The following is a 56,175-nucleotide window of genomic DNA, read 5'->3' on the forward strand; positions in this document are numbered from 1 at the left end:
CGCACTGCCGGTGCTGCGCACGGCGGGCCCGGCGAGACGGCTGACGTCGAACTTCATCAACGGCATCAAGTCCCTTCCTGTACAGGCCACTTGAGCCCCTAGGTGCGGACCTGGACGAGCGCGTGCGTGCCGCCGGTCCGCCACCGCTGCCCTTCGGCCGCCACCAGCGCGGCCTCCGTCTCGGGGGCCAGGCCGGTGATCACGTCGGACTTCAGGGTGCGCAGGGCGGCGACCGGACCGGGGAAGTGGGCGGTGACGTCCTGGAACGGAGTGGTCGCAGGCCACCTGCGATCGCCCACCAGGCGGCGGTAGTTGAGGTCGCCCTTCACGATCGTCACGGTGGCCGTGGCGAGTTCCGCGCGGAGGTCGCCGGGCATGTCCGCGTACGGCAGCGGGCCGCCGGAGAAGGGGTGGGCGCGCAGGACGAGTCGGCCGTCGGCCATCGCCGCCCACAGGATGCGGCCGTACTCGACGGCGGCGCCCTGCGCCTCGGTCAGCCTGCGCAGCGCGTCGAGCACGTCGGCCGTCGTCGCGTCGGAGACGTAGTAGGGGTACGGCTTGATGTGCAGCACGGCGCGCGCGATGCGCCCGCGCTCCAGGAGATGCGCGATGAGCAGCAGATCGGGGATGAGTTCGCGGCCCGCGTTGTCCGCGATCAGGCACAGGGTGCCCGCGCCGGACGGCGGGAGCAGCGACCACAGGGCCGCGCTGTCGTCGGCGACCAGGTCCGGGGCGGCGTCCGCGCCGCTCGCGTCCCCGGCGGAGAGGCGGAAGCCGAGGTCGGCGCGGTTGCCCCAGAGCGAGCCGTGCAGCAGGGCCCGGTCCTGGTCGCCCGCGGACAGCGAGTCCAGGGCGGCCAGTTCCTCGTCCGTCTCCGGCGAGTCCAGCTCGGCCAGCTTGAAGGGGCGGAACGGGTCGATGCCCTGCCAGGGCCCGGTGCCGAAGTAGCCGACGGCCTCCAGCAGTTGACGGTAGAAGTAGCTCTCCGACCAGAGCCAGGGGATGTCGTACCAGGAACGGCCGGTGTACCCGGCCGCGCCCCACTCCTCCCAGCGCTCCCGGTCGTGCGCGCCGGCGGGCAGCGGTTCGACGACACCCTTGGTGCAGCTCGCGAGGAGCGCGTCGAGCGCGCGGTGCTGGGCGGGGCCGTACGGGAACGCCTCCCGTACCTGCCGGATGATCGCGGGGTGCCGCTCGGCGAGGACGCTGTGCGGGAACGAACCGGGCTCGTCGCCGAGGATCACGGGCGCGGACGGGATGTCGGACATGTGCCTCACCCTAGGGCCTGCGTGCCGGAGCGGCCCGGCGCGAGGGGCCCTCCCGGCACCCCTGTCAGACGATTCCGATCTCCCGCTCCAGCCGCGCGGCGAGCTTCACATAGCGGGCCCTGCGAGTCACCGGGACCATGCCGCGGATCATGACGTACCACATCTCGGCCAGCCTGCGGGGCTGGCGGGCGACGGGTTCGAGGGAGCGGCTCACGACGCGGGTGCCGACGTAGAAGCTGACGAGGGAGTGGGCGACGGCGTCGACGTCGATGTCCGTGTGGAGGTCGGACTCCTTGACGGCGCCGAGGAGTTTGCGGCCGGCCACCTCCCGGAACTCGGTGAACGGATGCTTGAGCGGCGGCCGTACTGCGACTCCCCCGGTGGTGAGCCGGAGCCCGGCGCGCGGTATCGGGCCCTCGACGGAGAGCCGGGCCATGCCGAAGGTGATGCGCATCAGGGTCTCGAGCGAGGAGTAGCCCTGGGCGTCCAGCTCCCCCGCCACCTCACGCAGGGCCCTGGACTGCAACTCCATGATCGCGTGGGCCAGGTCCTCCTTCGCCGCGAAGTGGAAGTACAGGGCGCCCTTGGTGACTTGGGCGTGTTCGACGATGTCGCTGAGGCTGGTCGACTCGTAGCCGTGACGGTCGAACAGGTCTGCTGCGGCCGTGATGATCGTCGCGCGGGTCTGCTCGGCTCGTAACTGCCTCGCCATCGACTGAACACTCCTGGGACTGGAAAGAACGGGGCGTGCTGTTTTTTGTTACTCCTCGTGTACGATATCTCACCCATTTGCGGCGGTCCACAGCACCCTCGAAGGGGGCCGACCCGCCCCGGGCGCACCGGACCTCCCGGCTCGCGCCACCCTCTTCGACGATCTCGGCCCAGGCGGGTCCGTCCAGCTCGGCGCATTGATGAGAGGGGACGTGGAACGGCACGCAGGAGTCCCGATCGGCGGTCCGGGCCGGGAGGGTCCGGTGGAACGCCTCCAGGAGGCCCACGGCCGGAACGTGACTCGTTGAAGGTTCGAAGAAAACAGGATGGCCGGTATCTGATCGCGGTCGCCCCGAGGGCCCGTACGCGAAGTACTCAAGGGACACGTGTAACTGACGGGTGCGCGACCACTGCGCACGCAGCCCCAAACAGCCGGCCGTCAAGGACGGTTGAGGCATGCTCCTCCCTCGACCCCCGAGAACGACAACAGCCCAGGCGGACGCATCCGCCCGGCGACGCCAGAGTACGAGGCGACCGGTTGGTTTGCAATGAGGCATGGGCGGCCTCCAGAGGCGTACGGCGCAGGTGGGCCCCCTTGTTGAACGCGCCGGGTGCGCGCCCCGTACTCACCGGGAGCACCCCGTTCCCGCTCCGGCCGAGGAGACGTTCCGGATGTCCCGGATGACCGCACACCGCGCCGCTCTGACGGCCGCACTGGTGACCCCGTTCCTGCTGCCGCTCTGGGCGGCGGGCTCCGCGCAGGCGCACGGCGCCCCCACGGATCCGGTCAGCCGGGTCTACGCCTGCTCCCCCGACGGCGGCTCCGACGCGCGGTCCGCGGCCTGCAAGGCCGCCGTCGCCGCGAACGGTTCCCCCTTCACGCTGTGGGACAACTTGCGGGTGCCGGACGTGGGCGGCCGGGACCGGCAGGTCATCCCCGACGGAAAGCTGTGCAGCGGGGGCCTGCCCGCCTACAAGGGACTCGACCTGGCCCGCTCCGACTGGCCGTCGACGACGCTGACTCCGGGCGCGACGCTGTCGATGAAGTACGCCTCGACGATCCCGCACACCGGCACGTTCAAGCTCTATCTCACCAAGCCGGGCTACAACCCGGCCAAGCCGCTGACCTGGTCCGAACTGCCGTCGCAGCCGTTCGCGGCGGTCAAGGACCCGGCCCTGACGAACGGCGCGTACCGCATCACCGCCAAGCTGCCGTCGGACCGGACCGGGCACCACGTCCTCTACACGATCTGGCAGAACAGCAGCACGACGGACACGTACTACTCCTGCTCGGACGTGGTGTTCCGGACCGCGTCCGGAAGCGGCGGCCAGACGGCTGCCCCGAGCACGGGAGGAAAGGCGGGCACAGGCAAGGGAGTTGGCTCGGACGGCGGCAAGAAGGCGGCGAACAGCAGCCCCGCGGCCACACCCACATCCTCCGCGGCCCCCTCGCGTACCGCCGAGGCGGTGGCGACCCCGCGGCAGGGCACCGGCGCCCCCGACAGCACTCCGGTGGCCTCGACCTCCACGGCGGGTTCGGGGCCTTCCGCGCCCATGCTCGCGGGCGGCGCCGCTGCGGTGCTGGTGCTCACCGGCGGCGCCGCCCTGGCGCTGCGTCTACGTCGACGCTGAACTCAAGGCGCCAGAAGGTCAGTTGACGTAGACCGTCGCGCCGTTGTCCGTCACCGGGGCGTACTTGGCGGTGAAGTAGCCGCTGCTGAAGCAGAGCGACGAGCCGGACGTCTTGGTGAACTGCTGGTTGGTGAAGGCGATGCTGCTGTCGTCGTTGCTCGCCGTGCCGGCCAGGCTCGCGGCCTGGTAGACGCAGGTGATGCTGCCCAGCAGGGTCTTCAGCTTGACCGTCGTCTGGATGGTCGAGCCGCTCGCCGGCGTCACCGCGAGGGTGCCGTCGGACGCCACTGTGGTGGTGTAGGGCAGGTTGTCGACGGTGATGCTGGTGACGCCCGTCACGCCCAGGACGTTGCTGGTGCAGCTGCTGCTGTCGAAGCTCTGCCCGCTGACCGACTCGGTGGCCGTGCCCGGCGCGGCGGGGTTGTCGGTGACGCTCGCGGTGAACGTCGAGGAGGAGCAGGTGACGCCGCTCGTGCCGGTCGAGCTGGAGTAGAGGGTGGCGTGGGTGCCGGCGGCCAGCGGCGCGGTGAGGACGTCGCCGACGGCGACCGCGGTGCCGCCGGCCGAACCGGTGGTCAGGACGGGGGTGTCGGCCGCCGAGGCGGGGACGGCCGCGGGGATCGAGAGGGCGGCGACGGCTCCGACGAGGGTGACGAGGGTGCGAGTACGCATGCGGGGGTCTCTTCCTTCTGGGATGTGGGGGCCGGCTCCGCCTCTGTGCGCAGCCGGCTTCTCCGAGACGGAGGGTTGGAAGTGGCGTGGGAGGACGCGGGAGTGCGTCCGCCCTTGCCGGTCCGTGACGCCTTCTCCGTACGTGACGGACCGGCAACGGCGACCGGCCGGTCACCGGCCGAGGACCCGTGGGAAGGGCCGCCTGCCGCGACCGGGCGGGGTGGACGGCCCGCACGGACCATGGGGGAAGTGCCCGTGCGGGCCGTCGGGGGGGGACCGTGGGGGTGTGCGGTTTCCGGGAACGCGGACCATGCCGCGTGACGGGGATCCGGCGCCACGGATCCTGGGGGGGGAAGCCAGGGGCAGTTGTAGACCTGAGTGGCAGTCAACGTCAAGGTGTGGCAAGGGAGTTGACGATCGTTCAAGGAACGCGCGGGCTCCCCACCCGCCTACGGACGCACAGGTGAGGCACAACCACCACCCTTTTTCCACAACTCCCTTGACCCTTAAATGTAACCACGGGTAACTTCCTCGTCGGCTACTGCGGAGTACGTGAAAGCCCTTGCACCCGCCGGGAGTTGCGAGGAGACGTGCGCCGCAGTCCGCTGTCCGCGCCAGGACAACGTGCCGCTGATGCCCGACCCGCACTGACTATGCACATGGGAGCAGAAATGGCCTCGTCCTCGGACGTCACCTCGTCCGCCGAGCACACACCCGGAACCCCGGAAAGCGGTTCCGCCCCCGATCCCGCGAGACGCGGGCGGGTCCGGCTGCGCCGGGCCGCCGTGATGGCGGTGCCCGCCGTCGCGGTCGCCGCCGGCCTCGCGATCATGACCGCCGAGGGGGCGCTGGGAGTGTCGTTCTCGATCTCCGGCATGCCCTTCACCGTCACCGCCAAGTCCCTGGACGGCACCGGGTTCGAGCAGTTCGGCGGGCTCGACAGCATGATCGACGACAGCCCGAACCAGGGGGACACCGGCGGTCAGGTGCTGATCGTCACCTCAGCCATCAAGAACGCGACGCTGGACAGCCTGTGCCAGAGCGTCGACCTCGGCGGCACCAACCTGCTCATCACCGCGGGCAGCGGCTCGTCCAAGGTGCAGGCGACCGACCTGACCACCGACTCGACGGAGCTGACCGGCGACGCCGCGTTCAACAACATCGAGATCGGCAACGACGCGAGCACGCTCACGAAGGCCGGCGTCAAGGGCCCGAAGGGCGTCTTCAGCCAGCAGGCCGACACGGTGCACATCGCCAACCTGCGGCAGACCAACTACGCGACGACCGCGGGTGTGTTCAAGCTCCCCGGTCTGAAGCTGAAGTTCAGCGACTCGGGCTGCTGATGCCACGCCGTCCGGAACAAGGCGTGCGGCCCGCCTTCCGTCAGTGGCGGGCCCGCCGTCCGTTCTGGGGCGGGCTGCTGCTCGCCCTGGGCGGCGCGGAGATCCTGCTCACCGAGAAGGCCTCGCTGAAGGTCGTCATGCACATCGGCATGCAGGGCCTGGCGGGGTACCTCCTGCCCGTGGTCATGCTCCTGTGCGGTCTGCTGACCCTCTTCAGCCCCTCCCAGCGCATCTTCTACTCGATCATCGGCATCCTGACCTCCCTGGGCACCTGGGTCACCTCCAACCTGGGCGGCTTCTTCGTCGGCCTGCTCCTGGGAGCCGTCGGCAGCTGCCTCGCCTTCGGCTGGCTCCCGGACCAGGAGCCACGCCGGAGCCGGCGCAGGAAGGACGCGCGGGCGAAGGAGGACGTACGAGTGAAAGAGGTACAGGCGAAAGAGGACACGGAAGAAGCCGTGCAGACGACGTGACGGGAGAGGCCGGCGTGTCCGAGGGCAGTGCGCGGCCGGGTGGCCGTATCGACACCGGGACCGCGCATGCCGCGCGGATCTACGACTACATCCTGGGCGGGAAGGACTACTACCCGGCGGACCAGGAGGCGGCAGACGCCATGTGCAGGGAGTGGCCGGCGCTGCCCGTCCACATGCGGGCCAACCGTGACTGGATGAACCGGGCCGTGCGCTGGCTGGCCGAGGAGGCGGGGATACGGCAGTTCCTCGACATCGGCACCGGTATCCCCACCTCGCCGAACCTCCATGAGATCGCCCAGTCGGCGGCCCCGGACTCCCGGGTCGTGTACGTGGACAACGACCCGCTCGTCCTCGCCCTCGCCCAGGGCCTGATGAACAGCACGCCCGAGGGCAGGACCTCGTACGTCGAGGCGGACATGCGCGATCCGCAGGCCGTCCTCGGCAGTCCGGCCTTCCGCGACACCCTGGACCTGGGCGCGCCGGTCGCGCTCACCGTCGTCGCGATCGTGCACTTCCTGCTCGACGAGCACGACGCCGTGGGCCTCGTGCGCCGCCTTCTCGAACCGCTCCCGGCGGGCAGCTACCTGGCCATGACCATCGGTACGGCCGACTTCGCACCGAAGGAGGTCGGCCGGGTCGCCCTCGAGTACGCCGCCCGCGGCATGCCGATGCGGCTGCGCACCTTCGCCGAGGCCGAGGAGTTCTTCGCGGGAACCGAACTCGTCGAGCCGGGCATCGTCCAGGTCCACCGATGGCGTCCCGGCGGCGCGGACGCCGAGGGGGTACGCGACGAGGACGTCGCGATGTACGGGGCGGTGGCCCGCAAGGCGTAGAACCGTACGCGTGAGGCCAGTTCACGCAAGATCCGTATGCGCGTAGACCCGGCCCTGCCGTCCGGAAGGCATCATCACGATGCGGCAGCGACAACTCACTCCATGTTGCTGATCACTTGACTACCGGCGGTCACACGCGATTGGCTCCGGCCAGCGAGAGTCACCCCTACGACGTACGACGTCGGACGTCGTACGAAGATCCGCTCTCGCCGTTCCACTTGCTCGGCCGCACAGCGAGGTGCCGCACCCTCATGAACACTCCTTCCCAGCCCCCCGCCCCGCACAGATCCGCCCGCGTGATCGCCGCGGCGGCGGCCGTCTGCCTGCTCGTGGCCGGCTGCTCCGGATCCGCCGGCACGTCGGGCTCCGCGCTCGGCGCCGGCAGCAGGGCGGACACCGCCCGTCTCAAGGTCGCCCTGGTCACCCACGCCTCGGAGGGCGACACGTTCTGGAACCTGGTGAAGAAGGGGGCCGAGGACGCCGCGGCGAAGGACGGCGTCGACCTGACGTACGCCAACGACCCGGACGCGGCGGGACAGGCCGCGCTGATGCGGGACGCGGTCCGGCAGAAGGTCGACGGCATCGCGGTGACCCTGGCCAAGCCGCAGGCGATGAAGGCCCCGGTCACCGCGGCCAGGGCGGCCGACATCCCCGTCGTCGGCCTCAACTCCGGCATCGACTCCTGGCAGTCCGAGGGGATCATGGAGTTCTTCGGGCAGGACGAGAGCCTCGCCGGCCGGGCCGTCGGGGACAAGCTGGACGAGCTCAGGGCCAAGCACGCGCTGTGCGTGATCCACGAGCGCGGCAACGTCGCCCTGGAGGCCCGCTGCGCCGGAGTGAAGAAGACCTTCCACGGCCAGACCGACATCGTCTACGTCGAGGGCACCGACACGACCGCGACCACCGCCGCGATCACCGCCCGGCTGCGGCAGGACCCGACGATCGACGAAGTGGTCACCCTGGGCGCCCAGTTCGCGCTCACCGCGGTGAAGTCGGTGAAGCAGTCCGGCGGCAAGGCGCACGTGGCCACCTTCGACCTGAACCAGAACCTGGTGAAGGCAGTCAAGAACGGCGACGTCCAGTTCGCGGTGGATCAACAGCCGTATCTGCAGGGCTATCTCGCGGTGGACTCGCTGTGGCTGTACAGGACCAACGGCAACGTCAGCGGCGGCGGGGTCTCCCCCGTCCTCACCGGTCCGGCGTTCGTCACCAAGGCCAACGTGGCCTCGGTCGCCGCCTTCGCGGCGCACGGGACGCGCTGAGCGGCACCCGTGACCTCGCCCGACGACACTTCGGACGTCAATGTCTCGAAAGATTCGGAGACCTGGGGCACGTGCGGTCACTTGTACGGATAGCATCCTGAGCACCCCTTCTCTCCCCGCTCACGGCCACCCCCGTGTTTCCCCCTCCGCTCCGCTGAACGCCTAGGACGACGATGTCTCCACGGACAGGTGCAGGTGCCGGGCGCCGTCTCGGCTCCATACGTCTCTCCCTGATCCTGCTGGCCCTGGTGCCCACCGTCACCCTGGCCGCCATGTGGGGTCTGACGACCACCCAGATGTTCAGCGAGGGGCTGCGGCTGCGGGGTCAGACGGAGCTGAGCCGGTCCACCGGCGCCATGGGCACCGAGGCCACGCTCGCGCTCCAGCGGGAGCGCAGCCTGTCGGCGGCCTGGCTGGCCGACCCGCACGGCTCCCGGGCGGCACTGGACGCGCAGCGCAAGGCCACGGACAAGGCAGTCGACAAGCTGGTCGGCCAGACCGACGCGATCGACAACGCGCCCGCGCGCGTCTCGGACCGGCTCTACTCGGTCCTCGGCTCGGTGAGCAGCCTGGAGTACTACCGCAGCCAGCTCGACGACCCCAGCGACATCACCGCCGCGCAGGCGCTGGACCAGTACGGCTCGATCATCGACGACCAGATCCACGCCTTCCAGGAGCTCTCCCAGGTCGACGACGGCGACCTCACCTCGCAGGCCGGCCCGCTGGTCGCCCTGGAGCACGCGGCGGAGCTGGTCTCCCAGGAGGACGCACGGCTCACCGTGGCCTGGCCGTCGGGCCGGTTGAGCCGGAAGGAATGGTCCGACTTCGCGGAGCTGGTCGACACCCGCCGCTGGCTGGTCCAGGACCAGATCGTCCCCTCGCTGCGCGGCAGCGCGAAGACGCAGACCGAGCGCATCCTGCAGAGCCGCGAGTGGCAGACCATGCAGGACGTCGAGGACCAGGTGCTCGCCTCCCGGCCCACCGGCGGCGCCGGGAAGGTCACGCTGCCGGCCGCGCGGAAGGAGTGGACGCCAGCGTTCCAGAAGGTCGCCGACCAGTACTCGCAGCTGATCGGCGATCAGACGTCCGGGCTGCTCGACCGCAGCGCCGACAAGGCCGACAGCCTGCTGTTCAAGGCCGCCATGCTCAGCGCGGGCGGCCTGATCGCCCTCCTGCTGTGCGTGGGCATGTCCTGGCGGATCACCCGCTCCCTGTCCCGGCGGCTGCGCGGCCTGCGTGAGGCCACACTGAGCCTGGCCGAGGAGCGGCTGCCGGACGTGGTGGCCCGCCTCGACCGGGGCGAGACGGTCGACGCGGACCTCGCGACCCCGCCGCTGGACTACGGCCGCGACGAACTCGGCCAGGTGGCAAGGGCGTTCAACAAGGCGCAGCGCACGGCCGTGCACACCGCGGTCGAACTCGCCGACATCCGGCGCGGCTTCCGGAAGGTCATCCTCGGCATCGCCCGGCAGAGCCAGAACCTGGTCAATCTGCAACTGACCAAGCTCGACGCGCTGGAGCGCAGCCACTCCGACCCGGACGTCCTCAAGGGTCTGTACGAACTGGACTCCACGGCAAGCCAGTTGCGCCGCTACGAGGAGAACCTCGTCATCATCAGCGGTGAGCAGCCCCGGCGCAGCTGGCGGGAGCCGGTCGCGCTGATCGACATCCTGCGCAGCGCCGTCGGCGAGGTCGCCGAGTACCAGCGGGTCGAGGTGGCCACCGACGAGGACGTGTACCTCGCGCCGCCCGCGGTGGCCGACGTGATCCATCTGCTGGCCGAGCTCATCGACAACGCGACCGTGTACTCCCCCGCGCCTGCCCCGGTCGGCGTGCGGGCCGCGATGGTCGCCAAGGGCCTGGCCGTCGAGGTGGAGGACCGGGGCCTCGGCATGTCGGAGGAGGACTACGACTCCTTCAACGCCCAGCTCGCGGTGGAGCCGCAGTTCGACGTGGTGGCGCTGGCCGACGACCTCCGCCTCGGCATGTTCGTGATCGCCCGGCTCGCCACCCGGCACGGCATCACGGTCACGCTGCGCCCGTCGCCGTACGGCGGCACGACGGCGATCGTGCTGCTGCCGCACGAGATCGTCGTACGGGAGACACCGGACGCCCCCGCCGAGACCCCGGCCCCGGCCCCGGAAGACCCGTCCGCCCCTGACGAGCCGTCCGCCCCGGAAGACCCGTCCGCCCCTGACGAGCCGTCCGCCCGAGAAGAGCCGGCGGCCCGGCAGGAGCCCGCAGAACCCGTCCGGGAGTCGTCCCCCACCGGCCCGGTCCCCGCCCCCCGGCGCGAAGTCGTCGCCCCGCTCCCCCGCCGCGTCCCCCAGACCAGTCTGGCCGCCGAGCTGCGCGAGGAGTCCACCGGCGAACAGAACGGCCACACGGACGAGTTCACCGCGGAGCAGGCCGCCGCCTCGCTCGCCGGATTCCAGCGCGGCACGCTCCGGGCCCGTGACGACGACACCGAGACGCAGCACGACCAGGAGGGCGCGCCCGACGCTCGGGACGAGGACGCGCCGCTCCCCGCCACCCAAGTTCCCTCGACTCCGCCCGCCGACCGCTGACGAAGGACCACCGCCATGACACGCCCCATCCCAGCCACCCATACCCAGCTGGACCAGCTACTGACCGGACTCGTGGAGCGGGTCGCCGAGGTGAACCACGCCGTCGTCCTCTCCGAGGACGGTCTCGTCGTCAGCAAGTCCACCGGGTTCCTGCGCGACGACGCCGAGCGGCTGGCGGCCACCGCGTCCGGGCTGATGAGCCTGAGCAAGGGCGTCAGCATGGACTTCCGCGGCGGCCCGGTGCGCCAGGCGCTCATCGAGATGGCGCACAGCTACCTGATCCTCACCTCGGCCGGTCCGGGCGCCCACCTCGTCGTCCTCACCAGCCAGGGCGCGGACGTCGGCGTGGTGGCGTACCAGATGAACATGCTGGTGAAGAAGATCGGCGAGCACCTCAGCGCGGCACCACGGTCGGGCCTCGGGCCGGCCGCCGAATCCGGCCTGTGAGGTGGGCGGTGGCGACACGGCGGGCCGGCTGGTCCGGCCGTTCGCGCTGACCGGCGGGCGCACCAGGCCCAGCCGCGCAGACTTCACTCTCATCACCACGGTGACCGCGGTGGACCCGCCGCCGACCTGGGCCACCCGGCCGCAGCCGGAGCACCAGCGCATCCTGCGCCGCTGCGCCGAGCCGGTCGCCGTCGCGGAACTCGCCGCGCTGCTCGATCTGCCGGTGAGCGTCGTCGTGATCATGCTCTGCGACCTGCTCGAGGCGGGCCGCATCACCGCCCGCCCCCCGCACCCCGTCACCTGCAATCCGGACCTGGACCTGCTGCAGAAAGTGAGGGACGGCCTTGGCCGGCTCTGACACCGTCGCCCCGGCGGCGCCCGACACGGTGAAGATCCTGATCGCCGGGGGCTTCGGCGTCGGCAAGACCACGATGGTCGGCTCGGTCAGCGAGATCGCCCCGCTGCGCACGGAGGAACGGCTCACCAGTGCGGGCGTGGACGTCGACGACCTGGCCGGGATCGAGGAGAAGAGCGCCACGACGGTGGCGCTGGACTTCGGCCGCATCACCATCGGCCAGGACCTCGTGCTCTACCTCTTCGGCACCCCCGGCCAGCAGCGCTTCTGGTTCATGTGGAACGACCTCGCCCTGGGCGCCCTCGGCGCCGTCGTCCTCATCGACGTCCGCCGCCCCGAGACCAGCTTCGCCGCCATCGACTTCTTCGAACGCCGCAAGATCCCGTTCGTCGTGGGCGTCAACGGCTTCTACGGCGACCACCCGTACCCGCCCGACGAGATCCGCGAGGCGCTCGCCCTTCCGGACCATGTGCAGGTGCTGCTGTGCGACGCCCGCGAGCGGGATTCCTCGCGTGACGTACTGATCGCGCTGATCGACCAGTTGATCGCGTCGGCGGCCGGGGCGAACGGGTCCGGGCGGCTCACCGGTCCGGGCGGTTGAGGGTTTCGGTCGGGGAGGGGACGATCCGGGCGGTGAGATCGGGGTCGGCCAGGTCCGTGTCGAAGGGGAACACGGGCCGGCGGATGCGGTGGTGGCCGAGCCGGGTGAGGTCCTGGTCGACTCCGCCGGGGGTCAGGGCCATCTTCCAGCCGGCGGCCATGGCGAAGAGTTCGGGTTCGAGGTAGCCGATCTTGACGATCACCAGGTCGGCCGTGCGGGGGTCGAGGTCCAGGTCGGTGAAGTCGTGTTCGTGGTGGTACGGCTTGCGCAGACGGGTCAGGATCACGTGGACGCCGCCGATCCGCAGCACGACCTCCGTCCCGGCGTCCCGGTCGCCGTGGCGGATCGCGTGGACCACCCCGGTCAGGGTGAGCGGGCCGGCGTGCCGGTCGTCGGTCTCGGCGCCCGCGGTGACGGTGACGGTCGCTCCGACGCCGGCCTTCTCCACCGCGGCGACCGCGGACGGCCCGGGCAGCGAGGCGTAGAGGACCGTCGGTCCCGACGGGTCCTTGAACTCCGGGCGGGACAGCACCTGTTGGAGGCCCCAGGTGACGTCGCCCGCGCCGCCGGCGGTCGGGTTGTCGCCGGTGTCGCTGATGAAGTACGGCCGGGCGTCCGACGCCAGTGCCTCGTCGAGGCAGTCGCCGAGCGTGCCGGTCGGGGCGACGAAGGCGAAGTCGTGGCGGGCCTCCCAGAAGCCGCGGGCCAGCCGCTCGGCGCCCGTCGACACCGCGGTCCGGTCCGGTCCGGTGACCACCACCGCGGCCCGGTTGCGCGGTTCGTCGGCCCAGGCGTAGCCGACCCAGATCGCCGCGTCCGTGACGCCTTCGGCCGCCTCCACGTCCGCGACCGCGCCGTAGACGCTCTTCGCGGGCTCGATCCGGGTCGAGGTCTGCTCGCCCGCCAGCAGCACCGGGACCGGGATCCAGGCCTTGACCGGGCGGGGCGCACCGCTGGTCAGAAGGCTCAGCAGGTTGCGGGCAGCGCGCTCCTTGGTCTCCATGGCGTCCTCGTGCGGGGCCATGCGGTAGCAGGTGATCAGGTCGCTGAGGTGGACCAGTTCGCGGGAGACGTTGCCGTGCAGGTCCATGGAGGTCGACACGAGGACGTCCGGGCCGATCACGGCGCGGATGCGGGTCAGCAGGTCCACCTCGGCGTCGTCGAGGCCCTCGACGGTCATCGCGCCGTGGATGTCGTACCAGAGTCCGTCGATGCGGCCCAACCGGCCGACGCGCTCGACGAGTTCGGCCGAGAGCTCGGCGTACGCCGCCGCCGTGACCGTGCCGCCCGGCAGCGCCTTGCCGACCAGGGCGCCGCGCCAGTCGGCGGCGGCGCGCAGGGCGGTGCCGGAGGATAGGAACGGGTAGCGGGTCAGCACCTCGTCCCCGCGCTGCGGGTGGAAGGCGGCGGCCTCGGTGCGGGCCGGGGAGAACGTCGAGGACTCGATGCCGAGACCGGCGACGGCGATCACGGGGCGGTCTTGCGGCATGGCTCCTCCGGGAGGGTCAGGGGTGGTGGTTGCCGGTCACGGTGTGCAGCGCGTGCGCCAGCGCCCGCTGGAGCGCGAACTGCCCGGCGCCGACCAGGCCTGCGTCCGCGCCGAGGCTGGCCCGTTCGATCACCAGATGCTCGGTCACCAGCGGATGGCAGCCCTCGTACAACTGGCTGCGTACGGCCGCGACGAAGGGCTCCAGGGTGGAGAGGATCCCGCCGAGGTACACGGCGTCGGGGTTGAAGAAGTTGACGTTGGCGGCGAGTACCTGGCCGAGGTAGCGGCCGGCCTGCCGGACGGCGCGGGTGGCCTCGGGGTCGGCGTCGGAGGCGAGGCGCACGACGTCCTCGGTCGACGCCACCGCCAGACCCCGCTCACGCAGGATGCGGACGAGGGCCGCGCCCGAGGCCACCGTCTCCAGGCAGCCCGTGTTCCCGCAGGAGCAGGGGATGTCGTGGGCGGCCTCGACGCGGACGTGGGTGATCTCGCCGGCGGCTCCGGTGCCGCCCCGGTAGAGGCGGCCGTCGGCGATGACGCCCGCGCCGATCGCCGTGCCCGTCTTCACCATGATCGACTGGCGGCGCCCGGCGGGCTGGACGGTGTGCTCACCGACGGCCATGCAGTTGGCGTCGTTCTCGATGCCCGCGGGCACGCCGAAGTGGTCCTCCAGCCAGGCTCGGACGGGGAAGCGGTTCCAGCCGGGCATCCGGGAGGGGAGGGTGACCACGCCGGAGGCGACGTCGACCGGGCCGGGCAGGGAGAGCCCGACGCCGCGCAGCTGCGACCGCCCGTGCTTGTCCGCGAGGTCCGCCAGCGTCCCCGCCAGTCCGGGCAGGGCGGCGTCGGGGCCGTCCGCCGTCGGGAACGGCACGGTCGAGACGTCGGTGAGCCCGCCGCCCGGCAGCACCACGCCGACGTGCGCGTGCCGCCCGCCGAGTTCCGCAGCGACCGCGAAGCCGTCGCTGCCGCCGAGCCGCAGCACCTTGCGCGGCCGTCCGCCGGCGGAGGACACCGTGCCCTCCTCGGCGACCAGGCCGAGTTCCAGCAGCTGGCTCACCGTGAAGGAGATCGTCGAGGGCGCGGCACCGAGCAGTCCGGCGATCTGGGTACGCGTGGTGGCCTGTCCGGAGGCGAGGAGTTCGAGGACGCGCTCGGCCAGCGAGGAGACGCCGGCGCCGTGCTTCCGCCTCGGCGGACTTTTTTCAGTCATGGACGAAACAACTTCCGTCTTCGGCGGTCGGAGCGACGAGCGTAGGCCAACTCGTGCCTCTCCACGCTTTTTTCAGAACAGCAGAAACAGACTTTTTACAGCGGCGCGTCTGTTTCTTCGGACACTCGGGTCGTTGACTGTCCTCACCTCGCTCGACCCCCTTCCCCGAGGAGAGCCATGTCCCCTGCCCGCACGAGACTCCTGGCCGGTGTCACCCTCTCCGCGGGCGCGCTGCTCCTCGCGGGCTGCTCCGGGTCGACCGGTTCGTCCTCCGCGTCCAAGGACTCCATCAACTACGCGCTGCCCGCGAACTTCACGCCGAACTGGATCCTGCCGATCGGCACGGCGGCGCACCTGAACACCAACAACAACTCGATCACGGCCGCACTGTGGGAGCCGCTGATCGCCTACGACGGCTCAACCGGCAAGATCGGCTGGAACAAGGCCGGTTCGATCGCGACGGCCGCCGACTTCGCCGCCGACAACAAGAGCGTGAAGATCACCCTGGGCGACCGCCACTGGAGCGACGGCAAGCCGATCACCTCGCAGGACGTGCAGTTCTGGTTCGACCTCATCAAGGCGAACAAGAAGCAGTGGGCGGGCTACACGCCCGGCAAGGCACCCGACGACTGGACCTCCTTCAAGGCCGACGACGACCGCCACTTCACGATCACCTTCGACAAGGCGTACAACCCGCAGTGGATGCTGGCGAACGAGCTGCAGAGCATCACACCGCTCCCCAAGCACGCCTGGGACAAGGGCGGCGGTCCCGCGGCGACGTGGACGTACCTCAACAACGCGGCCAAGAACATCGCGAGTTACGCCTCCGACCCGCTGTGGAAGACCATCAGCGGCCCGTACTCCGTGAAGTCCTTCTCGACGGCCGGCAAGGTCGTCCTGACCGCCAGCAAGAAGTACGACGGCGGGGAGAAACCGGGGATTCCCACGGTGAACCTGCTGCCGTTCACCACGGCGGACGCCGAGAAGAACGCCCTGCGCTCCGGGAGCGTCGACTACGGCTACATCGAGGCGACCGACCTCGACCAGAAGGAGAGCTTCACCTCACGGGGCTACGCGGTGAAGCCGTGGTCGGGCTGGGCGATCACCTACATGCCCTACAACTTCAACAACCCTTCCATGGGCCCGGTGTTCAAGCAGCCCTACGCCCGGCAGGCGATCCAGCGGTCGATCGACCAGACGAGCATCGCGAAGGTCGTCTTCAACGGCACCGCGGTCCCCGGCTACGGCCCCATCCCCACGGCCCAGGCCTCCGCCTTCGTCTCGCAGACACAGAAGGACAACCCGTACGCGTTCTCGACGAGCGCGGCCAGGTCCCTGCTCACCGGCCACGGTTGGACCGAGCAGGGCGGGGTGATGACGTGCACGGACCCGGGCGGCGGGGCGAGCCGGTGCGGTGACGGGATCGCCAAGGGGACGAAGTTCCAGATGCAGGTGCTGTCGCAGTCCGGCTCGGCCGTCACCGACAACATGATGAGCGCGATCCAGTCCTCGCTCGCCAAGGCCGGCATCAAGTTCTCCATCAAGACCGCGCCGGTCAACTCGGTCCTCTCGCAGACCCCGCAGTGCACCGCGGGCCAGTCGATCTGCAAGTGGCAGCTGTCCTTCTTCGGCACGGCCGGCAGCTGGTACTTCCCCGCCTTCCCGACCGGCGACTCCCTCTTCCAGTCCAAGGGCGGCTCGAACTTCGGCAACTACTCCGACGCCGGGGTCGACCAGCTCATCAGCACGTCCACGACGTCGAGTTCGAACCAGGCGATCCAGGACTACAGCACGGCCCTCGCCAAGGACCTGCCGGTGATCTGGCTGCCGGAGCCCGACTACCAGATCTCCGTGATGAAGAAGGGGCTGGGCGGCTTCTCGCAGGACTCGCTCGCCAACTTCCACCCGGCGCAGTGGAAATGGACGAGCTGAGGCATGGAGACGCTTCTCTATCTGGCCCGGCGGCTGCTCCAGGCCCTCGTGGTGATCCTCATCGTCACGGTCGTGGTCTTCTGCCTGCTGCACGCGCTGCCCGGGGGTCCCGCACGCGGGATCCTCGGACCGCAGGCGACGGCACAGCAGATCGCCTCGTTCAACCACGAACAGGGCCTGGACCGGCCGCTGCCGGTCCAGTACGTCTACTACCTGCGCACGCTGCTCCACGGTGACCTGGGCACGTCGTACACCCTCAACGAGGGGGTCGCCCAGCTCATCGGGCAGCGGCTGCCGAAGACGCTGGTGCTGACGGTGCTGTCCGCGCTGGCCGGTCTGCTCCTCGCGATCCCGCTCGGCATGTGGCAGGCGGTGCGGCGCAACAAGCCCGCCGACTACGTGATCACCACGCTGAGCTTCGTGGCGTACTCGACGCCGGTGTACTTCCTGGGGCTGATCCTGGTGCTGGTCTTCACCCAGACCCTGCACTGGTTCCCCTCCCAGGCGCCCCAAGGGGACACGCCGGCGCAGGTGTTCACGGACCCGGTGGCGCTCGTGCTGCCGGTGGTCACGGGCGCCGCCTCCATGGTGGCGGTCTTCAGCCGGTACATGCGGGCCTCGACGCTGGAGAACCTCTCCGAGGACTACGTCCGCACCGCGCGGGCGGGGGGTTCACGGCAGGGGGCGATCCTCTTCCGGCACGTGTTCCGCAACTCGCTGACTCCCGTGGTCGCGATGCTCGGCTACTACGTGCCCGTCCTGTTCGGCGGCGCGCTCGTCGTCGAGCAGCTCTTCAACTACCCGGGCATGGGGCTGCTGTTCTGGAGCGCCGCGCAGTCCTCCGACTACCCGGTACTGCTCGGCTGCGTCCTCGTCATCTCCGTCGCGACGGTCACGGGAACGCTCCTTGCCGACGTCGTCCAGCGGGTCGTCGATCCTCGCGTGAAGGGGAGCCGCGCATGAGTGCCGTCCTGCAGACCACCGCCCCGGCGGTGGAACCTGTCGCCAACTACCGTTTGTCGCTGAGGCGGTTCGCCCGCAACAAGCTCGCCGTCGCCGGACTCGCGGTGGTCGTGCTGTTCCTGCTCTTCTGCTTCGCCGGGCCGCTGCTGTACTCGACCGACCAGGTCCACACGGACCTGCACCAGGTCAACCTGGGTCCGGGTGGCGCCCATTGGCTGGGTACGGACGCCGTGGGGCACGACGAGCTCGGGCGGCTCATGTACGGCGGGCGCGTCTCGCTCGTCGTCGGGCTCGCGGCCGGGCTCCTCGCCACCGTCATCGGCACGCTCTGGGGTGCGGCGGCGGGCTATGCGGGCGGCTGGGCGGACGCGGTGCTGATGCGGGTCGTGGACGCCGGGATCGCCATCCCCGCGCTGTTCATCCTGCTGGTCGTCTCCGCGATCACGACGCCCGACACCCTCGGGCTGATCGTCGTCCTCGGCCTTGTGTCGTGGCTGGTGCCCTCCCGCCTGGTGCGGGCGGAGACGCTCACGCTCAAGAGCCGCGACTACGTGCTGACGCTGCGCGCGACCGGCGGCACGCACGGCCGGGCCGTCATCCGGCACATCCTGCCGAACTCGGTGTCGACGATCGTCGTCGCGGCGACGTTCCAGGTCGCGGACGCGATCCTGCTCGTCGCGTACGTCTCGTATCTGGGCCTCGGTGTGCAGCCGCCGAAGACCGACTGGGGCGGCATGCTGTCGTCCGGACTGACGGCGGCGTACTCGGGACGCTGGTGGCTGATCGTCCCACCGGGCCTGGCGATCATCCTCGTCGTGTGCGCGTTCAACGCGATCGGCGACGGGCTGCGGGACGCGTTCGACGTGAGGGGGCGGGGATGAGCGCCGCGGAGGCGGAGAGTGTGCTCGACGTCGAGGGCCTTCAGGTCACGTTCAGCACGGATACGGGTGACGTACCCGCGGTGTGCGACGTCGCACTGCACGTGCGGCCCGGTGAGACCCTCGCCCTCGTCGGCGAGTCCGGCTCCGGCAAGTCGACGATCGCCCTGGCCGCGCTCGGCCTGCTGCCCGGCAACGCGCGGGTGTCGGGCCGGGTGACGGTCGGCGGCACGGAGGTCGTCGGCGCCCGCGAGGCCGAACTGGCCCGGCTGCGCGGCCGTACGGCTTCGATGGTGTTCCAGGAACCGGCCACCGCGCTCGACCCGCTCACCCGGGTGGGCGCGCAGATCGCCGAGGTCATCCGCAACCACCGGCCGCTCTCGCGCGCCGAAGCAGCCCGGGAGGCGGTCGAGTTGCTGCGCCGGGTCGGCATCCCCGAGCCGGAACGGCGGGCGTCCTCCTTCCCGTTCCAGCTGTCGGGCGGGCAGCGGCAGCGGGTCGTCATCGCGATGGCGATCGCCAACTCGCCGGGCCTGCTGGTCGCGGACGAGCCGACGACGGCCCTGGACGTGACGGTGCAGGCCGAAATCCTCGACCTGCTGCGGGAATTGGCGGCGGACTCCCGTACCGGTGTCCTGCTCGTCACCCACAACATGGGCGTGGTCGCCGACTTCGCCGACCGGGTCGCCGTGATGCTGCGCGGCGAGATCGTGGAGAGCGGACCTGTGGACGAGGTGCTGCTGCGGCCGCGGCACGCGTACACGCGGCAGCTGCTGGCGGCGGTCCCGCGGCTGGCGCTCAGCGGGGAGGACGCTCCGGCGCGGGAGGGGGAAGCGGTGGTCGAACTCCGGGACGTCTCCGTGCGGTTCGGGCGGGGGCCACGCGCCGTGCAGGCTCTCGACGGTGTGACGCTCGACGTCCGGGCCGGCGAGACCGTCGGGCTGGTGGGCGAATCCGGCTCCGGCAAGTCGACGGCGGCCCGGGTCGCCCTGGGCCTGATCCCGCCGGACTCCGGAACGGTGTCGCTCTTCGGCACCGACCTGGCCCGTTCGCGGGGCCGTGGGCGGCGGGCCCTGCTGTCCGGCGTCGGCGTGGTGTTCCAGGACCCGGTGGCCTCGCTGGACGCGCGGATGAGTGTGGCCGAGTGCGTCGCCGAGCCGCTGCGGATGCACCGCCGGGGCATGCCGGCGGCCGACCGCCGGGCCCGGGTGGCAGAGGTGCTCGAACTGGTGCGGCTGCCCGAGGAGTTGGCCGCCAGGGGACCGCGCGAGCTGTCCGGAGGCCAGCGCCAGCGCGTCAGCCTGGCCCGCGCGCTGGTCCTCGAACCCCGGCTCCTGGTCGCGGACGAGCCGACGAGCGCACTCGACGTGAGCGTGCAGCGGACGGTGCTCGAAGTGATCGCCGAGCTCCAGCGCGAACTGGGCTTCGCCTGCCTCTTCGTCTCCCACGACCTGGCCGTCGTCCAGGAGTTCGCCCAGCGGGTGGTCGTCATGCGGGCCGGGCGGGTCGAGGAACGGGGGCCCACCATGTCCACGCTGCTGCGGCCGCGCACCGAGTACACACGGCGGCTCATCGCGGCCGTACCCGTGCCTGATCCCGTGGTGCAAAGACGCCGGCGGGCGCGGGAGCGTACGGAGGCCACCGCGTGACGCGTTCTTCCGAGGTGATCGCGGGCGTCGACATCGGCGGCACGACCACCCAGGTGATCCTGTGCGCGACGGACCTCGGCGTCGTCGGCCGTCTGGAGGTGCCGACCCCGGCGGCCGAGGGCGGCTCGGCCATGATGGCCGCCGCCCTGGACTGCGTACGACGGCTGCTCGACCGTACGCCCGCGCGGCTGCTCGCCGTGGGGATCGGGGCGGCCGGGGTGGTGGACGCGCGGGCCGGGCGGATCCTGGTGGCGAGCGACTCCTTCCGCGACTGGGCCGGGTTCGAGGTGGCCGCGGAGGCCGAACGGGCGCTGGGCGTACCGGCGTTCCTCGACAACGACGTCAACGCGTTCCTGCGCGGCGAGGCGGCGGCCGGCGCCGTCGCGGGCGTACCGCACGTGCTGGGCATGACGCTGGGCACCGGGGTCGGCGGCGCGCTGTGGCTGAACGGCGCTCTGTACGACGGCCCGCACGGCGCGGCCGGCGAGATCGGGCATGTGCCCGGCTTCGGCGAGCTGCCGTGCACCTGCGGCGGCCGCGGCCATCTGGAGACCCTGGCGTCGGGCCGCTCGATCGCCGCCCGGTACGGAGAGCGCACCGGCCGGTACGTCAGCGCCCGGCACGTGGCCGAGTCGGCGGCCCGGGGCGACGCGGACGCGCTCACCGTGTACGAGGCCGCGGGCGCGGGTGTGGCCCGGGCGATCCTGATCACGGCGGGACTGCTGGACGTGACCACCTTCGTGATCGGCGGGGGCGTCAGCCGTTCCTGGTCGCTCGTGGAGCCACCGCTCGAGCGGGCGCTGGCCGCCGAACCCCCGGTCAGCGGACGCCCGCTCCGGGTGCTGCCGGCGGGCCTCGGCGGCGACGCGGTGGCGATCGGGGCGGCGGCGCGGGCGCGGGCGGAGCTGGGGGTGGACGAGATCCAGCCAACCACGGCCGTGTGATTGACGCCCACGGACCACATCCCTACCTTCTGATCGGTTTACCGAACTGCGTTCGAAATACCGACAATCGATCACCAGGCTCGCCCCGCTCCTCGCTTCCTCTCCTCGCCCGATCCCCCGCATGCCCCTGGAGACCCCATGGACGCGCTCCCCCCGCCCCCCCACTCCTCCCGCCGCCGCTTCCTCGGCATGGCGGCGGGCGTTCCGCTCGCCGCCACCGGCGCCCTCGCCCTCGGCGCGGGAACCGCCCGAGCGGCCACCGACTCGGCCTACGTCATGTGCTACTTCACGGAGTCGCCGGACATGCTGGCCGCCGACTACGGCCTGCACCTGGCCGTCAGCCCGGACGGCCTGGAGTGGACCCCGCTGAACCAGAACAACCCCGTCGCCACCCCCAGCGCGGGCTCCGGCGGGCTGCGCGACCCCTTCGTGCTGCGCAAGCAGGACGGCACGTTCGTGGTGCTCGCCACCGACCTCAAGGGCACCGACTGGACGTACGTCAGCCAGTACATCCACGTCTGGGACTCCACCGACCTGCGTACCTTCACCGGCTACCGGCGGATGAAGCTGCACGACATGAACACCCACAGCTGGGCGCCGGAGGCCTTCTGGGACGCGGGCCGCGGCCAGTACGCCGTGATCTACTCGGCCGTCGACGCGAGCGGCCACAACGTGATCATGGTCAACTACACGGGCGACTTCGTGACCGCGGGCGGCCCGCAGGTCTTCTTCGACCCCGGGTACGACGTCATCGACGGCGACCTCGCGGTCGGCGTGAACGGCGTCAACTACCTCTACTTCAAGAAGAACTCGACGCTCGTCGGCGCGCGCTCCGGCTCACTGGACCCGGGGAGCTTCACCGAGTTCAGCACCGCGGTCTCGCACGGCGGCACCGAGGCCCCGACCCTGGTGAAGTCGCTGACGTCGAGCGGCACCTGGTACCTGTGGGGCGACACCTGGAGCCCGAACGGCGTCTTCTACGCCTGGCGGACCGGCAGCCTGGCCGCCGGCACCTGGACGGCGCTCGACCAGAAGACCTACACCCAGCCGCTCAACTCCAAGCACTGCGGCATCCAGCCGATCACCGCGACCGAGTACGCCAACCTGCTCGCCAAGTGGGGCACCCCCGCCTGGAACCGGCTGAAGTCCTACAACTACCCGGCCCGCTACGTGCGGCACTCGAACTTCGCCGGCCGGATCGACGAGTACGCCTTCGACCCGTACACCGACGGGATGTGGAAGCTGGTGCCGGGGCTCGCGGACGGCTCGGGGGTGTCCTTCCAGTCGGTCAACTACCCCACCCGCTATCTGCGGCACTACGACTACGCACTCCGGCTCGACGTGAACGACGGCACGTCGACCTTCGCCGGGGACGCCACGTTCTACCGGACCGCGGGCCTGGCCGACGCCTCCTGGGCGTCTTTCCGGTCCTACAACAACCCGACCCGGTACATCCGCCACTCCGACTTCGCCCTGCGCATCGACCCGGTCTCCACGACGACGGACCAGCAGGACGCGACCTTCCGCGTCGGGTACTGACACGCAAGGGTGCCCCCCTCACGGAAGAGGGGGGCACCCTTGTGCATCCGTACGAGAACGGGCCGGGTCAGCCGATGCCGGCCGACTTCAGCCACGTCTTGGCGACGTCCAGCGGGTCCTTGCCCTCCTGCACCTGGGTGTCCAGGTCCAGCAGGGCCTTGGTGTCGAGCTTGGCGGCGACGGCGTTGAGGGCGGAGACGCCCTGCGAGGACAGGCCGCTCTTGTAGACCAGCGGCTGCACGTTCTCGAACCCGAAGAGGTTCTTCGGGTCCTGGAGGACGACGTGCTTCTCCTTGGTGATGGTCGGGTCGGTGGTGAAGAGGTCCGCCGCCTGCACGGTGTTCTTCTTCAGCGCCGCCTGGGTCAGCGGGCCGCCCGCGTCCAGGGCCTTGAAGCCCTTGAACTGGAGGCCGTACACCGACTTCAGGCCCACCAGGCCCTGCTGCCGGGTCTGGAACTCCGGCGAGGCACCGATGACCAGGTCCTTCGCGATGTCCTTGAGGTCCGCGATGCTGGAATCCGACGTCAGCTTGTACTTGTCGGCGGTGGCCTTGTTGAGCGTGACCGAGTCCTTGTCCTGCGCGGACGCGGGGTCGAGCAGCGTCAGCTTGGAGTCCAGCTTGGCCTCGATCGCGGCCGTCGTGGCCTCGACCGTCTTCGGCGCGGCCTTGGGGTCGAGGTAGGCCAGCAGCGCGCCGTTGTACTCGGGCAGCACGGTGATGGAGCCGTTCTTCAGCAGCCCGTACGTCGTCTCACGGCTGCCGATGTTCGGCTTGTAGGTGACCTTGACGCCCTTGGCCTTCAGGGCCTCGCCGTAGATGTCGGCGAGGAGAATGCTCTCGGCGAAGTTGTTCGATCCGACGACGACCGTCTTGCCGTCGGACTTCCCGCCCTGGAGCGGGTCGGAGGACTTGTTGTCGTCGGAGGAGGAGCCACATCCCGCCAGCAGGGCCGTGGTCGCGGCAAGCGCGACGGCCGCCGCGGGGTAGCTCTTGAGGGACCTGCGTGGGGCGTTGGAAGTCACGATTCCCGTTCCGGACTCTGGGGATTGATGAGAAACAAACTCTGGAACTGATCCAATCCAGCCTGTTCTTACTCAGTCAAGACCAGCCGGGTCACCAATTGGCCTCAATGAGTGATCAGTTGTGAATGCAGCGTGAACAGAGCGGCAGGGAACCGGAGGCGCTTTGTAACGGATTCTTGACGTAGGGCGACGGCCTTGATCGTTCAAAGAGACGGTAGTCTCACGGAAGTTGGCGTCCGTCACAGCGGCAACGGGGGTCGCTGCGGTGCCATCCTGCACCTTTTCTCAACGATCAGAATCAGTCATCATCGGCGTGGTCGCGCGCGATGAGCCCCTCATGAAGGAGGCCCGGTGTCCACGACAGAGGTGGACGCGCCGGCCCGGCCGGCCCCGAAGCCACTGAGGGGTGGCATACGAGGCTTCGCCGACCGCTGGCCCTTCCGGCGCAAACTCAACCTCCTGGTCGGCATCCCGCTGGCCGTCGTGGCGGCCCTGCTCGCCTACCTGATCGCCGACCAGGTGGGACAGGCGCGGGAAGCGGCGTCCGCGGCGGACCTCGTGCGCAACAGCGAGCAGGTGTCCTCGCTGGTCAACAAGATCGAGGCCGAGCACCAGCTGGCGATCCTGCTCTCCGTGCGCTACGAGGCCGGAGGGCGCGGTGTGAAGTCCACGCTCTCGGACTACCGCACGGCGCAGAAGGCGGTCGACGCGCAGGTCGCGAAGGTGCGCGCCACCTTCGGCGACACTCTGCCGGACGGCGAGACGCAGGCGCTGAAGGAGGTCGAGGGCCTCACCAGCCTGCGCGGCACCGTCGAGCAGAGCTACCTGCCCGCGAGCAATATCGACCCCGCCTACGACAACGCCGCCCGGACCGTGATCGCCGGTCTGGGGCTGGACCGCAACGCCGAGCTCGCGGCCACCTTCACCGGCAACCTGCTGGACTCGCTGCTGCGCGCCGACGCCGCGCACGGTTCGTTCGAGACCGGCGTGTTCTCCGCGACGACCGGTGACACGAACGCGCAGATCGAGTTCACGACCGCCGTGGGCGCCTACCAGCTCTACACCACCCAGGCCGACCGCTTCACCCGGTTCGCCACCGAGCGGCAGGCCGACCAGCTCTCGGGCATCGAGCACACCGCCGCCCACCAGGACATCGCCGAGGCGTACGCCGAGCTCCAGGTCGCCCCCGGCAACCTCCAGGCGAACACGCCGGACGAGATCCGGGCCGCGTTCGAGCAGGCGCTGAACGACTACCCCGCCTATCCGCAGCAGGCGGCGAACCGGCTGAAGATCACCTCGTCGCTCATCGACCAGATCGCCGACGGCGCGGACAGCGCCTCCAAGGACGCCTGGTGGCGCGCGGGTCTGCTGCTGGCCGCCGCCCTGCTCGGCTTCGTCCTCTGGCTCGCCTTCTCGGTCCTGGTGCGCCGCTCGGTGGTCCGGCCGGTGCAGGCCCTCACCGGCGCCGCGCGGGAGGTCGCCGACGTGGCCGGGCGCGAGCTGGCCCGGGTGGCCGACGACGACACCGGGGACGACAGTCCGCCGAAGCTGCGCGAGATGCCGGTCACCGCGCGCGACGAGATCGGCGAGCTGGCCGAGGTGTTCAACCGGGTGCAGTCCACCGCGATCGGTCTGCTGGAACGGCAGGTGCTCAGCCGCCGCAACGTCGCCGAGATGTTCGGCAACGTCGGCCGCCGTGTCAGCAACCTGACCACCCGCCAGCTGGCGCTGATCGACGCGGTGGAGCGCGGCGAGACCGACCCCGCGCTGCTCGAACGCCTCTACTCCATCGACCACATCGCGGTCCGGCTGCGCCGCAACGCCGACAGCCTGATGCTGCTCGCCGGCATCCGCGAGACGGTCCTCGACTCGGGTCCCACCGCGCTCACCAACGTCGTGCGCGCCGGACTCGGCCAGATCGAGGGCTTCCAGCGGGTGCGGCTGCACGCGCACACCGAGGTCATGGTGGAGCCCGACATCATCGGCGACCTGACCCTGATGGTGGCCGAACTCCTGGAGAACGCCGTGTCGTTCTCGCCCGCGGGCAGCCCGGTCGAGGTCTACGTCCGCGACGCCTACGGCGTGGACGCCGCGCGCTCCGGGGGCGCCACCATCGTGGTCTCCGACCACGGTCTCGGCATGAGCGCCGAGCGCCTGGCCGAGGAGAACGCCCGCCTGATCCGCCGCGAGCGGCTGGACCTGGTGCCGACGAAGGTGCTCGGCCTCTTCGTGGTCGGCACCCTGGCCCGCCGCTGGGACGTCTCGGTCGAGCTGTCCCGCACACCGGGCGGCGGTCTGACGGCGGAGGTGACGGTGCCGTCGTCGCTGCTGCTGGCCATGAGCCCGGTCGCGGCGGGGGCCTCCGGCGGTCGGACGGGAGAGAAGCGTGTCACGGCCGGACGCGGTGCGCCGGAAGGACTGACCGGGACGGTGGACTCCGGATGGCCGAGCACGCTCGGCATGAGCACCGACGGCAGGGGGGCGCGCCTGGCCGCCGCCGGCGCCGGCGCTTCCGACGCTCCGGCGGATGAGCAGAGCGCCACGACGCCGGACTTCGCGGCCTCGGCGGGTGCGACCTCGGCGGGCGCGGCCGAGCGAGCCGGTTCCGCCCGGCGCGCGAGTGAACAGGGCGCCACGACGCCGGACTTCACGGCCTCGGCGGGTGCGGCCGAGCCCTCGGCCGAGCGAGCCGATTCAACCAGGCCGGCGGGTGAACAGGGCGCCACGACGCCGGACTTCGCGGCCTCGGCGGATGCGGCCGAGCCCTCGGCCGAGCGAGCCGATTCAACCAGGCCGGCGGGTGAACAGGGCGTCACGACGCCGGACTTCGCGGCCTCGGCGGATGCGACCGAGCGCTCGGCCGAGCGAGCCGATTCAACCAGGCCGGCGGGTGAACAGGGCGTCACGACGCCGGACTTCGCGGCCTCGCCGGGTGCGACCGAGCGCGCCGGTTCGGCCCGGCCGGGAGCGGGCGGCGAACCCGGTGTCACGCCGGCCGGTGCCGAGCGGGGCGGTTCCCTGCCGTCCGGGCCGCGGCCCGCGGCCGCCGTCGGTGAGGGGGCCGGTGCGGACGAGGGGCGGCCGCGGCCGCTCCCCCGCCGTGTGCCCCGCCGGGACACGGACCCGGACCCGGACCCGGACGCCGGGTCGGCAAGCGGTACGGAGGCGGGCACCGGCGTGACCCACAGCCGGTCCGATGATTCAACACCCGCACGGCCGGCTGGGCTTGCCGAACCGGTATTGTCATCCGGGGTACGGCCGGGTGCGACAGCGCAGTCCGCCCAGGCCGGCGACGGCTCGCACCGCCCGCTGCGCCGCCGCGTCCGAGGCGCCACCCTCCGCACGACCACCGACACCACCACCCAGCAGGCGGCGCGGCAGGCCCCTCGGCCCGCCGACGCCGACGCCGTGCGGGCCGCGCTCGAGGAGTTCGAGGCGGCCGTGGAGCGGGCGCACCGCGACAGCGACGCCGACGACCGGCCCGCGACCACAGACCCGCACGACCAGAACCACCTCCCGGAAGGAGCCGAGCAGTGAGCACGTCGACAGGTGACACTCCCGACGCGGGAGCCACCACGCCGGCCGAACTGCGGGCCGCCGCAGCCGACTTCACCTGGCTGCTCAACCGCTTCGCCACGGAGACCGCGGGTGTCGTGGACGCCATCGCGGTGTCCTCCGACGGACTGCTGATCGCCGTGTCCGAGCTGCGCGAGCACGCCGACTCGGAACGGCTGGCCGCGATCGTCTCCGGCATCACCAGCCTGGCCGCCGGCGCGTCCGGCAACTACGGTCTCGGCGGCCTCAACAAGGTCATCATCGACCTGGAGGGCGGCCATGTCCTGGTCTCCGCGATCGGCAGCGGCGCCGTGCTCGGCGTCGTCACCGACAAGGAGGCCAAGCTGGGCAACATCGCCTACGAGATGACCCTGTTCGCCAACCGGGCCGGCAGCGCGCTCAGCCCGCAACTGGTGCTCGCGCTGAAGAACAGCGTCGGCTCCCCGACAGCCCTCTGACCGAGGGACGGACGACGAGCTCATGGCGGACGGCTCACCACCACCGGGTCCGGACCCGGTCGGCCCCGCTTCGGCCGTACGGCCGTTCCTGGTCACCGCCGGCCGGGTGGCGCCGACCGCGTCCGGCCGGCCGGTACCGGTCGAGACCCAGGTGGTGGCCACCGCCGAGGGTCTCACCGTGCTCGACGAGCTCTCCTTCGAGCAGTACGACATCATCGCCGCCTGCCGGCAGCCGCAGTCCATCGCGGAGCTCGCGGCCCGGCTGCGGCTGCACCTGAACGTGGTCCGGGTGCTCGCGGAGGACCTGCGGGCCGCCGGACTGCTGACGGTGCACGTCCCCGACTCCGGCGTCACGCACGACGCCACCGTCCTGCGCAGGGTGATCGACGCCCTGCGTGCCATCCCCGACTCCCGAGGGGTAATCCGTGACTCGGACTGAACCGGCCACCCCCGTGGCGGCCGCCGAGGTGACCGCCGTCAGACCGCCGCTGCCGGTCAAGCTGGTGATCGCGGGCGGCTTCGGCGTGGGCAAGACCACCGCCGTCGGCTCCATCTCCGAGATCGAGCCGCTGACGACCGAGGCCGCGATCACGGAGGTCGCGGCGGGCGTGGACGACCTCAGCCACACCCCGCGCAAGACCACGACCACCGTCGCGATGGACTTCGGCTGCATCACCATCGACCCGACGCTGAAGCTGTACCTGTTCGGCACGCCCGGCCAGGAGCGGTTCGGGTTCATGTGGGACGACATCGTGGAGGGCGCCGTCGGCGGCCTCGTCATCGTGGACACGCGCCGCCTCGACGACTGCTACGCGGCCGTCGACTACTTCGAGCACCGCCGGATCCCGTTCGCCGTCGCCGTGAACGCCTTCGACGGGAAGGTCGAGCACAGCCTGGACGAGGTGCGCTGGGCGCTCGACGTCGCCGAGCGCGTCCCGTTGCTCGTGTTCGACGCCCGCGAGCGCGGCTCGGTGCGGGACGCCCTGCTCGTCGTACTGGAACAGGCTCTGGCCCGTACGCAGGCGTGAGGCACAGGCCCGGAAACGGGAGCGGTCCCGGGGCGGATGGAGGATCCGCCCCGGGACCGCGGTCTTCGGGGGTCAGGCGCCGCGGCGCACCCCGGGCGACACCGTGAACCGCGCCACCAGCCAGAAGAATCCCAGCGTCACCAGCGCCAGCACGGCCACCAGGGTCGCGCCGCCCACCACCTTCTCGTAGTTGCGCTGGTAGAGGCCGTCGACGATGTACCGGCCGAGGCCGCCGAGCGAGACGTACGCGGCGATGGTGGCCGTCGAGACGATCTGGATGGCCGCCGAGCGCAGTCCGCTGAGGATCAGCGGCAGCGCGACCGGGAGTTCGACCTGGAACAGGATGCGCGGCTCGGCCATGCCCATGCCCCGTGCGGCGTCCACCGGGGACGGGTCGACCGAGCGCACCGCCTCGTAGGTGGTGACCAGGATCGGCGGCACGGCGAGCACCACCAGCGGGATCATCACCGGCGTCTGGCCGAGCCCGAGCAGCACGAACATCAGCACCAGCAGGCCGAAGCTGGGCAGCGCGCGCCCTGCGGTGGCGACGAAGGCGACGCTGTTGCCGCCGCGTCCGGTGTGCCCGGTGAGCAGGCCGACCGGCAGGCCGATGGCGGCGGCGATGACGAGGGCGATCAGCGAGTACTGGATGTGCTCGCGCAGCCGGGTCGGGATGCCGTCGTAGCCGTGCCAGTGGGCGCTGTCGCTGAAGAAGGCGTTGACGAAGTGGAGGACGTTCATCGGACGGCGTCCTCCAGTGCGGCGGCGGCCGGTTCGGGCCGGAGTTCGGGCTCGGGCTCGTCGACGGGACGGGGCTTGCGGCTGCCGCGCGGCATCCAGGGCGTCACCAGGACCCGTACGAGCACCAGGAAGGCGTCCGCGAGGATGGCGAGGACGGCCGTGCCGATCACGGACAGCCAGACCAGGCGCGGCTGGTGGTAGATCATGCCGTCGTTGAGCAGGTTGCCCAGTCCGCCCTGGTTGCCGATCAGCATGCCGACGCTGACCAGGGAGATGCTGGAGACCGTCGCCACCCGCAGCCCGGCGATGATCGCGGGCGCGGCGATCGGCAACTGCACCTGGAAGTAGCGGCGTACGGGCCCAAGTCCCATCGCGGTCGCCGCGTCGAGCGTCTCCTGCGGCACGGACCGCACGCCGTCCACGATCGCCGGGACGAACACCACCAGGCTGTAGATGCCCAGCGGGATCATCACGGTCAGCTCGGACTGTCCGGTGTAGTCGATGAGGACGACGAAGAAGGCCAGTGACGGGATCGCGTACAGGATCGTCGTCACCCACAGCACGGGCGGATACAGCCAGCGCATCAGCACGCACAGCTGGGAGATCGGCAGCGCCAGCAGCAGTCCGGCCACGACCGGGACCAGGGCCAGGCGCAGATGCATGCCGACCAGACCCCAGTACGTGTTCTGGAGGTCGCTGGGTATGTCGAACAGGCCGCCGCTCATCCCGCGACCTTCTCGTCGCTGCGGCCCGCGGCGTGGGCGGTGCGGATCGCCTCGCCGATGGTCTGCTGCGAGACGACGCCGGTGACCCGGCCGTCGGCGCCGACCGCGACGGCCCACCCGGTGGGCGAGAGCACGGCGCCGTCGAGCGCGGCGCGCAGCGACTCCTTGCCGTGCACGAAGGGCCGCCCGTACGGCAGCAGCCGCGCGGGGTCGACGGAACCCGCGGTCAGCGCCCCCGGCTCGCTCCAGCCGAGCGGCTTGCCCTCCACGTCGGTGACGAGCAGGTACGGCACCTCGGCCGTGCCGCGCTCGGCGATCTGCTCGGCGGTGGCGTCGACCGCGACGATCGGGCCGGTGAGCAGGTCGAGGTTCGCGGTGGAGAAGAAGGAGAGCCGCCGGATGCCGCGGTCCGCGCCGAGGAAGTCCTCCACGAAGCCGTCCGCGGGGTTCGACAGCAGCTCGGCGGGCGGCGCGAACTGGGCCAGATGACCGCCGGTGCGCATCACCGCGACCATCGTGCCGATCTTGACGGCCTCGTCGATGTCATGGGTGACGAAGACGATGGTCTTGCCCAACTCGTCCTGTATCCGCAGCAGTTCGTCCTGAAGGCCCTTGCGCACCACCGGGTCGACGGCGGAGAACGGCTCGTCCATCAGCAGCACCGGCGGATCCGCGGCGAGCGCCCGCGCGACACCCACGCGCTGCTGCTGGCCGCCGGAGAGCTGGTACGGGTACCGCTTGGCGAGCGCGCCGTCGAGCCCGACCCGCTCCATCAGCTCCCGCGCCCGGCCGCGCGCCTTCTCCTTGCCCCAGCCGAGCAGCCGGGGCACCGTGGCGATGTTGTCCACGATGGTGCGGTGCTGGAACAGCCCCGCGTTCTGGATGACGTAACCCATGGACCGGCGCAGCGTGTTGACCGGCTGCTGCGTGATGTCCTTGCCGTCGAGCAGGATCCTGCCCTCGCTCGGCTCGATCATCCGGTTGATCATGCGCAGGGTCGTCGTCTTCCCGCAGCCGGACGGACCGACGAAGACGGTGATCGACCGGTCGGGGATCTCCAGCGAGAGGTTGTCGACCGCGACCGTCCCGTCGGGATACCGCTTGGTGACTGAATCTATTCGTATCAAAGCGCCGAATACCCTTCGGGTCTGGCAGAGGCCGTCCGCACGGTGGCCTCGGTCGCGCGGGCCGTTGAGGGGAGAGTCTAGACCGACTGTGTTGCAGCGGTTCGTCGGGAGCTTGGCGAAATCACGCCTGCCGGGCGGGCTCCGCCGCGCCGCCCGGCAGGGGTCCGGCCTGGGGTTTCGGCCTCGGCGGCCTGTGCCCTGCCTGTGGGTCCGCTGATTCTCACGTCCCGCTCAGAGCGCGCTCAGCGGTCGCCTGGTCGGACCCGCTTCGCTCGCGGCGGTCGTGGCGCTGCTCGCGGGTGCGGCCGCGTACTCGGTATCGGCGGCGGCGCGCCGGGCGAGGGCGCCCCCGAAGGGCAACTCCGCTCCCGGGAAGGGCGGTTCGACGAGTGGGCCGCCGACCGGCACCAAGGGCAACGCCCCGTCGCAGTCCGGCCGAACCGCCGGAGGCATGGGCGGCCGGGGCACGAACTCCGAGATCGCCACGTGGGTCAAGCAGCACGGCACGGCGGTCGGCACCTACGGCGGCCTCTGCCGCCTGGACGCCTCGGACGTCGGCTGACCGTCCTGCCCCGGACGGGCGGGCCGCCGGAGTCCCCAGCCGGCGGCCCGTCCTTCAGGCAGCCGCCGAGGTCTCCCGTACGACGGGAAAGCCCTCCGTCCGCAGCACCTGCCGGTCGCCGTCCACCGCGAACACCTCGCACCCGGCCAGCGCGGCCGCCCACTCGACGCCCTCGACTCCCATGGCGAAGGCGGCCGTTGCCACGGAGTCGGCCTCCGTGAGGGTGGGGGCCAGCACCGTCATGCTGAGCAGGCCCGTCGCCGGGCGGCCCGTGCGGGCGTCGAGGATGTGGTCGCCGCGTTCGTAGCGGGCGGAGGTGGCGACGGCGCCGTCGGTCAGCTCCAGGACGGTGCAGAGCCGGTCGGCGTGCTCGGGGTGCCGCACGCCGACCCGCCAGGGGCCGCCGGAGGCGACCACGTCACCGCCGGCGTTGAGGACGAAGCGCCGCGCCCCGGCGGACCGCAGCAGTTCCGCGGCCCGCTGCACCGACCAGCCCTTCACCACCGCGCACGGGTCCAGCCCACGCCCCGGCAGCCGTGCGTCGAACGCACCGCCCGTGGCGATCCGGTAGTGCTCGCACAGGCCGAGGACCTCGACCAGTTCCCCGCTCAGCTCGTGCCGCGCCGGCTCGCCGCGGTCGTGACGCGACACCTCGCTGTCGGGCCTGAAGGGGCTGAACCGGGCGTCGGCCTGGCGGAGCCAGTCGAAGACCGCGTCCGCGGCCTCCTCCGGTACGCCCCCGTCGTCGACCCGCAACGAGACGGGGAACCCCATCACATGCTCAACGCGCCGCATCTCAGGCGCCCTTCGCGTCGATGGCGGCCTGCAGCGACGTCTTGTAGGCGTCGCTCGTGATGGTCGCCCCGGACACCGTATCGACGTCCGCGCTCTGCGCCTTCAGCGTCTCCGCGACCAGCTTCGGCACCGCCGCCGCCGTCTGCGGATGATCCGGCTGCCGCAGCATCCTCACCGCACTGATCCGGTCGCCCTCGAAGGTGACCTGGACCTGGACGGGGCCCTTCTCCGTCTTGATCGTCGTTCCCTTGACGACGGTGCCCGAGGAGGAGGATGAGGTGGAGGGAGCCGTGGTCGGCTCCGCGGCGGACGTCGTACCGCCGGGTGACGGCTCGTAGCGCCAGACCGGGACCAGGCCCGCGATGCTGAGGACGACGACAGGGATGGCTCGCTTCATGATGTCTTCCCCGTCTCCCTCAACCCGCCAGGCTGAAGCGCTCGAAGTGGATCTGCTGCCTGGGCACGCCGAGGTCGCCCAGCGTGCGCAGCACCGCGTTCATCATCGGCGGCGGCCCGCACAGGAAGACGTCCCGGTCGGCGACGTCCGGCACCAGCCGCGCCAGCTCGCGCGGCGCCAGCTTGTCGGGGACGGGCGGGCCGGTGACCAGGTGCAGTTCGGCACCCTTCGCCACCGCCAGCTCGCGCAGCTCGTCGTAGAGGACGGCGTCGCGTTCGCCGGCGACGCGGTAGATGACGACCGCGTGACCCTCGAGTTCCTCCAGCAGGGCGCGGATCGGGGTGACGCCGACGCCGCCCGCGATGAGCAGGGACTCGGTCCGGGTGCGGTGCAGGGCGGTGAAGGCGCCGTAGGGGCCCTCGGCGAAGACGCGCGTGCCGGGCCTCACATGGCGCAGGGCGGCGCTGCCCGCGCCGGCCGCCTTCGCGGTGAGGCGCAGAGGCCGCGGCCGTCGGGGGCGGCGGAGAGGGAGAAGGGGTTGGCCTGCCACCAGCGCTCGCGGGTCAGGAACCGCCAGAGGAAGAACTGGCCGGCCTGCGCGGGCAGCTTGTCGAGGTCGCGGCCGGTGATGTGGATCGAGACGACGTCGTCGGACTCGGGGACGACGGCGGCCACGCGGAACTGGTGGCGCGTGTTGCGCCACAGCGGCAGCACGGCACGTCCGAGGACGACCGCACCGAGCGCCACGGCCCACAGCCCGTACCCGTACGCCTTCGCGGCGCCCGACGAGGTGAAGGTCGTGCCGACGGCGACCTGGTGCGTGAAGGCGAACACCACGGCGACGTAGGTGTAGAGGTGGATGAAGTGCCAGGTCTCGTAGGCGAGGCGGCGGCGGGCATAGCGGGCCGAGACGGCGCCGACCACGATGATGACGCCGAGCGCGACGATCGCGCGGAGCACGCCCTGCGTCGTCTCGGCGAGGTCGACGAGCTCGCCGACCGGGCCGACGCCCGCGCCGTCGGCGTAGCCGAAGGTGATGAAGACGGCGTGCGTGAGCAGCGTCCACAGCAGGGCGAAGCCGGTCCAGCGGTGCCAGGAGGTCAGCCGGTCCATCCCGATGCGGCGGTCGAGCCAGGGCAGGCGGGCCACCAGCACCAGCTGGAAGGCCATGACGAGGGCGCCGTAGAGACCGAAGAGCCGGCCGATGACGATCAGCGCGTTGGACGCGAAGCCCGCCCGGGCGAAGAAGAAGGCGACCACGGCCGCGTTGACGGCCAGCACGGCGTAGAGGCCCGTGCGGGCCACCACCCTGGGGCGTGTCGCCGTGGGGGGCGCAGGGGGTGATTGGACGGTCGTCACTGGTCGGCAGCTCCTTGATCGGGTCCTGGGTTACCGAGCTTCGCCGCCGGAAGCTGTCGGAAAGCTGTCGGACCACTTACAAGTCCTTATCGATGTGCCGCCTGTGAGCTCCGCGATATGGCCTCGTCAGCCGCGTGACGCAGTATGAGCGGGTGGAAAAAGTACGCCTCCTCGTCGTCGACGACGACCCGCCCATCGCCGATCTCGTCGCGACCGTCGCCCGCTACGAGGGCTGGGACGCGGTCACCGCGAACTGTGGCGAGGACGCGCTCAGGCTGGCCGGCGAGTTCCACCCGGACATCGTGGTGCTCGACCTGATGCTGCCGGACCTGGACGGCTTCGGCGTGCTCGACCGGCTGCGGCGGTCCGGGACGATGGTGCCGGTGGTGTTCCTGACCGCGCGGGACGGGGTGGCCGACCGGGTGGCGGGGCTGACCCGGGGCGGCGACGACTACCTGGTCAAGCCGTTCGCGGTGGAGGAGCTGATGGCTCGGCTGCGCACGGTGCTGCGGCGCAGCGCCGGGCCGGCGTTCCAGCGGTCGGTGCTGCGGGTGACCGACCTGTCGATGGACGAGGACACCCGTGAGGTGCGCCGCGGCGACCGGCTGCTGACCCTCACCCCCACCGAGTACGAGGTGCTGCGCTTCCTGATGCGCAAGTCGCCGACCGTGATGACCAAGGCGCAGATCCTCGACCACGTGTGGGAGTACGGCTTCGGGGGCCGCTCCAACGTCGTCGAGCTGGTCGTCAGCCGGCTGCGCCGCAAGCTCGACGACACGGGCGAGCCGCTGATCCAGACGGTGCGGGGCTTCGGCTACGTCATCCGGCAGGCGGGCGAATGATCCGCCGAATGCGCCGTGGGTACCGGCGGCTGCGCCTCGGCACCCGGCTGGCGCTGGGCCTCGGGGCGCTGGCCCTGGTGGTGTTCGCCGTCGTCGGCACGGCCCTGACGACGTACATGCGGGACTACCTGTCGAACCAGCTCGACACCCAGCTCGGCCTCGCCCAGGTCGCCCAGTCCAAGAGCATCGCGCAGAGCGGCACGCTCCAGGGCAAGAAGTACTACCGCTGGTACTACGCGGTGTACGACGTGAAGGGCGGCACCGCCGTGCTGCGCAAGCCGGAGGAGGCCGGTGACCTGCCCGAGGACATCGCCCCGCTCACCTCCCTGGCGAAGGCGCAGTCGGCCGAGGACACCGAGGTACTGCGCACCGCGCAGCTGACGGGCGAGGGCGAGTACCGGCTGCGCGCCTGCGAGGTGGAGCCGGGCGTGGTCCTGGTCAGCGGTGCGCCGACGGACGCCATCGGCGACACCGTACGGCGGCTGATCGGCGTCCAGGTGGTCGCCTTCGGGCTCGCCCTGCTGGCGCTGGTGGTGTTCGGCCGGCGGATGCTGCGCCGGGGCCTGAACCCCCTGAGCGACATGGCGCACACCGCCCACGGCATCGCCTCGCACGACCTGACGGAGTCGGCGGCGCGGCTGCCGCTGCGCGCCGACGAGCGGGGCGGCGGCCCAGAGGTCGAGGAGCTGCGCACGGCCTTCAACACGATGCTGGAGCACATCGACGACTCGCTCGCCGTCCGCGCCGAGGCCGAGCAGCGCCTGCGCCGCTTCGTGGCGGACGCCTCGCACGAGCTGCGCACACCGCTGATGTCCGTACGGGGCTACGCGGACCTCTTCCAGTACGCCGCCGCCAACGCCCCCGAGGAACGCGACAAGCACCTGGCCCGGCTGCGCGCCGAGGCCGCCCGCATGGGTGTGCTCCTGGACGACCTGCTGCTGCTCGCCCGGCTGGACGCGGCGGAGCCGGCCACGCCGCTCAGGCTTCAGGAGGCGGACCTGGTGGAGCTGGCCGAGGAGGCGGCCGCCGCCTTCCGGGCGAGCCGGCCGGAGCACCCGCTGACCCTCACCTCGCGTCCGGCCGCCCTGAAGCTGTTCATGGACCCGCACCGCGTCCGGCAGGTGCTGGACAACCTGCTCACCAACGCGGCCGTGCACACCCCGGCCGGTACACGGGTGTCGGTGGAGGTCGCGCGGGAGGGGGACACGGCCGTGGTGCGGGTCGCGGACGAGGGCCCCGGCATCCCGGCCGCCGACCGGGACCGCGTCTTCGACCGCTTCTACCGCGTCGACAAGGCCCGCAGCCGCGACCGCGGCGGCAGCGGCCTCGGCCTGCCGGTCGCCGGCGCGCTGGCCGGCGCGCACGGCGGCACGATCGGGCTGAGCAGCGCCCCGGGCTCGACGGTGTTCACGTTGTCGCTGCCGCTGCGCGGCGCGGCGGGTCTTACGGACCGGTGACGTGCCGGGCGGGGCCCGCCCGTCCCGGCAGTTCACGGCCCTAGCGTGGCCTCATGCGCGTACTGGTCACCGGCGGTGCCGGGTTCATCGGGTCCCATGTCGTGACGGCACTGCGGGACCGCGGGCACGAGCCCGTCGTCCTTGACGTGCGGGCCGGCCCGGCGTCGGACGTGCGCAACCCCGTCAGCGTCCGTCAGGCTCTGGCCGGCGTGGACGCCGTGTGCCACCAGGCGGCGATGGTCGGCCTGGGCACGGGCTTCGCGGACGCCGCCGAGTACGTCTCGCGCAACGACCTCGGCACCGCCGTCCTGCTCACCGCCATGGCGGAGGCGGGCGTACGGCGGCTGGTGCTGGCCGGGTCGATGGTCGTCTACGGCGAGGGCCGCTACACCTGCGCCCGGCACGGGGACGTACGGCCGGGCCCGCGCGCCGCCGCCGACCTGGACGCGGGTCGTTTCGAGCCGCCGTGCCCGGTGTGCGGGGCGGCACTGGAGCCGGGCCTGGTCACCGAGGACGCCCCCGCCGACCCGCGGAACGTGTACGCCACGACCAAGCTCGCCCAGGAGCACCTCGCGGCGGCGTGGGCACGGGCGGTGGGCGGCAGCGCGGTGTCACTGCGCTACCACAACGTGTACGGGCCGGGCATGCCCCGCGACACCCCGTACGCCGGGGTCGCCTCCTTCTTCCGCTCGGCGCTGGCCCGGTGCGAGGCGCCGCGCGTCTTCGAGGACGGCCGCCAGCGGCGGGACTTCGTGCATGTGCGGGACGTGGCGGCGGCCAACGTGGCCGCGCTGGAGGGGAGTTCACGCGAGGGCGCGCTGACCGCTTACAACACCGGCAGCGGCGAGCCGCACACCGTCGGCGAGATGGCCCGCGCACTGTCCGCGGCGTACGGCGGTCCGGACCCGGTCGTCACCGGAGAGTACCGTCTGGGCGACGTACGGCACATCACGGCGGACTCGGCGCGCCTGCGGGCGGAGTTGGGGTGGAAGCCGGAGGTGGGCTTCGCAGAGGGGATGCGGGAGTTCGCGCGGGCCGGGATGCGGGGCGCGTAGCCCGTCGGCGCGCGAACCCCCCACGTACCGGTGGTGCTGCCCGCATTCACGAAGCGGCAGCGGGCAGCACCACCTCGAAACGGCAGCCGCCGGGGACGTTGCGCACACTGGCCGTGCCCTGGTGGGCCTCCACGATGCCCCGGACGATGGCCAGGCCGAGTCCCGCGCCGGCGGGCGGAGTCCGGGCGTGCGTGCCGCGCCAGCCGGTGTCGAAGACGCGGGGCAGGTCCTCCTCGGGAATGCCGCCGCAGCCGTCCGTGACGGACAGCACGACGCCGTCGTGCGAGCGTTCGGCGGCCACCGCGACCGTGCCGTCGGCCGGGGTCCTGCGGATCGCGTTGACCAGCAGGTTGCCGAGCACGCGGCTCATCTCCTTGCCGTCCACCTCCACCGGCACGGGCTCGACGCTGCCGCCGACCAGCCGTACCCCGTACTCGCGCGCCAGCGGGTCGGCGCCCGCGAGCGCGTCGCCGACGAGGTCGTAGAGGGACATCCTGCTCGGGCTCAGCGCCAGGGTTCCGGCGTGTATGCGGGAGAGTTCGAAGAGGTCGCCGACCATGCCGTTGAGGCGCTCGACCTCGGTGCGGATCTGCTTGAGGTAGCGGTCGGGGTCGGTGGCGACGCCGTCCTCCAGCGCCTCGGACATGGCGCGCAGTCCGGCGAGGGGCGTGCGCAGATCGTGGGAGATCCAGGCGACGAGTTCGCGGCGGGAGGTCTCCAGGGCCCGCTCGCGTTCCCGGGACTCGGCGAGTTTGGCGCTGGTGGCCTCCAACTCGCGGCTCAGGGCGGACAGTTCGGCGGTGGCGAGCCCGTGGGGCGAGGTGAAGTCGCCGCCCTCGCCGAAGGAGCGGGCGGCGAGGGTGAGGTCGCGGCTGCGCGCGGCGACCCAGCGGCCGAGGAGCAGGGCCGTGGCCAAGGAGACCGCGGCGGCCATCGCGACCACGGTCGTGACGACCTTCAGGTCGTGCGAGGACAGGAACATGGCCTGCGCGACCGCGAGCGTGCCCGCGAGCATGGCCGTGACGGCGACGGCGGCGACCACGCCGAGGTGCAGGGCGAGCGAGCGGCGCCGGATCAGCAGCAGCACACAGGCGCCCAGCAGCCCGGCCGCGGCGGCGCCGAGGAAGGCGAAGAGGGCGATGAGGAGGTTGTCGCGCATGCTCACGCCTCCGCGTGCGGGCCGTCGAAGCGGTAGCCGACGCCCCAGACGGTCTGGATGAGGCGGGGTCTGCCGGGGTCGTCCTCGACCTTTCCGCGCAGCCGCCGTACGTGGACGGTGACGGTGGACAGGTCGCCGAAGTCCCAGCCCCACACCTCGCGCATCAGGTCCTCGCGGCTGAAGACGCGGCCGGGGTTCCCGAGAAAGAAGGCCAGGAGGTCGAACTCGCGGATGGTGAGGGCGAGTTCGGTGCCGTCCTTGAGTGCGCGGCGGGCCGCCGGGTCCAGCGAGAGGCCGGCGGCGCTCAGCAGGCGCGAGGGCCGGGCGGGGCGGGCGCGGCGCAGGACGGACTCGACGCGCAGGACGAGTTCGCGGGGGCTGAACGGCTTGGTGACGTAGTCGTCGGCGCCGACCTCCAGCCCGAGGATGCGGTCGTCCTCGTCGCCGCGCGCGGTGAGCATGATGACCGGCACGGGCCCGCGCCCCCGCATCCGGCGGCAGACCTCCAGGCCGTCCATGCCCGGCAGCATCAGGTCCAGGACGACGAGGTCGGGCCAGTGGGCGGCGGCCCGGGCGAGCGCGTCGGGGCCGTCGCCGGCCCGGTCGACGACGTATCCGGCCCGGTCGAGGTACCCCGTGACCACCTCGGCCACCGTGGGATCGTCGTCGACGACGAGCACCCGGGCCCCGGTCTGTGCGTCCTGCTGCTGCTCCATGGAGCCAGCCTCGCACCACGCGCGCGCGAGCGCCGCCGACCGCCTTCGACGTCCGTGTTTCGTAAGGAGCCGGTGCCCGGATCGCCCGGTTCCCGTTCGTAGGGTGAAGAGCGTGACGACCCCTTCCGACGAAGACGAAAGAGGACCGGGCGCAGATCCGGTCGCGGCGTCCGTGGACGTCGTGCTGCCCTGCCTCGACGAGGCCGGGGCCCTGCCCCGGGTGCTGACACGGATCCCGCACGGCTGGCGCGCGCTCGTCGTGGACAACGGCTCCACCGACGGCTCGGCGGACATCGCCCGCGGCCTCGGCGCGCGGGTGGTGCACGAGGCGCGGCGCGGTTTCGGCGCCGCCTGCCACGCGGGCCTGAGCGCGGCCACAGCGGACATCGTCTGCTTCTGCGACTGCGACGCCTCGCTGGACCCGGCCGACCTTTTGCCGTTCGTGCGCCGGATCCTGGCAGGCGAGGCCGACCTGGTGCTCGGCCGCCGCCGCCCGCGGACCTTCGGCGCCTGGCCCGCGCACGCCCGCGCCGGCAACCTCGCCGTCGCCCGCCTGCTGCGCCGCCGCACCGGCCTGCGCCTGCACGACCTCGGCCCCCTGCGGGCCGCGCGCCGCGAGCCCCTGCTCGCCCTCGGCCTCACGGACCGGCGCAGCGGCTACCCCTTGGAGATGGTCGTGCGCGCCGCCGACGAGGGCTGGCGTGTCGCCGAGTACGACGTCCCCTACCTCCCGCGCACCGGCGCCTCCAAGGTGACCGGCACCTGGCGCGGCACCTGGCAGGCGGTGCGGGACATGAGCCGGGTGCTGGCGGAACCGCCGGTGCCGCGCACCGAGCTGCCGGCCCTCGAAGGAGCCGGCCGGTGACCACACTCCTGGTCATCGCGAAGGAGCCCCGGCCCGGGCGGGTGAAGACCCGGCTCACCCCGCCCTTCACCCCGCACGAGGCGGCCGCGCTGGCGGAGGCGGCCCTCGCGGACACCCTGGAGGTCGTGGCCCGGACACCGGCCCGCCGCCGGGTCCTGGTCCTCCAGGGCGCGCCGGGCCCGTGGCTCCCGTCCGGCTTCGAGGTCGTACGGCAGTGTCCGGGCGGCCTCGACGAACGGCTGGCCGCCGCCTTCGCGCACTGCACGGGCCCGTCCCTGCTCATCGGCATGGACACGCCCCAGGTGACGCCGGAGCTGCTGACGGTGGACTTCGCCGACTGCGACGCGTACTTCGGACCCGCCGAGGACGGCGGCTTCTGGGCCCTGGGCCTGGCCGCCCCCGATCCCGCTCTCCTCCGGGGCGTCCCGATGTCGACGCCCGGCACGGGCGCCGCCCAGCGGGCGCGACTGGCGGGACTACGGGTCCGTGACCTGCCGCGACTGCGGGACGTCGACACGGCGCACGACGCGCACGCGGTCGCGGGCGAGGCACCCGGCAGCCGGTTCGCGGCACAGCTGACGCGACTCGCGGCGGTGCGCCGATGAGCGCGGCGCATCGGATGACGACGACGAGGATCGGCCGGCAACCCTCCGCGCCCGCGGACGCCGGCACCTGGTCCGCGGACCCGTACTCGCAGGCTCTGCGCACCGGTCAGGGCCCCTTGTTCCTGCGCCGTGCCGACGGCTGGCTCCTGCTGCTCGAAGTCGAGCGCTGGTGCGCCGACGCCGACGCGGTGGACCTGGAGGTCGTACGGCGCTGCGAGGGCACGGTCCTGGACGTCGGCTGCGGTCCGGGCCGGCTGGTCGCCGCCCTGGCCGCACGCGGCTGGCCGGTGCTCGGCATCGACGTGAGCGAGGCAGCGGTGGCGCGTACGCTCGGTCTCGGCGGCCAGGCCCTGCACCGCTCGGTCTTCGAACCGCTGCCGGGCGAGGGCCGCTGGGGCACGGCACTCCTGATGGACGGCAACGTCGGAATCGGCGGCGACCCGGGAGCCTTGCTTGCCCGGATGTCCCAACTCCTCTCCCCCGGTGGCCTGTTGATCGCCGAGACGGTTCCCGACCCGAACGTCGACGAACGAGTCCAGGTCCACGTCACCGACACCCGAGGAGCCACGGGCAGCCCCTTCCCCTGGGCCCGCGTGGGCACGCCGGCCCTACTCCGCCACGCCCGCCGGACCGGGTGGCGGGCCACGGATCAGTGGACCACCGGAGGACGCCACTTCGTGTCCCTGCGCAGCCACAACCCGAACGCCACCACCAAGCCCTGACGGCCCCCGCGCACTCGGGCACGCCGCCACTCAACAGGCCCCCGAAACCCACTCGTTCACGACCTCGCGCAGCCACCGCTCGAACCCGAACGCCGAACCGCACCCGCGCGCCGCCGCAGCCCGCACACAAACGCCAAGCTCCACCACCACCACCGGCCGGCCCGGCTCAACTCTCCTCCGGCGTCCGCCCCTTCGTCCCCCACCGTGACCGCATCACCCGTACCGAGCGCGCCGCGAACACCAGCGCCGAGGCCCCGAACAGCACCGCCGTCAGCAGTAGCCACCGGGCCAGGAAGCGGTCCGCGGGCAAGCTCGTGGCGGCGCCGTAGCGTGCCGACACCTGGCCGCCGATCAGTGGGAACCAGACCAGCAGGAGGAGCAGGGAGAGGGCGGCAGGGACGCGGACGAAGCCCACCCGTCGGCGCCGCTCCCCGGCCGCACGCACGAGCGCGCGGTCCGCTGCCGCGTACAGGGGCAGGAGCACCAGGTCGTGGAGGAGTGCCGCGCCCACGAACCACAGCGCCACGTCGAACCAGTCCCCCTCCAGCAGGCGCACCCCCGCGTATGCGGACAGCGCGAACGAGCAGCTCAGCAGAAGGAGTTGGAGTGGGCTGCCGAACGGCAGCCGGCGCGGCAGGCGGGGACGGATCATGGCAGGTCTCCGAAGGTCAGACGGGCCACCCACTTGGTGTTGAGGACGCCGGGGGCCGCGGGGACGATGACCCGGGCCGGGTGGCCGTGGTCGGGGGTCAGGGTCTCGCCGTTGACGAACAGGGCGAGCAGGGAGCGCGGGTCGGCGACCTGGTTGGCGCGCAACGCCGCGCGGCGGAAGGCGCCGTGGCGTTGCAGCGACTCCACGAACACGTCCGGCGGATCCCCGTCGTGGCCCACCAGCGCCGCGAGATCCCGCAGCCGTACGCCTCGCCACCACTGGTCGGAGGTCGACCAGCCCTCGACGCAGGCGATGGGCAACGCCGAGCTGTGCAGAGGGAGTTGGAGGAGCGCGGCACGGCTGAGCCGGACCGTGCCGGTGTGTCCCGTCACCGTCAGGCGCCAGTTCTCCTCGCTCACCTCGGCCGAGCCGATCCCCGCGTACGCGGCCGTCTTGTTGATCTGGAAGCCGCCGGGCCCGCTCCCCGGATCGGCACCGTGCGGCGCGAGCACCGCACTCCACCGCAGCCCGTCGACGTCCTGCCCCACCGACGTGCCGAACAGCAGCAGCGAGCCGCCCCCGACCAGCCCGAGCGCGCCCCGCCGGGAGACCGTGGGCGGATCGGGGTCCGGGGCCACGAGCTCGGTCCGTTCCTCCTCCCGCATCCGGCGCAGATTGCGCCACGCGATCGGCATCTTCAGCACGGCGTGCGCGAGGAACGCGCCGAAGAAGACCCAGGCGCCGTAGAAGTGCAACGGGTAGAAGGAGCCGGGGAAGAGATAGTCGAGCTGGACGTTCAGCACGCCGGTGACGAACTCGAACAACCCGCCGCCGACCAGCAGCAACAGCGAGACCCGCTCCAGCGCGTGCGCGAGGGACCGGGCCGGCGGCAGGGTGAACAGCTTGGGCACCACCGACCACAACTTGGCGAGCAGCACGGGGATCAGCGTGATCCCGAGGGTGACATGGGTGCCCTGGGTGAGCCGGTACAGCCAGTGCGGATCGGTCGGCCAGGCGAAGAGGTAGAAGCCGAGGAGCCCCTTGCCCGGCGTCTTGTCGTTCACCGGCGACAGGTCCGGGTTGTAGGCGGCGTAGGACAGCAGTCCGGTCACGAACAGCACCGTGATGCCGCCGAGCAGGACGACGCCGAGCACCGAGGTGAACCACGGGCCCCGCAGGGGGCTGCGCCAGAAGGAGGGCGAGAAGGGAGTCCGTCTCATGTCCCGACCGTAGGCCGCGACCAACCCGTGAAGGGGTCCGCGAACCATGACGAAACTCTGACGTCCGCGCACGTCAGCCGCCCGGGGAGGGCCCCGCGGCCTAGCGTTCGGACCGTGAACCGCGACCTGCGCCGAGACCTGTACGCCGCCACCGCCGCCGCACTGCTCGTGGTCGCGGCCGCGGTCGTCGGCACCGGCATCCAGCACCGCGACGGCTCCCTCCGCGTCGGCTGGCCGCCGCTCCTTGCGACCTGGGACCCGCATCTCGGCCCCGGCACCCCGGCGGCGATCGCCGTCGCGGTGGCCGTCGTCGTCTACGGTCCGGGCCTCGCCGCCCGCCTGCCCTGGCGCACCCTGCTGCCGGCCGTCTGGGGCACGGCGATGGCCTGGACGTGGTCCCTCGCCCTCGTCGACGACTGGCACCGGGGTGTCGCCGGCCGGCTCACCACCCGCAACGAATACCTCCAGGTCATCGGCCGCTTCCACGACATCCCCGGCACCCTGCGGGACTTCACCCACCACATCCTCATCGACTCACCCGGCAACTGGCCCGCCCACGTGGCCGGCCACCCCGCGGGAGCGACCGTCACCTTCGTCCTCCTCGACCGGATCGGACTGGGCGGGGGCGCCTGGGCGGGCGCCTTCGTCATCACGGCCGGCACGACGGCGACGGCCGCGGTCCTGATCGCCGTCCGCACCCTGGCCGACGAACGACTCGCCCGCCGCGCAGCCCCCTTCCTCGTCCTGGCCCCGGGCGCGGTGTGGATGGGCGCGTCGGCCGACGCCTACTTCACGGCGGTCGCCGCCTGGGCACTGGCACTCCTCGCCCTGGCGGTGACGGGACACCACCCCCGCCTGACCGGATTCACCTCGGGCCTCCTGTTCGGCCTCACCTTCTACCTCTCCTACGGCCTCACGCTCATCGCCGTGCTCGCGGCCGCCGTCCTCCTCCTGGGACCCCGCCGCACCCGCCCGCTCCCCTTCCTCCTCGCCGGACTCGTCGTCGTACCGGCCGTGTTCACCGCGCTGGGATTCAACTGGTGGGAGGCGTACCACCTGTTGGTCACCCGCTACTACCAAGGGGCAGGCGGCGTACGGCCGTACGGCTACTGGGTGTGGGCGAACCTGGCCTGCACGGTGTTCGTCGTGGGCCCGGCGACGGCGGCGGGCCTGCGCCGCGCCCGCGTACCGCGCACCGACCCGGCCTCCTTCCGCCTGGCCGTCGTCGTGGCCGCCGCCCTGCTCGCCCTTGTGCTCGCCGACCTGTCCGGCATGAGCAAGGCGGAGACGGAGCGCATCTGGCTGCCGTTCGGGATCTGGCTCCTCGGGTCCTGCGCGTTCCTGCCGAGACCCCGCGCCTGGCTGGCCGCCCAGGCCGTACTCGCGCTCCTGGTCAACCACCTGCTGCTGACGGGCTGGTGACCTCGGCGCGCGTCCGTCACGGCAGCGGCTGCTCCGTCCAGATCACCTTGCCGTACGGCGTGTACCGCGTGCCCCACCGCTCGGTGAGCCGGGCGACCAGGAACAGGCCGCGGCCGCCCTCGTCCTCGCTGCGGGCACGGCGCAGACGGGGTGAGGTGCTGCTGCCGTCGGAGACCTCGCAGATCAGGGCACGGTCGCGCAGGAGGCGGAGCTGGACGGGGCCGGTGGCGTGGCGGATGGCGTTGGTGACGAGTTCGCTGGCGACCAGTTCGGTGGTGAAGGCCAGGTCGTCGAGGCCCCAGGCGGCGAGCTGCGCGGTGACCGCGGAGCGGGCGCGGGAGACGACCGCCGGGTCGCTGGGCAGCTCCCACTCGGCGATCCGGTCCGGGCCGAGGACGTGGGTGCGGGCGACCAGCAGGGCCACGTCGTCGCCCGGCCGGACCGGCAGCAGCGCGTCCAGGACCGCCTCGCAGGTGTCCTCCGGCGCCCGTCCGGCGGTGGCCAGGACGGTACGCAGCCGGTCCAGGCCGGAGTCGATGTCCCGGTGCCGGTCCTCCACCAACCCGTCGGTGTAGAGCACCAGTTGGCTGCCCTCGGCCAGTTCCAGCTCGACGGTCTCGAAGGGCATGCCGCCGAGGCCCAGGAGCTGGCCGGAGGGCAGGTCGACGAACTCGACCGTGCCGTCCGGCGCGACGACCGCGGGCAGCGGGTGCCCGGCGCAGGTGAGGGTGCAGCGCCGCGAGACCGGGTCGTAGACGGCGTAGAGGCAGGTCGCGCCCACGATGCCGGAGTCGGCCTGGGTGCTGTCCACCGCCCAGCCCTCGCCCCGGTCTAGGCGCCCGACGAGGTCGTCGAGGTGGGTGAGGAGGTCGTCGGGGGACAGGTCGAGCGAGCAGAAGTTCTGCACGGCGGTGCGCAGCCGGCCCATCGTGGCGGCGGCGTGCAGGCCGTGGCCGACGACGTCCCCGACAACCAGCGCGACGCGGGCGCCGGACAGCGGGATGACGTCGAACCAGTCGCCGCCGACGCCGGCCTGCGCGGGCAGATAGCGGCAGGCGACCTCGACCGCGCTCTGCTCGGGGCGGCCCTTGGGCAGCAGGCTGCGCTGGAGGGCGAGCGCGGTGTTGTGCTCGCGGGTGTAGCGGCGGGCGTTGTCGATGCAGATCGCCGCCCGGCCGACCAGTTCCTGGGCGAGGGAGAGGTCGTCGTCCTCGAAGGAGGCGGGCCGCACGGAGCGGTAAAGGCTGACCACGCCGAGGGTCGTGCCGCGGGCCCGCAGCGGCACGGTGATCAGGGAGTGGACGCCGGCCGCGAGCACCCGTTCCAGCCGCTTCGGGTCCTGCGCGAACCAGCCGCCCGCCTCGGCCAGGACGGGTTCCATGACGGACTGCTTGGTCTCCAGGCAGCGCGCCTGCGGGGTGGACGGCACGTATTCGACGGTGTCGCCGACGTCGTAGAGGTTGTGGGGCTGTCTGCGTACGGCGCGGATGGCGGCCCTCCGCAGCGCGTCGAGGCCGCCGAGCTCCTCGGGTTCCTCGCCGCGCAGTACGGCGTCGGGCACGTCGACGGCGACGAAGTCGGCGAACCGGGGCACCATCACCTCGGCCAGCTCCTCCGCGGTGCGGGTGACGTCGAGCGTGGTGCCGATCCGGGTGCCGGCCTCGTGCAGGAACTCCAGCCGTCTGCGCGCGAGTACGGCCAGCCGTCCGACCCCGGGCTCGCCGAGGAGCAGCAGCCGGCTCTCGGCGCCGTCGAGGATGTCGCCGACGGTCTCGACGGGCCGGGATGCCCGGGGGGTGGCGGCTCGTGCCCCGGCCGGGCGCGTCGGCGTCCCGCCCGGCCTCGGCGCCGCCTTCGCCGGACCTGCGGCGTCGGCGCCGGCGGGTGGCGTGACCGGCAGCCCGAGCCCCGTCAGCCGCGGTCCGCCGAGGATGCGCGCCTCCACGGCGGCCCCGGCCTCCCCCGCCGCGCCGAGGACCTGGCGCCGCAGCAGGGTGGCGACGCGGCCGCCCGACAGGAGCACCTCGTCGAGGGTGCGGTTCGGTGAGGCGATGAGCTCCTCGGCCTTCTCCCGCAGCACGGCGAGGTCGATCGGGCCCAGTCCGTCGCCGTCGTGGCCCGCCGCGGCGTGGTCCGGTGGCCGCGGCGCTCCGTCCGACGCGAGGCCGGTCCGCCAGTAGGCGGCCAGGAGCGCCCGCTCCCGTTCGGTGGCCTGCTCCAGCAGCCGGCTCTCGATCTCCTGGGCGGCCGCGCGGACCAGCCGCAGCATGGCGGGGTCGCCGTCGTCGCGCAGGCACGTGAGGTCGAGGACGGCCTCGACGCGCCCGCTCAGCGGATTGCGCACGGGCGAGCCGGCACACGCGAAGGGCTGCAGGCAGTCGGCGAAGTGCTCGCGGCCGACGACGTAGACGGGTCCGCGCTGGGCGAGCGCGGTGCCGACGCCGTTGGTGCCGGCCACGCCCTCCGAGGCGTCGAACCCCGGGGCGAAGTGCACCGCGTCGAGGCGCTCGCGCAGCCCCTTCTCCCCGCCGAGCCGCTGGATCACCCGGCCCCGCCCGTCGCACACCGCGAGCACCGTGCCCATCTCCGCGAGGGAGTCCAGCAGGTCCGCCAGCACCGGTTCGGCCGCGCGCAGGAACCGCTCGTCCAGGCTCAGCCCGGCCTCGTAGGGCAGCAGCAGCTGATGGGGCTGAAGCCCCACGGACCGGCAGCGCTTCCAGGACTCCAGCACCGGGCCCCGCACATCCGCCTCGACGCGCGCACCGGCCAGGAACCGTTCATGAGCATCGACGAGCCCGCCGATGTCGTCCCAGGCGACGGACAACGAGATCACTTCCTCACCCGGAGCAGGCCCGGACGCGTGCCGCCGTTCGGCTCGCCCGGGCTGACCCTCCAAGCGTTTTCACACTAGACCCGCTGTGACCCACACCACAATGTTCGTCCGGCGGCTCGGCAGCCACGCATTGTCCGGGCGGGAGCGCCCTCAGCTCGCCGTGCGCCGGATGCGGCCCGCGTAGCGCTGCTCCAGTTCGAGGTTGCCCTCGAAGCCGCCGGGGACGTTGGCGGAGACGTAGACGGGCGGGCGTTCGCCGGAGTCGAGGAGGAGGCGGGCGGCCTCGGCGACGGTCATCTGGACCAGCATCACGCCGGTGAGGGTGGACAGGGCGCAGACGGAACCGCCGCCGGGAAGGTCGAGGAGGGCGTCGCCGCGCGGTGCCCGGTTGTCGAGGACGACGTCGGCGATGTCGGCGAGCTTCCTGCCGCTGGGGTGGCCTGCCGGGACGGCGCGGGTGTGGGCGAGGGAGGTGATGGCGAGGAGGCGGTGGCCCTGCTCCTTGGCGTGCAGTGCCATCTCCACGACGACGTTGTTGACGCCGGAGTTGGAGATGATCACGAAGAGGTCCTGCGGATTCGGTGCCGCGAGGCCGTACAGCCGCTCGGCCACGCCTTCGCTGCGCTCCAGGAGCGGATCGGCGAGGGCGCCCGGATCGTCGCCGCCGTAGAGGACGAGGTCGGCCATGCTGAGGCGGTTGGTGGGGACCAGACCGCCCGCGCGGCCCGCGAGTTCGAGGACGAGGGCCTGCGAGTGGCCGGTGCCGAAGGCCTGGATCACGCCGTCCGCGCGGATGCAGTCGGCGACGAGTCCGGCCGCGGCCGCCACCTCCTCGCGTGCCGACCCGGTGATGTCCCGCAGGACGGCCAGGCCCTGCCGTGCGAAGCCCTCGGCGCTCACAGACTCGGCGCTCACGCGACACTCCCCACTGGTGGATGCGACCGGGGTGGATTGAACCACCCCGAACAAGTCTCAACAGCTGAATCAATAAACCACACCGCCCGGACGGCGAGCAATGCGTGCGGAATGCACGTGTGGTGCATGTGTGATGTGCGGAGACTGCCCGCCGAACCGGTCCTGGTATTCAATCCTTGCCCCGAACGGTGGCTGATACCTTCTCCACATGCCCTCGACGGACGTCACCGCACTGATCCGCACCGAGCTCCCCCGGCTGGCCGGGTCCCTGCGGAAGGTCGGTGAGCTGATCCTTGACGATCCCGCCGCCGTCACCCACTGCTCGGCCGCCGAACTGGGCCGGCGCACGGGCACCTCGCAGGCGACGGTGACCCGTTTCTGCCGCGCCATCGGCCTCGACTCCTACCAGCACCTGCTGATCGAACTGGCCCAGGAGCGCGGCCGCGGCGAGGTCTCCGACTGGGGCACCACCGAGATCGACACCGACATCTCCCCCGACGACAGCCTGGAGCGAGTGGTCCAGGTCATCGGCGTCGCGGACCTGCGCGCGATCCAGCAGACCATCGACCGCATCGACCTCGACGCGCTCGAACGCGCCTCCCAGGCCCTCGCCAAGGCCCGCCGCATCGACGTCTACGGCGTCGGCGGAAGCGGCGCCGTCGCCCAGGAGACCGAGACGCGGCTGTTCCGCATCGGCTGCCAGGTGCGCGGCTGGACCGAGGTGCACGGGGCGGCCACCTCCGCGGCCCTGCTCACCCCGGCCGACGTGGCCATCGGCATCTCGCACTCCGGCGCGACCCGCGAGACCCTGGAACCGCTCGAGACGGCCGGGGAGCGGGGCGCCACCACGATCGCCCTCACCACGGACCCGCGCTCGCCTCTCGCCAGGGCTGCCGACATCCGCCTCGTCTCGGCCGCCTCGGAGACCAGCTTCCGCACGGGCAGCATCGGCGGCCGCCACTCGGTCCTGATGCTCGTCGACTGCCTCTACGTCCGCGTCGCCCAGCTCTCCTACCAGCGCGCGAGCGCCTCACTGGCGCTGACCGACCACATCACGCCGCGGCATGCGGTCAGGTCGCGCCGCAAGAGGTGACCTGACGGGATCCGGTCACCCGCGGCGTTCGTACTCGATCCGCGCCAGGGCCACGGCCCCGCGGCAGCCGTCCGCCACCCCGTCCAGCGTCAGGCCGAGCGACCGCAGGCGGGCCGTCAGGGCAGCGGTCAGGGGACCCTCGGGGCCGAGCAGGCCGCCGGTGGCGACCACGCGCTCGCCCGCTCGCGGCCCCAATGCCCTTACCGTGTCGGTCAGTTGGTCGGCGGCTTCGTCGAGGATCGCCTGCGCCACGGGATCCTTCTCCCGGGCCGCCCCGGCCACCAGCGGGGCCAGCCGGGCCAGCCGGGTCGGGGGCTCGGCCATGACGACGGGGAGCAGGTGCATGCGGTAGCCCTCGCGGCCGTCGCGGGACCAGCCGAGGGCCCCGCCCGGCAGGACCTCCGCGGGCAGGCCAAGGGCTTGCCCGACCGCTTGGGCCAGCACGGTCGCCCCACCCCTGCCGTCGGCCATCCGCAGCGCGGCCCGCACCGCCTGCCGGCCGATCCAGAAGCCGCTGCCGTCGTCGCCGAGGAGCCAGCCGTCGCCGTCGACCGTGGCCGTGCGGCGGCGGCCGGCGATGCGCATCGCGACGGCGCCCGTGCCGGCGACGAGGGCGAGGCCGTCGGCCGGGGTGCCGGGGGCGGAGGCGAAGGCCGCCTCGATGTCGCTGCCGACGACGATCGGACCGGCGGGGACGCCGATCCGCCGCAGCGCGTCCTTCAGCGCGGTCCGGGCGTTCACGTGTCCGGGCTCGTCCTCCGCGGTACCCGTGGCGCCGGCGAAACCGCCCGCCACGGCGACGACCCGGCCCCGCGCGGCCTCGGGCACCGCCCGGGCGACGGCCTCGGCGAGGTGCGCGGTGAGCAGCGGCAGCGGGACGGTGAGGGCGTTGCCCGGCCCGGCGGCGCCCTCACCGAGGACGCGGCCGTCCGCCGCGGCGGCCAGGACCGCGCGGGTACGGGTGCCGCCGGCGTCGACGCCGACCACCAGGGGCGGCGCGGGTTCGGCGGGGGACTGCTGCGGACGGGCCGGATCGCCGGCCATCTCTGTTCGGTGTTCCACTCCTGGATTCCACTCCTGGGACGGCTCAGGCGCCGGTCAGCACCTCGGCCAGGGCCCGCAGATTGACCCGTCCGCGGCCGTACGAGCACAGGTCCCCGCCTTCCGGCAGCCCGGTGTCCACCCGCACCGCCTCCGGCCGCCGGGCCAGCAGCGCGTCCCGGAAGCGGGCCTGCCAGGGGTGCAGCCCGGCGTCGCAGGTGGCCACGACCAGAGGTGCGTCGGCGGACATCTGCAGGATGCCGTCTACCAGGGCGCCGGGGTCGGCCGGCTCCCCGCCGACCGCCGTGCCGCACGCGGTGGGGTCGAGCGCGCGCAGCTCGGTGAGCAGGTCCTCGCCGCCCCAGTTGAGGGCCGGGTGGGGCGGCGGGAAGAGGTCGACGATGTGGATGCCGCGGGCCGCGGGCGGCACGGGACGGCTGCGCACGGCGCGCCGGGCGGCCTCCGGTCCGGCCCCGGTGTCCCAGCCCGGCACCGGCCCGGCGGCGGGGGTCGCGTACCGCTCGGCGAGCCGCCGCACCCGCTCCGCCGCCTCCCGCACCCGCTCCGCGGCCAGCCGGCCGGAGTCCACGGCGTCGAGCACCGCGTCGCGGCAGGCCAGCGTCACCTCCAGGTCCGGTACGGAGACGACGACTTGGTCCGCGCCCGCGGCGAGCGCGATCCGGGCTCCGGCCGCCTCGCCGTAGTGGTCGGCTATCGCCTTCATCTCCAGGGCGTCGCCGACCAGCACGCCGTCGAAGCCGAGATCATGGCGGAGCAGGTCGCCCAGGATGCGGCGGCTGAGGGTGGCCGGGCGGTTGGCGTCCAGCGCCGGGAAGACGACGTGCGCGCTCATCAGCATCGGCACGCCCGAAGCGACGGCCGCGCGGAAGGGTTCGAGGTCGACGCGCAGTTCGTCGTACGGCCGCGGGTCGACCGGCAGCTCGTAGTGGCTGTCGGCCGTGGTACCGCCGTGGCCGGGGAAGTGCTTGGCGCAGGAGGCGATGCCGCGCGCCTCGGTGGCGGCGATCCAGGCGCGCAGGTGGCGGGCGGCCAGGTCGGGTCGGGCGCCGAAGGAACGGGTGCGCACGATCGGGTTGTCCGCGCGCTGCTGGAGGTCGGCGACGGGGGCGTACGTGGCGGTGATGCCGAGCGTGGCGAGATGACCGGCGAGCGCGTCGGCGCAGCGGGCGGTCAGCTCCGGGTCGTCGGCGACGCCGAGGGCGTAGGAGCCGGGGACCTCGGGGGCGCCCGCACCGACGAGGTGGCCGATGCCGCCGCCCTCGTTGTCGATGGCCACCAGCAGATCGGGGCGGATCGCCCGCAGGGCGTCGGTGAGCTCACGGACCTGCTCGGCGTCCCGGACGTTGCGGGTGAACAGGATGACGCCGCCCAGACCGCGGTCGACGAGCCGCTTGAGCGTGTCGGGGAACGTCGTGGTGCCCTCGAAGCCGGCGACGAGGCAACGGTGGACCGCCTCGTCCAGCTCGGAGGAGACGGAGGACAGGGCCGTGCCCGCATACACGTGCTCGGAGGTCACCCAAGGATGGAGCTGGTTTGTTCATCCGGAAGTCAACACTTCGCTGGATGAATGATTCACCGGCCGCCGCGCGGGGCAAAAATGGGGAGGCTGCCACGTCGTCCGCCCGCCCGCGCCCCTTCGGCTCCCGGACACCAGGCCGTCACGCCGGGCGGGAACGGTTCCGCCGTCCCCTGCTGCCATGCGCCGCACCCCGTCGCCCGGGCCGACGTGAAAGGACGACGTGCGCCGTGTCTCTGCTCCCGCTCGAAGAAGTCCGCGGACCCCTCCCCGCCGCGGGCCCCTCCGCCGCCCCTTCCCCGCGGTTCGCCTCCGCCGCCCGCCTGCTGCGCCGGACGCTGGTGCTGCTGCCCCTGCTGCTGATCGGCCTCTGGGTCGCGATCGACTGGCGCACCCTCTACGACGGCTCCGCCCGCCTCGCCTCCGCCGACCCCTGGTGGCTGCTGCTCGCGCTGCTCTTCACCTGCCTGGGCTGGCTGACGGCGGCCTGCGTCCGGCAGGGCGCCCTGCCGGAGAAGCTCCCCACGGGCCTGCTGATCGCGTCGCAGTTCGCCGCCGGCGCCGCCAACCACGCGCTGCCGGCCAGCCTCGGCGCACACGCCGTCACCCTGCGCTTCCTGCAGAACCGCGACATCCCCCTGCCCCGCGCCACCGCCTCGCTCGCCCTGTACTCGGTGGTCAGGCCGATCGCGAAGACGCTCGTCCTGCTCGTCTTCCTGGTGGCGTTCCCCGACGTACTGCTGACGGGCGCCCTGGTGCCGGAAGGCTGGACGCTGCTCCTGATCGCCGGAGGAGCGACGCTCGGCCTGGGCCTGGCGGCCCTCCTGGTGGCGACCGTACGCCCGCTGCGCCGCCCTCTTCTCGACGCCCTGCGCTGCGCCCTCACCGACGTACGCCTGCTGCACACCCGCCCCGCCCGGGTCCTGGCCCTCTGGGGCGGAGCGGCCGCGGCCCCGGTCCTTCAGGCGAGCGTGATCTTCGCGGTCGGGGCGGCACTCGGCTCGCCCCTGACCTGGGTGCAGGTCACGTTCGCGTTCCTGGCCGCGAGCACAGCCGTCGGGGCCGTGCCCGCACCGGGCGGGATCGGCCCCGTGGACGCGGCCGTCGTCCTCACCATGAACGCCCTCGGCGCACCCATGGACATCGCGACGACGGCCGTCATCGGCTACCGCGTACTGACGGTCTGGCTACCGCTCCTGCCGGGCGCACTGGTCCTGTCGGCACTGGTGCAGCGGAAGGTGCTGTGAAGCCCGCGCCGGCCCCTCGCAGCCCGCGTCAGCCCTCGTTCTCGGTCAGCCGCAGCGAGATGCTGTTGATGCAGTACCGCTGGTCGGTGGGCGTCCCGTACCCCTCGCCCTCGAAGACGTGCCCGAGATGCGACCCGCAGCGGGCGCACCGCACCTCCGTGCGCACCATCCCGTGCGAGCGGTCCTCGATGACTTCCACCGCGTCGGTGTCCTTCGGGTCGAAGAAGGACGGCCAGCCGCAGTGGGAGTCGAACTTCGTCTCCGAGGTGAACAGTTCGGCGCCGCAGGCACGGCAGGAGTAGACGCCCTCCGTCTTGGTGTTGGTGTACTCACCGGTGAACGCGGGCTCCGTGGCGGCCTGGCGCAGCACCGCGTACTCGGAGGGGGTCAGCTCCGCCCGCCACTGCTCGTCCGGCTTTTCGACGTCGTACGACATGAGCCTCAGCCCCTCACTGCGAAAGACGGTCCAGGATGCGCGGTCCGAGGTCGGTGACGTCGCCCGCGCCCATGGTGAGAACGAGATCACGGGGCTTGGCCATTCCCGCGACCACGGACGGCACGTCCGCCTTGTCGTGGACCGCCGTCACGTCCGCGCCCGCGGCCTGCGCCGCCTCGATGATCAGCTCGCTCGTGACGCCGGGAATCGGGTCCTCGCGGGCCGGGTAGATGTCGAGGACGACCGAGGCGTCCGCGAGGGCGAGCGCCTGGCCCATCTCCTTGCCGAGCTCCTGCGTACGGGAGAACAGGTGCGGCTGGAAGACGACCAGGATCCGGGACTCGCCCGCGGCGGCGCGCATCGCCTCCAGGTCGGCCGTCATCTCGGTGGGGTGGTGGGCGTAGGAGTCGATCACCTGGACTCCGGCGGCCTCGCCCTTCAGCTGCAGGCGGCGCTTGACGCCCGTGTACGCGGCCAGGGCGGACGCCAGCTCCGCCGCCGGGACGCCCAGCGCGACGCCCGCGGCCAGCGCGGCCACCGCGTTGTGCGCGTAGTGGCGGCCGGGGACCGACACCGTGAAGGTGAGTTGCCGCCCCTCCAGAAGAACCGTCACCTCGCTCTTCAGGCCCTGGGGCACGACGGACAGCACCCGTACGTCGGCGTCCTCCGCGTCGCCGTACGTCACCGTCCTGACGGCACCGGCCAGTCGCCGGGTCAGCTCGCGCGCGCCCCCGTGGTCCGCGTTGATCACCAGCGTGCCGCCGGGGACGATCCGGCCCGCGAAGGTCTCGAAGGACTCGTAGATCTCGTCCATCGAGGCGTAGTTGGCGTGGTGGTCGAGCTCGACGTTGAGGACGATCGCGACCTCGGGCGCGTACTTGTGGAAGCTGCGGTCCGACTCGTCCGCCTCGGCGACGAAGATCTCGCCCTCGCCGTGCAGGGCGTTGGAGCCGGGCGCGTCCAGGTCGCCGCCGATCGCGTACGACGGGTTCAGGCCGAGCGCGCTCAGCGACACCGCCAGCATCGACGTCGTCGTGGTCTTGCCGTGGGTGCCGGCGACCGCGATCGGGCGCAGGCCGTCCATCAGCGCGGCGAGGGCGTCGGAGCGGTGGACCACCGGGATGCCCAGCTCGGCCGCGCGGGCCAGCTCGGGGTTGTCCTTGCGGATCGCCGACGACACGACCACGCAGCTCGCGTCGTCGGCGAGGTGCTCCGCGGCGTGCCCGATGTGCACCGTCGCGCCCAGGGCCCGCAGCGCCTCGGCGGTCGCGGACTCCTTCGCGTCGCTCCCCGCCACCTTGGCCCCGCGCTGCGCGAGGATCTTCGCGATGCCCGACATCCCGGCGCCGCCGATGCCGATGAAGTGCGGTCGGTCCATGGCGGGGGGAAGGCCGGGTGCCATGCGTTTCTCCTGTGCGTGGTGCGTACGGCGGAACGTTCGGCCGCCCAGCCTATGCGGTCCGGGAGCCTGCAAGGCCCTGGGGGCGCGGGGCCGGATCGACCGGCGCCCCACCCGCGGAACTACACCTTGCTGTGCGAGAACAGCTTCAGCACAGGGACCCCCACCTTGTGCCGGGCACGCGACGCCCAGTCCCGGTGGAAGAACTCCTCCACGTAGTGGGGATCGGTCAGCACGATGACCTCGTCCGCGTCGATCTCGGCGACCAGCGCCTTGAGGGCGTCCAGCGGATGGTCCTCGATCAGCCTGCCCTCGGCCTCGCTCCCGGCGCCCCGCAGCGCCTGCAGGGACACCTCCAGGGCCCGCGTCCCGAAGTCCTTCGCGGCGTCCCCCTCGGGCACCTCGCGCTCCTTCGCCACC

General features: G+C 72.3%; 52 protein-coding genes and 1 pseudogene (2 of these 53 running past the window's edge). 30 read left to right on the forward strand and 23 right to left on the reverse strand.

Annotated features, from left to right (window positions below):
* On the forward strand, positions 1-94 hold the 3' end of the coding sequence (locus tag ACGFYN_RS02490) for a cytochrome P450 (RefSeq protein ID WP_393863856.1). It extends 1,169 nt beyond the left edge of the window; 94 of the gene's 1,263 nt are visible here — the last part of the coding sequence; its start codon lies beyond the left edge, outside the window; its stop codon occupies positions 92-94.
* Positions 95-98: 4 nt separating this feature from the next.
* Here the strand turns inward: ACGFYN_RS02490 and ACGFYN_RS02495 are convergent, their stop codons facing one another.
* A complete protein-coding gene (locus ACGFYN_RS02495) occupies positions 99-1,268 on the reverse strand; it encodes a damage-control phosphatase ARMT1 family protein (protein WP_393863857.1) in 1,170 nt (389 codons plus the stop codon).
* Between the two features lie 64 nt (positions 1,269-1,332).
* Positions 1,333-1,980 carry a ScbR family autoregulator-binding transcription factor gene (locus ACGFYN_RS02500; RefSeq protein ID WP_393863858.1) on the reverse strand — a complete coding sequence of 216 codons (648 nt, stop codon included), beginning with the start codon at positions 1,978-1,980 and terminating at the stop codon, positions 1,333-1,335.
* Positions 1,981-2,651: 671 nt separating this feature from the next.
* Here ACGFYN_RS02500 and ACGFYN_RS02505 point away from each other — a divergent pair.
* Positions 2,652-3,611, forward strand: coding sequence for a lytic polysaccharide monooxygenase (locus tag ACGFYN_RS02505; protein WP_393863859.1), 960 nt, complete (start codon positions 2,652-2,654; stop codon positions 3,609-3,611).
* 18 nt (positions 3,612-3,629) lie between these two features.
* On the opposite strand, the gene ACGFYN_RS02510 is transcribed toward ACGFYN_RS02505, so the two are convergent.
* Positions 3,630-4,283, reverse strand: coding sequence for a Tat pathway signal sequence domain protein (locus ACGFYN_RS02510; RefSeq protein WP_393863860.1), 654 nt, complete (start codon positions 4,281-4,283; stop codon positions 3,630-3,632).
* Between the two features lie 671 nt (positions 4,284-4,954).
* Between ACGFYN_RS02510 and ACGFYN_RS02515 the strand changes: the two genes are divergently transcribed.
* The 8 genes from ACGFYN_RS02515 (at position 4,955) to ACGFYN_RS02550 (ending at position 12,161) form a co-directional block, all read left to right on the forward strand.
* Complete coding sequence (locus ACGFYN_RS02515) at positions 4,955-5,626, forward strand: DUF6230 family protein (RefSeq protein ID WP_393863861.1); 672 nt, start codon at positions 4,955-4,957, stop codon at positions 5,624-5,626.
* Positions 5,626-6,096: a DUF6114 domain-containing protein gene (locus ACGFYN_RS02520; protein ID WP_393863862.1), complete on the forward strand. Its 471-nt coding sequence runs from the start codon at positions 5,626-5,628 to the stop codon at positions 6,094-6,096. Before ACGFYN_RS02515 ends, ACGFYN_RS02520 begins: the two co-directional genes overlap by 1 nt.
* Before the next feature lie 14 nt (positions 6,097-6,110).
* Entirely contained in the window at positions 6,111-6,929 is an 819-nt protein-coding gene (locus ACGFYN_RS02525; protein ID WP_393863863.1) for an SAM-dependent methyltransferase, read from the forward strand.
* A 251-nt stretch (positions 6,930-7,180) separates the two neighbouring features.
* Entirely contained in the window at positions 7,181-8,191 is a 1,011-nt protein-coding gene (locus tag ACGFYN_RS02530; protein ID WP_393863864.1) for a substrate-binding domain-containing protein, read from the forward strand.
* Positions 8,192-8,364: 173 nt separating this feature from the next.
* On the forward strand, positions 8,365-10,758 hold the full coding sequence (locus ACGFYN_RS02535) for a nitrate- and nitrite sensing domain-containing protein (protein ID WP_393863865.1): 2,394 nt from the start codon (positions 8,365-8,367) through the stop codon (positions 10,756-10,758).
* A gap of 15 nt (positions 10,759-10,773) precedes the next feature.
* Positions 10,774-11,205 (forward strand): roadblock/LC7 domain-containing protein, encoded by a 432-nt coding sequence (locus tag ACGFYN_RS02540; RefSeq protein ID WP_393863866.1) that lies wholly within the window; start codon positions 10,774-10,776, stop codon positions 11,203-11,205.
* 1 nt (position 11,206) lies between these two features.
* Positions 11,207-11,563, forward strand: a complete 357-nt coding sequence (locus ACGFYN_RS02545; protein ID WP_393863867.1) for a DUF742 domain-containing protein — start codon at positions 11,207-11,209, stop codon at positions 11,561-11,563.
* Positions 11,550-12,161 (forward strand): ATP/GTP-binding protein, encoded by a 612-nt coding sequence (locus ACGFYN_RS02550; protein WP_393863868.1) that lies wholly within the window; start codon positions 11,550-11,552, stop codon positions 12,159-12,161. Before ACGFYN_RS02545 ends, ACGFYN_RS02550 begins: the two co-directional genes overlap by 14 nt.
* Here the strand turns inward: ACGFYN_RS02550 and ACGFYN_RS02555 are convergent.
* Positions 12,142-13,650, reverse strand: a complete 1,509-nt coding sequence (locus ACGFYN_RS02555; protein WP_393863869.1) for a M81 family metallopeptidase — start codon at positions 13,648-13,650, stop codon at positions 12,142-12,144. The genes ACGFYN_RS02550 and ACGFYN_RS02555 overlap by 20 nt on opposite strands.
* 16 nt (positions 13,651-13,666) lie before the next feature.
* Positions 13,667-14,863 carry an ROK family protein gene (locus ACGFYN_RS02560; RefSeq protein WP_393863870.1) on the reverse strand — a complete coding sequence of 399 codons (1,197 nt, stop codon included), beginning with the start codon at positions 14,861-14,863 and terminating at the stop codon, positions 13,667-13,669.
* Between the two features lie 177 nt (positions 14,864-15,040).
* On the opposite strand from ACGFYN_RS02560, the gene ACGFYN_RS02565 reads away from it, so the two are divergent.
* The 6 genes from ACGFYN_RS02565 (at position 15,041) to ACGFYN_RS02590 (ending at position 22,768) form a co-directional block, all read left to right on the forward strand.
* A complete protein-coding gene (locus ACGFYN_RS02565; protein WP_393863871.1) occupies positions 15,041-16,795 on the forward strand; it encodes a peptide ABC transporter substrate-binding protein in 1,755 nt (584 codons plus the stop codon).
* Positions 16,796-16,798: 3 nt separating this feature from the next.
* The gene (locus ACGFYN_RS02570; RefSeq protein ID WP_393863872.1) at positions 16,799-17,758 is read left to right on the forward strand and encodes an ABC transporter permease; all 960 of its coding nucleotides are present in this window, start codon (positions 16,799-16,801) and stop codon (positions 17,756-17,758) included.
* Complete coding sequence (locus ACGFYN_RS02575) at positions 17,755-18,639, forward strand: ABC transporter permease (protein WP_393863873.1); 885 nt, start codon at positions 17,755-17,757, stop codon at positions 18,637-18,639. Before ACGFYN_RS02570 ends, ACGFYN_RS02575 begins: the two co-directional genes overlap by 4 nt.
* A complete protein-coding gene (locus ACGFYN_RS02580; RefSeq protein WP_393863874.1) occupies positions 18,636-20,285 on the forward strand; it encodes a dipeptide ABC transporter ATP-binding protein in 1,650 nt (549 codons plus the stop codon). The genes ACGFYN_RS02575 and ACGFYN_RS02580 overlap by 4 nt, the downstream gene beginning before the upstream one ends.
* Positions 20,282-21,229: an ROK family protein gene (locus tag ACGFYN_RS02585; protein WP_393863875.1), complete on the forward strand. Its 948-nt coding sequence runs from the start codon at positions 20,282-20,284 to the stop codon at positions 21,227-21,229. The genes ACGFYN_RS02580 and ACGFYN_RS02585 overlap by 4 nt, the downstream gene beginning before the upstream one ends.
* Before the next feature lie 138 nt (positions 21,230-21,367).
* On the forward strand, positions 21,368-22,768 hold the full coding sequence (locus ACGFYN_RS02590) for a glycoside hydrolase family 43 protein (RefSeq protein ID WP_393863876.1): 1,401 nt from the start codon (positions 21,368-21,370) through the stop codon (positions 22,766-22,768).
* A 67-nt stretch (positions 22,769-22,835) separates the two neighbouring features.
* Here ACGFYN_RS02590 and ACGFYN_RS02595 read toward each other — a convergent pair whose 3' ends face one another.
* Positions 22,836-23,792, reverse strand: a complete 957-nt coding sequence (locus ACGFYN_RS02595; protein ID WP_393863877.1) for an ABC transporter substrate-binding protein — start codon at positions 23,790-23,792, stop codon at positions 22,836-22,838.
* A gap of 351 nt (positions 23,793-24,143) precedes the next feature.
* Between ACGFYN_RS02595 and ACGFYN_RS02600 the strand changes: the two genes are divergently transcribed.
* Genes ACGFYN_RS02600 through ACGFYN_RS02615 form a run of 4 tightly spaced genes read left to right on the forward strand, consistent with a single transcriptional unit; the run spans position 24,144 to position 28,833 of the window.
* Entirely contained in the window at positions 24,144-27,329 is a 3,186-nt protein-coding gene (locus ACGFYN_RS02600; protein ID WP_393863878.1) for an ATP-binding protein, read from the forward strand.
* The gene (locus ACGFYN_RS02605; RefSeq protein ID WP_393863879.1) at positions 27,326-27,805 is read left to right on the forward strand and encodes a roadblock/LC7 domain-containing protein; all 480 of its coding nucleotides are present in this window, start codon (positions 27,326-27,328) and stop codon (positions 27,803-27,805) included. The genes ACGFYN_RS02600 and ACGFYN_RS02605 overlap by 4 nt, the downstream gene beginning before the upstream one ends.
* 22 nt (positions 27,806-27,827) lie before the next feature.
* On the forward strand, positions 27,828-28,244 hold the full coding sequence (locus ACGFYN_RS02610) for a DUF742 domain-containing protein (RefSeq protein WP_393863880.1): 417 nt from the start codon (positions 27,828-27,830) through the stop codon (positions 28,242-28,244).
* Entirely contained in the window at positions 28,231-28,833 is a 603-nt protein-coding gene (locus tag ACGFYN_RS02615) for an ATP/GTP-binding protein (RefSeq protein WP_393863881.1), read from the forward strand. Before ACGFYN_RS02610 ends, ACGFYN_RS02615 begins: the two co-directional genes overlap by 14 nt.
* Before the next feature lie 72 nt (positions 28,834-28,905).
* Here ACGFYN_RS02615 and ACGFYN_RS02620 read toward each other — a convergent pair whose 3' ends face one another.
* The 3 genes from ACGFYN_RS02620 to ACGFYN_RS02630 are packed head-to-tail and all read right to left on the reverse strand — an operon-like array spanning position 28,906 to position 31,426.
* Positions 28,906-29,574: an ABC transporter permease gene (locus ACGFYN_RS02620; RefSeq protein ID WP_393863882.1), complete on the reverse strand. Its 669-nt coding sequence runs from the start codon at positions 29,572-29,574 to the stop codon at positions 28,906-28,908.
* Complete coding sequence (locus ACGFYN_RS02625) at positions 29,571-30,299, reverse strand: ABC transporter permease (protein WP_393863883.1); 729 nt, start codon at positions 30,297-30,299, stop codon at positions 29,571-29,573. The genes ACGFYN_RS02620 and ACGFYN_RS02625 overlap by 4 nt, the downstream gene beginning before the upstream one ends.
* Positions 30,296-31,426, reverse strand: coding sequence for an ABC transporter ATP-binding protein (locus ACGFYN_RS02630; RefSeq protein ID WP_393863884.1), 1,131 nt, complete (start codon positions 31,424-31,426; stop codon positions 30,296-30,298). The genes ACGFYN_RS02625 and ACGFYN_RS02630 overlap by 4 nt, the downstream gene beginning before the upstream one ends.
* A gap of 283 nt (positions 31,427-31,709) precedes the next feature.
* On the opposite strand from ACGFYN_RS02630, the gene ACGFYN_RS02635 reads away from it, so the two are divergent.
* A complete protein-coding gene (locus ACGFYN_RS02635; RefSeq protein ID WP_393863885.1) occupies positions 31,710-31,988 on the forward strand; it encodes a hypothetical protein in 279 nt (92 codons plus the stop codon).
* Between the two features lie 54 nt (positions 31,989-32,042).
* On the opposite strand, the gene ACGFYN_RS02640 is transcribed toward ACGFYN_RS02635, so the two are convergent.
* The 3 genes and pseudogenes from ACGFYN_RS02640 to ACGFYN_RS02650 all read right to left on the reverse strand — a co-directional run bounded on the left by ACGFYN_RS02640 (position 32,043) and on the right by ACGFYN_RS02650 (position 34,539).
* The gene (locus tag ACGFYN_RS02640) at positions 32,043-32,783 is read right to left on the reverse strand and encodes an FAD:protein FMN transferase (protein WP_393863886.1); all 741 of its coding nucleotides are present in this window, start codon (positions 32,781-32,783) and stop codon (positions 32,043-32,045) included.
* A 1-nt stretch (position 32,784) separates the two neighbouring features.
* Positions 32,785-33,180, reverse strand: coding sequence for an FMN-binding protein (locus ACGFYN_RS02645; RefSeq protein ID WP_393863887.1), 396 nt, complete (start codon positions 33,178-33,180; stop codon positions 32,785-32,787).
* Between the two features lie 19 nt (positions 33,181-33,199).
* Positions 33,200-34,539, reverse strand: a pseudogene (locus ACGFYN_RS02650) (ferric reductase-like transmembrane domain-containing protein).
* Between the two features lie 152 nt (positions 34,540-34,691).
* Here ACGFYN_RS02650 and ACGFYN_RS02655 point away from each other — a divergent pair.
* Genes ACGFYN_RS02655 through ACGFYN_RS02665 form a run of 3 tightly spaced genes read left to right on the forward strand, consistent with a single transcriptional unit; the run spans position 34,692 to position 37,893 of the window.
* Entirely contained in the window at positions 34,692-35,381 is a 690-nt protein-coding gene (locus ACGFYN_RS02655; RefSeq protein ID WP_393863888.1) for a response regulator transcription factor, read from the forward strand.
* Entirely contained in the window at positions 35,378-36,838 is a 1,461-nt protein-coding gene (locus ACGFYN_RS02660) for a sensor histidine kinase (protein ID WP_393863889.1), read from the forward strand. Before ACGFYN_RS02655 ends, ACGFYN_RS02660 begins: the two co-directional genes overlap by 4 nt.
* A 53-nt stretch (positions 36,839-36,891) precedes the next feature.
* Positions 36,892-37,893, forward strand: coding sequence for an NAD-dependent epimerase/dehydratase family protein (locus ACGFYN_RS02665; protein ID WP_393863890.1), 1,002 nt, complete (start codon positions 36,892-36,894; stop codon positions 37,891-37,893).
* Positions 37,894-37,939: 46 nt separating this feature from the next.
* Here the strand turns inward: ACGFYN_RS02665 and ACGFYN_RS02670 are convergent, their stop codons facing one another.
* Complete coding sequence (locus tag ACGFYN_RS02670; RefSeq protein ID WP_393863891.1) at positions 37,940-39,052, reverse strand: sensor histidine kinase; 1,113 nt, start codon at positions 39,050-39,052, stop codon at positions 37,940-37,942.
* Positions 39,053-39,054: 2 nt separating this feature from the next.
* On the reverse strand, positions 39,055-39,768 hold the full coding sequence (locus ACGFYN_RS02675) for a response regulator transcription factor (protein ID WP_393863892.1): 714 nt from the start codon (positions 39,766-39,768) through the stop codon (positions 39,055-39,057).
* A gap of 112 nt (positions 39,769-39,880) precedes the next feature.
* On the opposite strand from ACGFYN_RS02675, the gene ACGFYN_RS02680 reads away from it, so the two are divergent.
* The 3 genes from ACGFYN_RS02680 to ACGFYN_RS02690 are packed head-to-tail and all read left to right on the forward strand — an operon-like array spanning position 39,881 to position 41,960.
* Positions 39,881-40,633: a glycosyltransferase family 2 protein gene (locus ACGFYN_RS02680; protein WP_393863893.1), complete on the forward strand. Its 753-nt coding sequence runs from the start codon at positions 39,881-39,883 to the stop codon at positions 40,631-40,633.
* Positions 40,630-41,238, forward strand: coding sequence for a DUF2064 domain-containing protein (locus ACGFYN_RS02685; protein ID WP_393863894.1), 609 nt, complete (start codon positions 40,630-40,632; stop codon positions 41,236-41,238). The genes ACGFYN_RS02680 and ACGFYN_RS02685 overlap by 4 nt, the downstream gene beginning before the upstream one ends.
* The gene (locus tag ACGFYN_RS02690; RefSeq protein WP_393863895.1) at positions 41,235-41,960 is read left to right on the forward strand and encodes a class I SAM-dependent methyltransferase; all 726 of its coding nucleotides are present in this window, start codon (positions 41,235-41,237) and stop codon (positions 41,958-41,960) included. Before ACGFYN_RS02685 ends, ACGFYN_RS02690 begins: the two co-directional genes overlap by 4 nt.
* A gap of 166 nt (positions 41,961-42,126) precedes the next feature.
* Here the strand turns inward: ACGFYN_RS02690 and ACGFYN_RS02695 are convergent, their stop codons facing one another.
* Together ACGFYN_RS02695 and ACGFYN_RS02700 are read right to left on the reverse strand one after the other, a co-directional pair.
* On the reverse strand, positions 42,127-42,612 hold the full coding sequence (locus tag ACGFYN_RS02695) for a hypothetical protein (RefSeq protein WP_393863896.1): 486 nt from the start codon (positions 42,610-42,612) through the stop codon (positions 42,127-42,129).
* Positions 42,609-43,832 (reverse strand): molybdopterin-dependent oxidoreductase, encoded by a 1,224-nt coding sequence (locus tag ACGFYN_RS02700; protein ID WP_393863897.1) that lies wholly within the window; start codon positions 43,830-43,832, stop codon positions 42,609-42,611. Before ACGFYN_RS02700 ends, ACGFYN_RS02695 begins: the two co-directional genes overlap by 4 nt.
* Before the next feature lie 114 nt (positions 43,833-43,946).
* On the opposite strand from ACGFYN_RS02700, the gene ACGFYN_RS02705 reads away from it, so the two are divergent.
* On the forward strand, positions 43,947-45,254 hold the full coding sequence (locus ACGFYN_RS02705) for a hypothetical protein (RefSeq protein WP_393863898.1): 1,308 nt from the start codon (positions 43,947-43,949) through the stop codon (positions 45,252-45,254).
* A 16-nt stretch (positions 45,255-45,270) separates the two neighbouring features.
* Here the strand turns inward: ACGFYN_RS02705 and ACGFYN_RS02710 are convergent, their stop codons facing one another.
* Positions 45,271-48,087, reverse strand: a complete 2,817-nt coding sequence (locus ACGFYN_RS02710; protein ID WP_393863899.1) for a SpoIIE family protein phosphatase — start codon at positions 48,085-48,087, stop codon at positions 45,271-45,273.
* Between the two features lie 150 nt (positions 48,088-48,237).
* On the reverse strand, positions 48,238-49,002 hold the full coding sequence (locus tag ACGFYN_RS02715) for a sugar isomerase domain-containing protein (protein ID WP_393863900.1): 765 nt from the start codon (positions 49,000-49,002) through the stop codon (positions 48,238-48,240).
* A gap of 208 nt (positions 49,003-49,210) precedes the next feature.
* Here ACGFYN_RS02715 and ACGFYN_RS02720 point away from each other — a divergent pair, with 208 nt between their 5' ends.
* Positions 49,211-50,095: a MurR/RpiR family transcriptional regulator gene (locus tag ACGFYN_RS02720; protein WP_393863901.1), complete on the forward strand. Its 885-nt coding sequence runs from the start codon at positions 49,211-49,213 to the stop codon at positions 50,093-50,095.
* A gap of 15 nt (positions 50,096-50,110) precedes the next feature.
* Here the strand turns inward: ACGFYN_RS02720 and ACGFYN_RS02725 are convergent, their stop codons facing one another.
* Positions 50,111-51,139 carry an N-acetylglucosamine kinase gene (locus ACGFYN_RS02725; protein ID WP_393864146.1) on the reverse strand — a complete coding sequence of 343 codons (1,029 nt, stop codon included), beginning with the start codon at positions 51,137-51,139 and terminating at the stop codon, positions 50,111-50,113.
* Between the two features lie 43 nt (positions 51,140-51,182).
* A complete protein-coding gene (locus ACGFYN_RS02730) occupies positions 51,183-52,673 on the reverse strand; it encodes a glycoside hydrolase family 3 N-terminal domain-containing protein (RefSeq protein WP_393863902.1) in 1,491 nt (496 codons plus the stop codon).
* 230 nt (positions 52,674-52,903) lie between these two features.
* Between ACGFYN_RS02730 and ACGFYN_RS02735 the strand changes: the two genes are divergently transcribed.
* On the forward strand, positions 52,904-53,920 hold the full coding sequence (locus ACGFYN_RS02735) for a YbhN family protein (protein ID WP_393863903.1): 1,017 nt from the start codon (positions 52,904-52,906) through the stop codon (positions 53,918-53,920).
* 28 nt (positions 53,921-53,948) lie between these two features.
* On the opposite strand, the gene msrB is transcribed toward ACGFYN_RS02735, so the two are convergent.
* From msrB to ACGFYN_RS02750, 3 genes are all read right to left on the reverse strand, one after another.
* On the reverse strand, positions 53,949-54,356 hold the full coding sequence (gene msrB, locus ACGFYN_RS02740) for a peptide-methionine (R)-S-oxide reductase MsrB (protein WP_393863904.1): 408 nt from the start codon (positions 54,354-54,356) through the stop codon (positions 53,949-53,951).
* A gap of 13 nt (positions 54,357-54,369) precedes the next feature.
* A complete protein-coding gene (gene murC / locus ACGFYN_RS02745) occupies positions 54,370-55,758 on the reverse strand; it encodes a UDP-N-acetylmuramate--L-alanine ligase (protein ID WP_393863905.1) in 1,389 nt (462 codons plus the stop codon).
* A gap of 119 nt (positions 55,759-55,877) precedes the next feature.
* Positions 55,878-56,175, reverse strand: partial view of an indole-3-glycerol phosphate synthase gene (locus tag ACGFYN_RS02750; protein ID WP_393863906.1) — the 3' portion only. It continues 176 nt past the right edge of the window; the window shows 298 of its 474 coding nt (coding positions 177-474); its start codon lies beyond the right edge, outside the window; it ends in the stop codon at positions 55,878-55,880.

It is taken from the genome of Streptomyces sp. NPDC048419, assembly GCF_043200415.1.
Lineage (GTDB): Bacteria > Actinomycetota > Actinomycetes > Streptomycetales > Streptomycetaceae > Streptomyces.

Excerpts from the sequence above, each read along its gene's own strand:
- ACGFYN_RS02610 (WP_393863880.1), top strand. The coding sequence starts at position 27,828 with ATGGCGGACGGCTCACCACCACCGGGTCCGGACCCGGTCGGCCCCGCT.
- ACGFYN_RS02575 (WP_393863873.1), top strand. The coding sequence starts at position 17,755 with ATGAGTGCCGTCCTGCAGACCACCGCCCCGGCGGTGGAACCTGTCGCC.
- ACGFYN_RS02620 (WP_393863882.1), bottom strand. The coding sequence starts at position 29,574 with ATGAACGTCCTCCACTTCGTCAACGCCTTCTTCAGCGACAGCGCCCAC.
- ACGFYN_RS02725 (WP_393864146.1), bottom strand. The coding sequence starts at position 51,139 with ATGGCCGGCGATCCGGCCCGTCCGCAGCAGTCCCCCGCCGAACCCGCG.
- ACGFYN_RS02500 (WP_393863858.1), bottom strand. The coding sequence starts at position 1,980 with ATGGCGAGGCAGTTACGAGCCGAGCAGACCCGCGCGACGATCATCACG.
- ACGFYN_RS02580 (WP_393863874.1), top strand. The coding sequence starts at position 18,636 with ATGAGCGCCGCGGAGGCGGAGAGTGTGCTCGACGTCGAGGGCCTTCAG.
- ACGFYN_RS02565 (WP_393863871.1), top strand. The coding sequence starts at position 15,041 with ATGTCCCCTGCCCGCACGAGACTCCTGGCCGGTGTCACCCTCTCCGCG.
- ACGFYN_RS02670 (WP_393863891.1), bottom strand. The coding sequence starts at position 39,052 with ATGCGCGACAACCTCCTCATCGCCCTCTTCGCCTTCCTCGGCGCCGCC.
- ACGFYN_RS02665 (WP_393863890.1), top strand. The coding sequence starts at position 36,892 with ATGCGCGTACTGGTCACCGGCGGTGCCGGGTTCATCGGGTCCCATGTC.
- ACGFYN_RS02590 (WP_393863876.1), top strand. The coding sequence starts at position 21,368 with ATGGACGCGCTCCCCCCGCCCCCCCACTCCTCCCGCCGCCGCTTCCTC.
- ACGFYN_RS02530 (WP_393863864.1), top strand. The coding sequence starts at position 7,181 with ATGAACACTCCTTCCCAGCCCCCCGCCCCGCACAGATCCGCCCGCGTG.
- ACGFYN_RS02690 (WP_393863895.1), top strand. The coding sequence starts at position 41,235 with ATGAGCGCGGCGCATCGGATGACGACGACGAGGATCGGCCGGCAACCC.
- ACGFYN_RS02505 (WP_393863859.1), top strand. The coding sequence starts at position 2,652 with ATGTCCCGGATGACCGCACACCGCGCCGCTCTGACGGCCGCACTGGTG.
- ACGFYN_RS02515 (WP_393863861.1), top strand. The coding sequence starts at position 4,955 with ATGGCCTCGTCCTCGGACGTCACCTCGTCCGCCGAGCACACACCCGGA.
- ACGFYN_RS02560 (WP_393863870.1), bottom strand. The coding sequence starts at position 14,863 with ATGACTGAAAAAAGTCCGCCGAGGCGGAAGCACGGCGCCGGCGTCTCC.
- ACGFYN_RS02495 (WP_393863857.1), bottom strand. The coding sequence starts at position 1,268 with ATGTCCGACATCCCGTCCGCGCCCGTGATCCTCGGCGACGAGCCCGGT.
- ACGFYN_RS02570 (WP_393863872.1), top strand. The coding sequence starts at position 16,799 with ATGGAGACGCTTCTCTATCTGGCCCGGCGGCTGCTCCAGGCCCTCGTG.
- ACGFYN_RS02720 (WP_393863901.1), top strand. The coding sequence starts at position 49,211 with ATGCCCTCGACGGACGTCACCGCACTGATCCGCACCGAGCTCCCCCGG.
- ACGFYN_RS02645 (WP_393863887.1), bottom strand. The coding sequence starts at position 33,180 with ATGAAGCGAGCCATCCCTGTCGTCGTCCTCAGCATCGCGGGCCTGGTC.
- ACGFYN_RS02675 (WP_393863892.1), bottom strand. The coding sequence starts at position 39,768 with ATGGAGCAGCAGCAGGACGCACAGACCGGGGCCCGGGTGCTCGTCGTC.
- ACGFYN_RS02555 (WP_393863869.1), bottom strand. The coding sequence starts at position 13,650 with ATGCCGCAAGACCGCCCCGTGATCGCCGTCGCCGGTCTCGGCATCGAG.
- ACGFYN_RS02660 (WP_393863889.1), top strand. The coding sequence starts at position 35,378 with ATGATCCGCCGAATGCGCCGTGGGTACCGGCGGCTGCGCCTCGGCACC.
- msrB (WP_393863904.1), bottom strand. The coding sequence starts at position 54,356 with ATGTCGTACGACGTCGAAAAGCCGGACGAGCAGTGGCGGGCGGAGCTG.
- ACGFYN_RS02695 (WP_393863896.1), bottom strand. The coding sequence starts at position 42,612 with ATGATCCGTCCCCGCCTGCCGCGCCGGCTGCCGTTCGGCAGCCCACTC.
- ACGFYN_RS02510 (WP_393863860.1), bottom strand. The coding sequence starts at position 4,283 with ATGCGTACTCGCACCCTCGTCACCCTCGTCGGAGCCGTCGCCGCCCTC.
- ACGFYN_RS02640 (WP_393863886.1), bottom strand. The coding sequence starts at position 32,783 with ATGCGGCGCGTTGAGCATGTGATGGGGTTCCCCGTCTCGTTGCGGGTC.
- ACGFYN_RS02625 (WP_393863883.1), bottom strand. The coding sequence starts at position 30,299 with ATGAGCGGCGGCCTGTTCGACATACCCAGCGACCTCCAGAACACGTAC.
- ACGFYN_RS02700 (WP_393863897.1), bottom strand. The coding sequence starts at position 43,832 with ATGAGACGGACTCCCTTCTCGCCCTCCTTCTGGCGCAGCCCCCTGCGG.
- ACGFYN_RS02540 (WP_393863866.1), top strand. The coding sequence starts at position 10,774 with ATGACACGCCCCATCCCAGCCACCCATACCCAGCTGGACCAGCTACTG.
- murC (WP_393863905.1), bottom strand. The coding sequence starts at position 55,758 with ATGGCACCCGGCCTTCCCCCCGCCATGGACCGACCGCACTTCATCGGC.
- ACGFYN_RS02520 (WP_393863862.1), top strand. The coding sequence starts at position 5,626 with ATGCCACGCCGTCCGGAACAAGGCGTGCGGCCCGCCTTCCGTCAGTGG.
- ACGFYN_RS02535 (WP_393863865.1), top strand. The coding sequence starts at position 8,365 with ATGTCTCCACGGACAGGTGCAGGTGCCGGGCGCCGTCTCGGCTCCATA.